The sequence below is a fragment of the Streptomyces sp. NPDC051738 genome, assembly GCF_044453205.1.
Lineage (GTDB): Bacteria > Actinomycetota > Actinomycetes > Streptomycetales > Streptomycetaceae > Streptomyces.
The window spans coordinates 456632-513120 of record NZ_JBITCM010000003.1; the positions used below are offsets into that span (position 1 = coordinate 456632).

50 protein-coding genes, 1 pseudogene and 1 riboswitch (2 of these 52 running past the window's edge) are annotated in these 56489 nt (G+C 70.7%); of the genes and pseudogenes, 30 read left to right on the plus strand and 21 right to left on the minus strand.

Annotated elements, in window-relative coordinates; genetic code table 11:
* Window positions 1-83 carry the 3' portion of a sensor histidine kinase gene (locus ACIA8X_RS09920; RefSeq protein ID WP_393445182.1) on the plus strand. The gene continues 1033 nt to the left of window position 1, outside the view, so only the last 83 of its 1116 coding nucleotides appear in the window; its start codon lies off the left edge, out of view; its stop codon occupies window positions 81-83.
* Between the two features lie 23 nt (window positions 84-106).
* Here the strand turns inward: ACIA8X_RS09920 and ACIA8X_RS09925 are convergent, their stop codons facing one another.
* The 8 genes from ACIA8X_RS09925 to ACIA8X_RS09960 are packed head-to-tail and all read right to left on the minus strand — an operon-like array spanning window position 107 to window position 10241.
* Window positions 107-466, minus strand: coding sequence for an ArsR/SmtB family transcription factor (locus ACIA8X_RS09925; protein ID WP_393445185.1), 360 nt, complete (start codon window positions 464-466; stop codon window positions 107-109).
* Window positions 467-494: 28 nt separating this feature from the next.
* Complete coding sequence (locus ACIA8X_RS09930) at window positions 495-1238, minus strand: anti-sigma factor domain-containing protein (protein WP_393445187.1); 744 nt, start codon at window positions 1236-1238, stop codon at window positions 495-497.
* On the minus strand, window positions 1235-1819 hold the full coding sequence (sigK, locus tag ACIA8X_RS09935; RefSeq protein WP_393445190.1) for an ECF RNA polymerase sigma factor SigK: 585 nt from the start codon (window positions 1817-1819) through the stop codon (window positions 1235-1237). The genes ACIA8X_RS09930 and sigK overlap by 4 nt, the downstream gene beginning before the upstream one ends.
* Window positions 1820-1849: 30 nt before the next feature.
* Window positions 1850-2911 carry a 2,3-diaminopropionate biosynthesis protein SbnA gene (sbnA, locus tag ACIA8X_RS09940; protein ID WP_399458153.1) on the minus strand — a complete coding sequence of 354 codons (1062 nt, stop codon included), beginning with the start codon at window positions 2909-2911 and terminating at the stop codon, window positions 1850-1852.
* Between the two features lie 43 nt (window positions 2912-2954).
* Entirely contained in the window at window positions 2955-4025 is a 1071-nt protein-coding gene (sbnB, locus tag ACIA8X_RS09945) for a 2,3-diaminopropionate biosynthesis protein SbnB (RefSeq protein ID WP_399458154.1), read from the minus strand.
* Window positions 4022-5059, minus strand: coding sequence for a TauD/TfdA family dioxygenase (locus tag ACIA8X_RS09950; RefSeq protein ID WP_399458155.1), 1038 nt, complete (start codon window positions 5057-5059; stop codon window positions 4022-4024). Before ACIA8X_RS09950 ends, sbnB begins: the two co-directional genes overlap by 4 nt.
* A gap of 26 nt (window positions 5060-5085) precedes the next feature.
* Window positions 5086-7656: an amino acid adenylation domain-containing protein gene (locus tag ACIA8X_RS09955; RefSeq protein ID WP_399458156.1), complete on the minus strand. Its 2571-nt coding sequence runs from the start codon at window positions 7654-7656 to the stop codon at window positions 5086-5088.
* Window positions 7653-10241, minus strand: a complete 2589-nt coding sequence (locus tag ACIA8X_RS09960; protein ID WP_393445501.1) for a Pls/PosA family non-ribosomal peptide synthetase — start codon at window positions 10239-10241, stop codon at window positions 7653-7655. The genes ACIA8X_RS09955 and ACIA8X_RS09960 overlap by 4 nt, the downstream gene beginning before the upstream one ends.
* A gap of 208 nt (window positions 10242-10449) precedes the next feature.
* A riboswitch (cobalamin riboswitch) is annotated at window positions 10450-10636 on the plus strand.
* 29 nt (window positions 10637-10665) lie between these two features.
* Here ACIA8X_RS09960 and ACIA8X_RS09965 point away from each other — a divergent pair.
* The 7 genes from ACIA8X_RS09965 (at window position 10666) to ACIA8X_RS09995 (ending at window position 16857) form a co-directional block, all read left to right on the plus strand.
* Window positions 10666-11367, plus strand: a complete 702-nt coding sequence (locus ACIA8X_RS09965; RefSeq protein ID WP_393445200.1) for an energy-coupling factor ABC transporter permease — start codon at window positions 10666-10668, stop codon at window positions 11365-11367.
* A complete protein-coding gene (locus ACIA8X_RS09970; protein WP_393445202.1) occupies window positions 11364-11735 on the plus strand; it encodes an energy-coupling factor ABC transporter substrate-binding protein in 372 nt (123 codons plus the stop codon). The genes ACIA8X_RS09965 and ACIA8X_RS09970 overlap by 4 nt, the downstream gene beginning before the upstream one ends.
* A gap of 6 nt (window positions 11736-11741) precedes the next feature.
* Window positions 11742-12491 carry a cobalt ECF transporter T component CbiQ gene (gene cbiQ / locus ACIA8X_RS09975; protein WP_393445205.1) on the plus strand — a complete coding sequence of 250 codons (750 nt, stop codon included), beginning with the start codon at window positions 11742-11744 and terminating at the stop codon, window positions 12489-12491.
* Window positions 12488-13327: an ATP-binding cassette domain-containing protein gene (locus ACIA8X_RS09980; RefSeq protein WP_393445208.1), complete on the plus strand. Its 840-nt coding sequence runs from the start codon at window positions 12488-12490 to the stop codon at window positions 13325-13327. Before cbiQ ends, ACIA8X_RS09980 begins: the two co-directional genes overlap by 4 nt.
* Before the next feature lie 121 nt (window positions 13328-13448).
* A complete protein-coding gene (gene rox, locus ACIA8X_RS09985; protein ID WP_399458157.1) occupies window positions 13449-14882 on the plus strand; it encodes a rifampin monooxygenase in 1434 nt (477 codons plus the stop codon).
* Window positions 14883-14941: 59 nt separating this feature from the next.
* Window positions 14942-16438, plus strand: coding sequence for an APC family permease (locus ACIA8X_RS09990; RefSeq protein ID WP_399458158.1), 1497 nt, complete (start codon window positions 14942-14944; stop codon window positions 16436-16438).
* 2 nt (window positions 16439-16440) lie between these two features.
* A complete protein-coding gene (locus ACIA8X_RS09995) occupies window positions 16441-16857 on the plus strand; it encodes a universal stress protein (protein ID WP_393445214.1) in 417 nt (138 codons plus the stop codon).
* Window positions 16858-16894: 37 nt separating this feature from the next.
* On the opposite strand, the gene ACIA8X_RS10000 is transcribed toward ACIA8X_RS09995, so the two are convergent.
* Window positions 16895-18688 carry an FAD-binding dehydrogenase gene (locus ACIA8X_RS10000; RefSeq protein ID WP_393445217.1) on the minus strand — a complete coding sequence of 598 codons (1794 nt, stop codon included), beginning with the start codon at window positions 18686-18688 and terminating at the stop codon, window positions 16895-16897.
* A gap of 138 nt (window positions 18689-18826) precedes the next feature.
* The gene (locus ACIA8X_RS10005) at window positions 18827-19855 is read right to left on the minus strand and encodes a hemin ABC transporter substrate-binding protein (protein ID WP_393445220.1); all 1029 of its coding nucleotides are present in this window, start codon (window positions 19853-19855) and stop codon (window positions 18827-18829) included.
* Between the two features lie 135 nt (window positions 19856-19990).
* On the opposite strand from ACIA8X_RS10005, the gene ACIA8X_RS10010 reads away from it, so the two are divergent.
* The 4 genes from ACIA8X_RS10010 (at window position 19991) to ACIA8X_RS10025 (ending at window position 25110) form a co-directional block, all read left to right on the plus strand.
* A complete protein-coding gene (locus ACIA8X_RS10010) occupies window positions 19991-20725 on the plus strand; it encodes a hypothetical protein (RefSeq protein ID WP_393445221.1) in 735 nt (244 codons plus the stop codon).
* A gap of 31 nt (window positions 20726-20756) precedes the next feature.
* Window positions 20757-21701, plus strand: coding sequence for an HtaA domain-containing protein (locus tag ACIA8X_RS10015; protein ID WP_393445223.1), 945 nt, complete (start codon window positions 20757-20759; stop codon window positions 21699-21701).
* A gap of 196 nt (window positions 21702-21897) precedes the next feature.
* Window positions 21898-22437 carry a hypothetical protein gene (locus tag ACIA8X_RS10020; protein ID WP_393445225.1) on the plus strand — a complete coding sequence of 180 codons (540 nt, stop codon included), beginning with the start codon at window positions 21898-21900 and terminating at the stop codon, window positions 22435-22437.
* Between the two features lie 84 nt (window positions 22438-22521).
* The gene (locus tag ACIA8X_RS10025; RefSeq protein ID WP_393445227.1) at window positions 22522-25110 is read left to right on the plus strand and encodes an immunoglobulin I-set domain protein; all 2589 of its coding nucleotides are present in this window, start codon (window positions 22522-22524) and stop codon (window positions 25108-25110) included.
* A 77-nt stretch (window positions 25111-25187) separates the two neighbouring features.
* Here ACIA8X_RS10025 and ACIA8X_RS10030 read toward each other — a convergent pair whose 3' ends face one another.
* From ACIA8X_RS10030 to ACIA8X_RS10050, 5 genes are all read right to left on the minus strand, one after another.
* Window positions 25188-25913 (minus strand): class I SAM-dependent methyltransferase, encoded by a 726-nt coding sequence (locus ACIA8X_RS10030; RefSeq protein ID WP_393445230.1) that lies wholly within the window; start codon window positions 25911-25913, stop codon window positions 25188-25190.
* 152 nt (window positions 25914-26065) lie between these two features.
* Complete coding sequence (locus ACIA8X_RS10035; protein WP_393445232.1) at window positions 26066-28501, minus strand: SpoIIE family protein phosphatase; 2436 nt, start codon at window positions 28499-28501, stop codon at window positions 26066-26068.
* 176 nt (window positions 28502-28677) lie between these two features.
* Window positions 28678-31062, minus strand: a complete 2385-nt coding sequence (locus tag ACIA8X_RS10040) for an MFS transporter (protein ID WP_393445234.1) — start codon at window positions 31060-31062, stop codon at window positions 28678-28680.
* Between the two features lie 157 nt (window positions 31063-31219).
* The gene (locus ACIA8X_RS10045) at window positions 31220-31663 is read right to left on the minus strand and encodes an SRPBCC family protein (RefSeq protein WP_393445237.1); all 444 of its coding nucleotides are present in this window, start codon (window positions 31661-31663) and stop codon (window positions 31220-31222) included.
* 127 nt (window positions 31664-31790) lie between these two features.
* Entirely contained in the window at window positions 31791-32186 is a 396-nt protein-coding gene (locus ACIA8X_RS10050) for a VOC family protein (protein WP_393445240.1), read from the minus strand.
* Between the two features lie 124 nt (window positions 32187-32310).
* Between ACIA8X_RS10050 and ACIA8X_RS10055 the strand changes: the two genes are divergently transcribed.
* From ACIA8X_RS10055 to ACIA8X_RS10070, 4 genes are all read left to right on the plus strand, one after another.
* Entirely contained in the window at window positions 32311-33357 is a 1047-nt protein-coding gene (locus ACIA8X_RS10055) for an Rv2578c family radical SAM protein (protein WP_393445243.1), read from the plus strand.
* 135 nt (window positions 33358-33492) lie between these two features.
* On the plus strand, window positions 33493-35070 hold the full coding sequence (locus tag ACIA8X_RS10060; RefSeq protein WP_393445246.1) for an alpha/beta hydrolase: 1578 nt from the start codon (window positions 33493-33495) through the stop codon (window positions 35068-35070).
* Window positions 35071-35146: 76 nt separating this feature from the next.
* Window positions 35147-35581 (plus strand): RidA family protein, encoded by a 435-nt coding sequence (locus tag ACIA8X_RS10065; protein WP_393445248.1) that lies wholly within the window; start codon window positions 35147-35149, stop codon window positions 35579-35581.
* A gap of 40 nt (window positions 35582-35621) precedes the next feature.
* Window positions 35622-36155, plus strand: a complete 534-nt coding sequence (locus ACIA8X_RS10070) for a GNAT family N-acetyltransferase (protein WP_399458159.1) — start codon at window positions 35622-35624, stop codon at window positions 36153-36155.
* A 4-nt stretch (window positions 36156-36159) separates the two neighbouring features.
* Here the strand turns inward: ACIA8X_RS10070 and ACIA8X_RS10075 are convergent, their stop codons facing one another.
* Complete coding sequence (locus ACIA8X_RS10075; RefSeq protein ID WP_393445253.1) at window positions 36160-36735, minus strand: adenylosuccinate lyase; 576 nt, start codon at window positions 36733-36735, stop codon at window positions 36160-36162.
* Window positions 36736-37135: 400 nt separating this feature from the next.
* Between ACIA8X_RS10075 and ACIA8X_RS10080 the strand changes: the two genes are divergently transcribed.
* From ACIA8X_RS10080 to ACIA8X_RS10090, 3 genes are all read left to right on the plus strand, one after another.
* Entirely contained in the window at window positions 37136-38941 is a 1806-nt protein-coding gene (locus ACIA8X_RS10080) for a 3-hydroxyacyl-CoA dehydrogenase family protein (RefSeq protein WP_393445255.1), read from the plus strand.
* Between the two features lie 136 nt (window positions 38942-39077).
* Entirely contained in the window at window positions 39078-39890 is an 813-nt protein-coding gene (locus tag ACIA8X_RS10085) for a TetR family transcriptional regulator (protein WP_393445257.1), read from the plus strand.
* A 112-nt stretch (window positions 39891-40002) separates the two neighbouring features.
* Window positions 40003-40221 (plus strand): hypothetical protein, encoded by a 219-nt coding sequence (locus ACIA8X_RS10090; RefSeq protein WP_393445259.1) that lies wholly within the window; start codon window positions 40003-40005, stop codon window positions 40219-40221.
* A 157-nt stretch (window positions 40222-40378) separates the two neighbouring features.
* On the opposite strand, the pseudogene ACIA8X_RS10095 reads toward ACIA8X_RS10090, so the two are convergent.
* From ACIA8X_RS10095 to ACIA8X_RS10105, 3 genes and pseudogenes are all read right to left on the minus strand, one after another.
* Window positions 40379-41661: pseudogene (locus ACIA8X_RS10095) on the minus strand (NAD(P)/FAD-dependent oxidoreductase).
* A 16-nt stretch (window positions 41662-41677) separates the two neighbouring features.
* Window positions 41678-41824: a hypothetical protein gene (locus ACIA8X_RS10100; RefSeq protein ID WP_393445263.1), complete on the minus strand. Its 147-nt coding sequence runs from the start codon at window positions 41822-41824 to the stop codon at window positions 41678-41680.
* A complete protein-coding gene (locus tag ACIA8X_RS10105; protein ID WP_393445265.1) occupies window positions 41806-42876 on the minus strand; it encodes an MFS transporter in 1071 nt (356 codons plus the stop codon). Before ACIA8X_RS10105 ends, ACIA8X_RS10100 begins: the two co-directional genes overlap by 19 nt.
* Here ACIA8X_RS10105 and ACIA8X_RS10110 point away from each other — a divergent pair.
* The 8 genes from ACIA8X_RS10110 (at window position 42875) to pssA (ending at window position 51693) form a co-directional block, all read left to right on the plus strand.
* Complete coding sequence (locus ACIA8X_RS10110; protein ID WP_393445267.1) at window positions 42875-43528, plus strand: PucR family transcriptional regulator; 654 nt, start codon at window positions 42875-42877, stop codon at window positions 43526-43528. The two genes, ACIA8X_RS10105 and ACIA8X_RS10110, sit on opposite strands and share 2 nt — an antisense overlap.
* Before the next feature lie 390 nt (window positions 43529-43918).
* Window positions 43919-45262, plus strand: a complete 1344-nt coding sequence (gene ccrA / locus ACIA8X_RS10115) for a crotonyl-CoA carboxylase/reductase (protein WP_393445269.1) — start codon at window positions 43919-43921, stop codon at window positions 45260-45262.
* Window positions 45263-45293: 31 nt separating this feature from the next.
* A complete protein-coding gene (locus tag ACIA8X_RS10120; protein ID WP_393445271.1) occupies window positions 45294-47342 on the plus strand; it encodes a protein meaA in 2049 nt (682 codons plus the stop codon).
* On the plus strand, window positions 47339-48298 hold the full coding sequence (locus ACIA8X_RS10125; protein WP_328878234.1) for a CoA ester lyase: 960 nt from the start codon (window positions 47339-47341) through the stop codon (window positions 48296-48298). The genes ACIA8X_RS10120 and ACIA8X_RS10125 overlap by 4 nt, the downstream gene beginning before the upstream one ends.
* A gap of 5 nt (window positions 48299-48303) precedes the next feature.
* Window positions 48304-48816, plus strand: coding sequence for a MaoC family dehydratase (locus ACIA8X_RS10130; protein WP_093905754.1), 513 nt, complete (start codon window positions 48304-48306; stop codon window positions 48814-48816).
* A gap of 3 nt (window positions 48817-48819) precedes the next feature.
* A complete protein-coding gene (locus tag ACIA8X_RS10135; RefSeq protein ID WP_393445273.1) occupies window positions 48820-50025 on the plus strand; it encodes an acyl-CoA dehydrogenase family protein in 1206 nt (401 codons plus the stop codon).
* Window positions 50026-50195: 170 nt separating this feature from the next.
* Window positions 50196-50855 carry a phosphatidylserine decarboxylase gene (locus ACIA8X_RS10140; RefSeq protein WP_003996602.1) on the plus strand — a complete coding sequence of 220 codons (660 nt, stop codon included), beginning with the start codon at window positions 50196-50198 and terminating at the stop codon, window positions 50853-50855.
* A 22-nt stretch (window positions 50856-50877) separates the two neighbouring features.
* Window positions 50878-51693, plus strand: a complete 816-nt coding sequence (gene pssA, locus ACIA8X_RS10145) for a CDP-diacylglycerol--serine O-phosphatidyltransferase (RefSeq protein ID WP_393445275.1) — start codon at window positions 50878-50880, stop codon at window positions 51691-51693.
* Between the two features lie 189 nt (window positions 51694-51882).
* Here pssA and ACIA8X_RS10150 read toward each other — a convergent pair whose 3' ends face one another.
* Window positions 51883-53001, minus strand: a complete 1119-nt coding sequence (locus tag ACIA8X_RS10150; protein WP_393445503.1) for a glycerate kinase — start codon at window positions 52999-53001, stop codon at window positions 51883-51885.
* A gap of 191 nt (window positions 53002-53192) precedes the next feature.
* Here ACIA8X_RS10150 and ACIA8X_RS10155 point away from each other — a divergent pair, with 191 nt between their 5' ends.
* From ACIA8X_RS10155 to ACIA8X_RS10165, 3 genes are all read left to right on the plus strand, one after another.
* Window positions 53193-54296 carry an ADP-ribosylglycohydrolase family protein gene (locus ACIA8X_RS10155; RefSeq protein WP_399458160.1) on the plus strand — a complete coding sequence of 368 codons (1104 nt, stop codon included), beginning with the start codon at window positions 53193-53195 and terminating at the stop codon, window positions 54294-54296.
* Between the two features lie 39 nt (window positions 54297-54335).
* Window positions 54336-54830 (plus strand): NUDIX domain-containing protein, encoded by a 495-nt coding sequence (locus ACIA8X_RS10160; RefSeq protein ID WP_399458161.1) that lies wholly within the window; start codon window positions 54336-54338, stop codon window positions 54828-54830.
* Between the two features lie 76 nt (window positions 54831-54906).
* Window positions 54907-55650, plus strand: coding sequence for an NAD-dependent deacetylase (locus ACIA8X_RS10165; RefSeq protein WP_393445281.1), 744 nt, complete (start codon window positions 54907-54909; stop codon window positions 55648-55650).
* Here ACIA8X_RS10165 and ACIA8X_RS10170 read toward each other — a convergent pair whose 3' ends face one another.
* Window positions 55651-56489, minus strand: partial view of a cytochrome P450 gene (locus ACIA8X_RS10170; RefSeq protein WP_393445283.1) — the 3' portion only. Its footprint extends 400 nt past the window's final position; 839 of the gene's 1239 nt are visible here — the last part of the coding sequence; its start codon lies beyond the right edge, outside the window; its stop codon occupies window positions 55651-55653.

Sequence of the window (56489 nt, forward strand, 5' to 3'; positions counted from 1 at the left end):
TCGGCGGCACCATCACCTCCGGACCCACGGCCGACGGCGGCTACGAAGTCCACCTCGAACTCCCGGTCGACGGCGCGTCCTGACCGGTGACACCCCATACGACGCCTCAGTCGTGCGGTGCCTGCCCACTCACCCGGTGGTCCGCGTGGCTCAGCGCTTCCACGACCAGGCGCCGCAGATGCCCGTCGCTGAGGCGGTAGTAGATGTGCCGTCCCTCGCGACGGGTGTCCACGAGCCCGGCGAGCCGCAGCTTCGCCAGATGCTGACTGACCGCGGTGCGAGACGCGTCGCACCGCTCGGCGAGCGAACCGACGTCCGCCTCGTCCTGCGCGAGCAGCCACAACAGATGCAGCCGGGTGACGTCCGAGAGCATCGCGAACACCCCGGTCGCCTCGGCGAGCCGCGCGCTGTCCGGGGCACGCAGATGCGCACCGACTGCAGGTGACACGGCATGACGCTCAGGCATGAGGTCAGCCTAGGCCCACCGGGGCACGTCAGGAGGTGGGGAGGGGCCAGGTGGCGAGGGGGTCGGAGGTGGGTTTGACGGAGCCCGCGCTCGGTTCGACGGTGATGGCGAGCGCGGCGGCGGCGTCCGGCGGGGGCAGGGCCACGGCCTGGCGGCCTGCTTGGGCGGGGAGGAGCCCGGCGGAGCGGACCTCGTCCCCGGGGTCGGCCCACCACAACTGGTAGATCTTGTCCGAGGGCAGGGCGGCCAGGTCCTCGCAGAAGTAGATGGCCTGGTTCAGCCCGCGTGAGACCGCGAGGGTGCCGGAACCGCCGTATTCCACGTGTTTCTTGACGAACGTGGTGTCGGGGGCCGCGAGGAGCCGGGCGAGGTCCGCGGAGTGGCTCTCCGCCTCCTGGCGTGCCTCCCGCGCCTCCTGGTGCTGCCAGACCGCCAGTCCGCCGAGCGCGGCGGCCGCGGCCACACTGGCGGCCAGCGCGAGATGCAGCAGAGGCGGCGTCCGTCGGCCGCGGCGCCCATCCGTATGACCGGGGAGCGTGGCCGGAAGCTGGGGGGTCCGGGCCGCCTCGGCGAGGACACGTTCCTTCAGACGCGGCGGCGGAGTGCGGGCTGCCGCAAGGGCGAGCCAGGCCGCGGCCTCCTGCTGGCGGGCGGTCTCGTGGGCGCAGTCGGGGCAGTCGGCGATGTGTCGCCGGAACGCCTCCCGATCCTCACGGGTGAGGGCGTCCGCCGAGTAGGCCCCCGCGAGGTCGTGTGGGTCTGCTGTGTTCACGGCGGAGCTCCCAGGCAATGCCGCAGGTGGGTGAGTGCCCTGCGCAGACGGCTCTTGACGGTGCCGAGCGGCAGGGACAGCGCCGCTGCGATCTCCGTATGGGTCAGGCCCTGGTAGTAGGCGAGCACGACCGGTTGCCGTAGCTCGGCGTTGAGGTCCTTCAGGCACGAGCGGACCTCTTCGCGTTCCCCGAGCGCCTCCACCGTCTCCACGACCTCGTCGAAGGCGAGAGCCGACTCGTGCTCGGAGACGGCACGCTCACGTTCGGCGGACCTGCTCAGAGTGCGTACGCTGTCCACCGCTCGATGGTGAGCGATGGTCATCATCCAGGTCAGGGCGTGCCCGATCTCGGGCCGGTAGCGGGGGGCACTCTGCCAGACCTCGAGCATCACCTCCTGGGTGACCTCCTCGGCGCGCGCGGGGTCCCGCAGCACCCGGCACGCGATTCCGTAGATCGGACCGGCGACCGCGTCGTACAAACGGTCGAAGGCGTCCTGGCTGCCGGCAGCGACGGACACCAACAGTCGATCGGTCTCGGATGTACCGATGTGCCGGGCCCCAGGGCCCTGCGGCTTCGCCACACCCTCTCCCTGTGTGTCTGCCCCGAGTCATCATGCTGGGTTCACCCACCCATCTCCAGTGTCCGGGGCCCAGCCGTCGTCCGCATCCCGCAGCGCTGTGGAACGGGCGGCCCGCGAGCCGACGGCGGCCATGCCGCCGGGGCGGAGCACGTTCTCGCCGTAGAGGCCCTGGACCCAGTTGGCCTGGTAGACGGTCTCCAGGTAGCGCTCGCCCAGGTCAGGGGCGATGGCCACCGCGGTGAGGTCGTCCGAGTCGTGCGCGGCCAGCCAGCGCGCCGCGCCGCTGACGACGGTGCCGGTGGAGCCGCCGAAGAGGAAGCCACGTCGGGCGAGGCGGTGGCAGGCGCGGATGGTGTCCGCCTCCTCGACGTGCACCGCCTCGTCGATGAAGGAATCGTCGAGCAGTGGCGGGCTGACGCTCATGCCCAGGCCAGGCAGCATGCGGCGTCCTGAGGTACCGCCGAAGGTGACCGAGCCGACGCTGTCCACCGCGACGATGCGGACCGGCCGGTGCCACTGCCGGAAGTAGCGGGCGCAGCCCATGAGGGTCCCGGTGGTGCCGGCCCCGACGAACAACACGTCCAGTGCCGGGAACGAGCGGGCGATCGCCGGTGCCGTCCTGCGGTAGTGCGCTCTCCAGTTGCCCGGGTTGGTGTACTGGCTGAGCCACACGTACCGGTCGTCGAGGCCGGTCAGCGCGCGGATGTAGTCGAGCCGCGCACGGAGGAAGCCGCCGTGGGCGCTCGGCTCGGTGACCACGTGCACCTGGGCGCCCAGGGCCTCCATCACCAACCTGGTCGACAGGTTGCAGCGGGAGTCCGTCACGCACAGGAACCGGTAGCCCTTGCTCGCCGCGATCATGCTGAGTGCCACGCCCATGTTCCCCGACGAGGACTCCAGCAGGACCGACTGCGGGGTCAGGACGCCCACCAGCTCGGCGGCCTCCACCATCTCGGTCGCGGGCTTCAGCTTGATCGAGCCGGCGAAGTTGAAGCCCTCGCACTTCAGGAAGAGCTTGCGGCCCAGGATCGACTGGAGGTCGACGTAGAGATCCTCCTCGTTGAAGGTGTAGGGAGCGGATATGACTGACACGATGGCCTCCGCGGATAGGAGAAGCGGCCGGGCCGGATGGTGTTCACCCGTACCTGCGCAACTCATGGAAGAAGCCGTCGACGACGTGCAGCTCTCCGGAGCCGGCCACCTCGTCGTAGACGTATTTGCCGAGGGCCAGATCGAGCACCCCCAGGCCGAAGGGCGAGAACACGACCGTCCGGTCCGCCGAGGGCGTCACGCTTCCGGCCATCACCTCCGCCAGCGTCCCGGTCAGGAACTCGCGGTTGCCCGTGAGCCGTTCGGCCAGGTGAACCGAGGTGTCCGCCCGCAGACAGTGCTCGACGTCGTCGACGATGTTGTCCGAGGCGAGCACGATCTCCGGAGCCAGGTCGCGCAGCGACACATGCAGCACGAGCGGACGGTGTGCGAACCACGACGGATCGTAGACGTGCGGCCGGCCGGCGACCGTGGCGAAGACGACCAGGTCGCACCGGCGGATCAGCTGCTCGGGGCTGTCGTGCACGACGATCCAGCCGGTGGCGCCGGACTGCTCCAGGTAGCAGCGGAAACCGGCCGCGCTGTCGGCGGACACGTCGTGCACGTCGATGGCGTCGAACGACCAGCCGGTACCGGCCAGGAAGGTGTGGATGTAGCGGGCGATCAGGCCCGTCCCGATGAAGCCGACGCGCGTCGGGCGCTGCCGGCCTCGGCTGAGCCGGTCCGCCGCAAGTGCCGCCGAGGCGGCCGTCCTGGTGGCGCTGATGATCGAGGCTTCCATGCAGGCGAACGGGTAGCCGGAGCGGCGGTCGTTGAGGATGAGCACCGCCGAGGCCCTCGGGATCCCGGCCGCCACGTTCTGCGGGAAGCTGGAGATCCACTTCAGCCCGTCCACCCCGGCCTCCCCGCCGATCGAGGCGGGCAGGGCGATGATCCGGGAAGACGGGCGGTCGGGGAAGCGCAGGAAGTAGGACGGGGGGTTCACCGACTCGCCGGCACTGTGCAGCCGGTAGGTCTCCTCGACCAACTCCACGATCTGCTTCTCGCGCCCCTGCAGCGCCTGCTGGACCTGGTCGCCGGACACGACCGCGAACGGCGGCACGGTGACCGGCCCGGACGGTGCGGACTCCCAGGGGGTGGAAGGGGTGACGGTCATTCGGTGATCACCTCCACGGTCGGCGAGCAGTCGGCCAGGCGCACCGAGTCCGTCATCGCGACGAGCACCTCGCGCGGCCCCTCGTACGGCTCCCTGCTGTGCGCGGTGCGGACGTTGTCGACGAGCATCAGGTCGCCGGCCTGCCACGGCTCGCGCACGGTGTGGGACTGGTAGACCTCGTTCAGCAGCCGCACGGTGTCCTCGCCGATCGGCGCGCCGTCCCCGTAACGGGTGTTGAACGGCAGGCCGTCGGCGCCGTAGAGGTCCACCAGGTACTCGCGTATCTCGGGGTCCAACGTCCACTCGTTGAGGAACGCGATCTGGTTGAACCAGCAGCGCCGGCCCGTGACGGGGTGCCGGACGACGGCGCTGCGGCGCTGCCAGGTCCGCAGTCCGCCGTCGGGCTGCCACTCGAAGGCGATGGCGGCCGCGCGGCAGTAGCTCTCGATCGCGCCGCGGTCCTCGGTGCCGAAGGCATCGGCGAAGGATGCCCCGATCTCGTCGTTGTAGGTGCGGGTGAGCAGCCAGCCCTCCCTCAGGAACCGCGCCACGAGATCGGTGGGCAGCGCGCTCAGTACGGTGGGTGCGTCGGCCAGCGCGGTCGCCCCGCCGTCGGCGGGGGCGCCCAGGCAGGCGAACAGCATCAGGCCGGGGAACTCCAGGGTGTAACTGAGTTCGTGGTGCATGCACATCGGCTGGTTCGGCGGCCACTTCGACGAGGAGTACACGCCGTCGGAGTGGGTCTGCCGGGATGCGAAAGCCTCCTTCTCGGTCATCAGACCGCCGGCCCCGGCCAACTGCTTCAAGACGGCAGCGGTCTCGGCCCGGTCGCGCGGCCCGAGACCGCGGACCAGGACCGAGCCGTGCTCGGCGACCACGGCGCGCAGCGCGCCCCGGTGCTCGGCCGCCCAACGCGCCGCGTCGCCGCTGGAGCCGGTGGAGCCGATGGAGCCGGTGTGCAGGATCGGGGGCTTGCCGGGCTGCAGGTCGACAGCGGGCAGCGTCAGGGGGTACGAGGACGGGGACGACGGCATCTCGGCCATCTCCTTTCGATTGCGGTTCAGGAGGAAGCCGGTGGTCCGGTGGCGTGCAGCACGGGGTGCCGTGGCTCGGCCCTGTGGTCGACCACGCGGGCCAGGTCGGCCAGGACCGGGTGGCGGGTGAGGTCCGCGATGTCCACCGCGCGGTCCAGGGCGATCGCGAGCCGCACCGCCGCGAGGGAGGTGCCGCCGCGGTCGAAGAAGTGGTCGCTGCGGCGCACCCTGTGCTCCGGGATGCCGAGCACCTGGGCCCATGCGGCGGCCAGGCGCCGCTCGGTCGGCGTGCGCGGCGCGTCACGGTCCTCCCCGACGGTGTCGAGCCCATTGCCGTCGGATACGGCGCCGGGGGCCGGGGCGTCGAGCCGTGCGGCGAGCGCGGTCAGCGCCTTCCGGTCGACCTTGCCGTTGGCGGTCACCGGCAGGCTCTCCTGCCAGTGGAACTCGGACGGCACCATGTACGCGGGCAGCGACCGGGCCAGCCGGTCCCTGAGGAAGCCGTCCTCCAGCGGGGCCTGACCGGAGCAGAAGGCCACCAGTCGCCCGCCCTGGCCGGTCCCGTCGACAGCCACCACCGCCCCGTCGCGAACCCCGGGTGCCCGCAGCAAGGCGCTCTCGACCTCGCCGATCTCGATCCGGAAGCCGCGGATCTTGACCTGGGTGTCCTGGCGGCCGAGGAACTCCAGCTTGCCCCCGGGCATCCAGCGGCCGTAGTCGCCGCCCCGGTAGAGCCGTCGGCCCGCGTGGTGCGGATCCGCCATGAAGGCCTGCCGGGTGCGCTCGGGGTCGTTGACGTAGCCGCGGCCGACGCAGATCCCGGAGAAGACGATCGCGCCGGGGGCGCCGAGCGGCACCGGGGAGAGGTACTCGTCGACGACGTAGACGTGCACGTTGCCGATGGGGGCGCCCAGCGGAACGCGTGCGCCGTCCGGCGCCCGGTCCATCACCTCGTGGTTGGTGTCGTCCGAGGTCTCCGTCAGCCCGTACGCGTTGACCAGCCTGATACCGGGCTGGGCCGCGAACCAGCGCTCCACGAGCTCCTTCTTCAGCGCCTCACCCGTGACCGAAACGCATCGCAGGTCCGGCAGCGCGCGCGGGTGCCGCTCCAGGTAGGACACGACGGCGTCGAGGTACGACGGCACGACCTGGAGCACGTTCACCTCGCCGCGGGCGATCGTGTCGACGAACAGCGGGACGTCCAGGATCGCGTCCTGTTCGACGAGCAGGGTCCGCCCGCCGGTCAGGAGCGCGGAGGCCAGTTGCCACAGCGAGATGTCGAAGCACTGGGGCGCGGTCTGGGCGACCACCTGCCCCTCGCCGATGCCCAGGTCGTCGATCTTGGCGTGGAGGTGGTTGAGCATGCCCGCGTGCTCGCACATGGCTCCCTTGGGCTCGCCGGTGGAGCCGGACGTGAAGTAGATGTAGGCGAGCTGATCCGGTGCGACGCCGACGCCGAGGTCGGAGTCCGGGTGGCCCTCGGCGTAGGCCGCGTCGACGGAGAGCGCCCGGACCGCGGGCAGCGCGTCGAGGGCCCGGTCGAGCATCGCCGTACTGCCCGGCTCGGTCAGCACGAGCCCGCATTCGGCACGGGAGAGCATGGTCGCGATGCGGTCGGCCGGGAAGTGCGGTTCGACGGGCAGGTACACCCCGCCGGCCTTGAAGACGGCGAGGACGGCGGCGGCCCAGTCCAGGTTCCGCTCGGTCACCACCGCGACGACGCCTTCGCGGCCGAGCCCCCGCGCGAGCAGGGCCCGCGCCAGCCGGTTGGCCCGCGCGTTGAGTTCCCGGTAGGTCCACCGCCGGTCGCCGCGTACGGCCGCCACGGTGTCCGGGTGTGCCCTGACGCGCTGTTCGAACAGCTCGTGGAAGCGGTGGTCGGGCAGCTCCCGGCGGGGTCCGGCGAGTCCTTCGAGCTGGAAGTGGCGCTCCTCGGCGGAGAGCAGGCTCTGTCGGCCGTGCGCGGCGTCCGGATCGGCGGCGATCAGCGTGAGCGCGGTGAGGTGGTAGCCCACGATCCTGGCGGCGCTGTCCGCGTCGAGCGCGTCGGTCCGGTACCGCAGCCGCAGCGTGCGCGGATCGCCGGGTCGTGGGATCTCCAGCCGCAGCACGGTGTTCTCGGCGAGTTCGGCGAGTTCGCCGCCGTCGCCGATCGGATCGAACACGGCCTCGGACGACGGTCCGGGCAGGCCCAGCTCACGTCGGAGACCGTCGACGGGGAAGTCCTTGTGCAGCAGCAGTTCCGATTCGGCCCGGTGGGTGTGGAGCACCAGCGTCCGCCACGAATCGGGTTCAGAGGTCAGCCGGCAGGGCAGCGGCGGCCCGGCCGGTACGGCGACGTAACCGGTCGTGACCTCGTGCTCGCCGGACAGGGCGGCGAGCACCTTGGCGTGCGCGGCCAGCAGCACCGAGCGCAGGGGTACCGCCAGCTCGTCCGCCAGGCGGCGCAGCGCGTCCACCAGATCCTCGGCAAGCGTCGCCTCGTGCTCGGCGGTGCGGGTCACCGGGTCGAGGGTCCACCGAGGGACCGTGGTGACTCCACCGGCGGTGAGTACGCCTCGCCAGAACTCCCGGCCTGCCGCGTCAGGCGTGGTCATGGCAGCCATGGGACCTGCCTCCCCTCGTCCTCGCTGTGCGAGCAGAGATCCTCGCTGTGCGAGGTGATCGGCCTCGCCGGATTCCCGCCCCACCACGCCTGCTGCGGGACCATCTCGCCCTTCATCAGGAAGGAGTCGGCGTCGAGCACCGCACCGTCGCCCACGGTCACGCCGTAGTGGAGGAAAGCGCCGACCCCGAGCGTGCAGTCGGAGCCGATCGTGATCCGGTCGGACTTGAAGGCTCCGTCCTCCTGCGAGTGGCACTGGATCACGCTTCCCGCGTTGAGCGTGCAGCGGTCCCCGATGGCGGCCATGGCCCGTTCCGTCAGGAAGCAGCCGTCGTCGAACACCATGCGGCCGATCCGCACCCCCAGCAGCCGCCAGATCACGTTCTTGAACGGGGTGCCGTTGAAGATCTTCGGGTACGTCTCCGACGGCACCTTCCAGTAGCGCTCATGCCGCCAGAAGCCCGGGGTGTAGATCGAGCAGAGCATCGGCCTGAGGGGATGGATCAGTGTGATGACGCGTTCGATCAGCACGAAGTACACGACGGTGAACAGCACGACAAGGAGGTCGGCCAGCACGATCCCCGACACACCGAGCGGCCCGTACAGCTCCGCGGCCGCTGAGACGAGCAGGGCGAGAGCGAAGGCGTAGATCCAGCGCGTCAGCAGGTACCACCCCATGGTGCCGGCGTTGTGCCTGTTCTTGGCGGGGAGGGCCCGCCGCAGCTGCTCACGGCTCTTGAGCCGGTCGAACCGGCTGTCCCGCAGGACCGAGCGGGGAATCTCGAAGCTGGGCGACCCCAGCAGCCCGACGCCTTCGCGGACCTCCCCGTCGACCGGCACCATGACCTTCGTCGCGAGGAGGCAGTCGTCGCCGGTCCTGCCCCGCGTGGGGTACGCGATCCTGTTCCCGAGGAAGTTGCGCGGCCCGATCGACACCCGGGACACGCGGAACGCGGTACTGGAGAAGTCGGCATTCATGATCGACAGGCCGTCCGCGACCATCGTCCCGCGTCCGACGGTGCTCAGATACGGCGTCTCGTGTTTCATCACGGTGCCGAAGTTCGACCCGGTCTGCTGGACGCGGGAGAGGTCGTACCCGAGGCCACGCAGGTAGTGGACGATGGCGGAGCTGTCACCGAACAGGCGCTTCAGCGCCTTCCAGTTGGTGAGGAGGGCGATCGTCCGGTGCACTCCGAAGTGGAAGCCGTACAGGCAGTAGGTCCTGCCCGGCGTGATGGTCAGGCCGAGCAGGCGGGGAACGGTGGCCAGGAAGAGGAGACCGGCGGGAATGGCGCCGAAGACGAGCACGAAGGACATCGCCAGGACCTCGACGTAGTACATCCCGTCGGTGAAGACCGCGGGTCCCGGCGCCAGAGCCGTGCTGAGCTGCGGGACCGCGACGAGCAGCGCGGCCACGCCGCCGACCGCGAGCGGCACGTACACGACCAGCGCGACCAGCAGTTGCAGAACGCTGTGGACCGCCCTGCGCACCGCACCGCAGCGGGCCTCGCCCACCACCTGGTAGTCCACGTCGGTCGGCTGCGCCGGGGAACCGTGCCAGTGCTCGCCGTCGGGTACCGCCTGCCCGCGGTGCAGAGCGGAGGCATGGCCGAGCTGGGCGCCGTCGCCCATCGACGTGTCGATGTCGAGCACCGTGGCCTCGCTGACCAGCACGTTCCTGCCGAGGGTGACCGGGCCCGTCTGGATCACTCCGGCGTGGGCCCGGTAGCAGGCGATGAGCGAGTCCTTGCGGATGACCGTGCCGGCGCCGATGGTGAGCAGGTCCGTGCACACGGGCACGCTCCGGGAGAGGACCAGGGCGCCGGGCCCGACCTTCGCGCCCAGGGCCCTGAGGTAGAGCAGATAGAGCGGCGAGCCACTGAACAGCGCCAGTGGATCCGACCGGACCATCGTCTTGACGATCCAGAAGCGGACGTACGCGAGGCTCCAGACCGGGATCTGCTGAGCCTTCCACCGGCCGACGAGCGTCCACTTCACAAGGATGGGAAGGACACACAGGACCAGGAAGGCCGCACCGCCGAACAGGGCCGACCGCAGGTACACGTCGAGCACACCTGATCCGGCGGAGATCCACTCGTAGCCTCGGGCGGTGCCGAAGGCGAGGACGTAGGTGTACCCCAGGAAGGCCAGGAACTGCAGCGCGCCGCACAGGAGGTACTGCCACCTGCCCGCCGGAGGCCGGGCCGGCACCGCAGCCGGGGCCGACGACTCCGGTTCCCGGACCACAGCCGACGGCTGCGTCCGGGGCATGGGCGGGGCTTCCGCGAGTGCCGTCGACAGGCTCCTGATCGTGGGGTGCCGATAGACGTCCTTCATCGACACCGACGGCAGGTCCGCACGTTTTCTGACGCGTGCGCAGAAGTGCGCCATCACCAGCGAGTCGGCGCCCAGGTCGGTGAAGAAGTTTCCGTCGACCGACACCCGCTCGGTCCGCACGACTGCGGCCAGCACGTCGGCGAGGGCTCTCTCGATCACGTCCGGTTCGCCGTGCCCGTTCGATAGGGCTGCGGCTTCCTCCGGAGCGAAAGGCAACGTTTCCACGGACTTGTTGGCCATCCCGTGGCCAGAACCACTCATGCTCTTGATTCGGCACCGAGAGGCGGACAGATCTCCACAATCGGAACTTCTTGCACACCTTCCTCCATCGGTGACCCAGTGCGCACATACAGTTGCGGTCGGAGGGCCGGGCTTGAGCCCGTCTTGGAGCGGGCGAACGACACTTTCACGCCCCCGAGGCGCGCTTGTCAGCCACCCTGTGCGGGCACTACTGTCACCACGCCTTGGTGAACGGGAAATCCGGTGTGATGCCGGTGCGGCCCTCGCCACTGTGAATCGGGAAGTCCGGCTCCAGCCCTCACGGGCAGCCACTGGGTCCTTCGGGACCCGGGAAGGCGGAGCACGGGCGGTGCTACCCGTCAGCCAGGAGACCGGCCAAGGCGCGTCAACCATCCACGAGGTGCTGGAGAGGGTCTGCCAAGCCATGCACATAGCCGAGGGTTTTCTTCCTCCGGCGCACGCGGTCGCCTGGGGCGTCGCGTCCGCTCCCTTCGTCGTCCACGGAGTCCGGTCACTCACCCGCGAGGTCAGGGAGCACCCCGAGAGCACCTTGCTCCTCGGCGCCTCCGGGGCCTTCACCTTCGTCCTGTCCGCGCTGAAGCTGCCCTCCGTGACCGGCAGCTGCTCGCACCCCACCGGCACCGGCCTGGGCGCCATCCTGTTCCGGCCACCGATCATGGCGGTCCTGGGCACCATCACCCTGCTCTTCCAGGCACTGCTGCTCGCCCACGGTGGCCTGACCACACTCGGCGCCAACGTCTTCTCGATGGCGATCGTCGGCCCCTGGGCCGGATACGCGATCTACAAACTGCTACGGCGCTACGACGTGCCGCTGATGGTCGCCGTCTTCTTCGGCGCGTTCGTCGCCGACCTGTCCACCTACTGCGTCACCAGCGTCCAGCTGGCCCTCGCCTTCCCCGACCCGAGCAGCGGATTCCTGGGCGCGCTCGGCAAGTTCGGCTCCATCTTCGCCGTCACCCAGATCCCCCTCGCGGTCAGCGAAGGCCTGCTCACCGTGCTCGTGATGCGGCTGCTGGTGCAGTCCAGCAAGGGCGAACTGACCCGGCTGGGCGTGCTCCTCACCAAGAAGCAGTCCGCGACCGAGACCGAGGCGGTGGCCCGATGAGCAAGAACACCAAGATCAACGTCCTGCTTCTGCTGGTCGTGGCCGCTCTCGCCGTGCTGCCGCTCGCGCTCGGCCTCGGGGACCACAAGGAGGAGCCGTTCACGGGCGCCGACGGTGAGGCGGAGACGGCGATCACCGAGATCAAGCCGGACTACGAGCCCTGGTTCTCGCCGCTGTACGAGCCGCCGTCCGGTGAGATCGAGTCGGCCCTGTTCTCCCTCCAGGCGGCGCTCGGTGCCGGTGTCCTCGCCTACTACTTCGGCCTGCACCGGGGACGGCGGCAGGGTGAGCTGCGGGCACTGGCCCAGCAGGACACCGAGGGCACGGCAGGTGGCGCCGCCAAGGAGTCCACGGCCGAAAGGGCCTGATCCCTCGTGCTGCCGATCGACGCGGCGGCGCACAGCAGTCGCTGGCGCCGCCGTCACCCCGTGGACAAGGCCGTGCTCGGGCTCGGCCTCACCGTGCTCGCCATCTCGCTGCCGCCGTGGCCAGGTGCCGCATTGGTCCTGGTCACCGCCCTCGCGGTCCTGCTGGGACCGGCGGGCGTGCCCGCGCGGCGGCTGTGGCGTGCGTACCGCGTGCCGTTGGGCTTCTGTGTGACCGGCGCGCTCACGCTGCTCGTCCAGGTCGGCGGGCCCGAGGGGTTCGTGTCCCTCGCCGACGACGGTGGGCTGCGCGCCGGGGAGCTGATGCTGCGCACCTCGGCCGCGTCTCTCGGGGTGCTGCTGTTCGCCTTCACCACCCCGATGTCCGACCTGCTGCCCCGCCTGGTCAGGGCCGGGGTGCCGGCACCCGTCGTGGACGTCGCCCTGGTGACGTACCGCATGAGCTTTCTGCTGCTGGACTCCGTGCGCCGTATCCGGGAGGCCCAGGCCGCCCGGCTCGGGCACACCAACCGGGCCGCGGAGTGGCGTTCGCTGTCCGGGCTCGGCGCCACCGCCTTCGTGCGGGCCTTCGACCGGGCCACCCGGCTGCAGGCCGGTCTCGCCGGGCGCGGCTACGACGGCACCCTGCGCGTCCTGGTGCCCGAGGCCCGCGTCTCCGTCCGCTTCACGGCCGCGAGTTGCGCCCTCCTCGCAGCGCTGGCCGCCCTCACCCTCGTACTGGAAAGGGCACTGCCATGAGCGAGCCCACCGCACTGGTCGCCCTGTGGGGCGCGTCCTACGCCTACGAGGACGGCCCCCTCGTCCTCAGCGACCTCGACTTCGACGTACGCGAGGGGCGGGCGCTTGCGCTGCTCGGCCGCAACGGCACCGGCAAGACCACGCTGATGCGGCTGCTCAGCGGAGGGCTCAGGCCGCAGGACGGCCGGCTGACGGTGGAGGGTGCGCCGGTCACGTACGACCGCAAGGGGCTGACCCGGCTGCGGACCACCGTGCAGCTGGTGGTGCAGGACCCCGACGACCAGCTCTTCGCCGCGTCCGTCGGCCAGGACGTCTCCTTCGGCCCGCTGAACCTCGGCCTGTCCGACACCGAGGTACGGGCGCGGGTCGACGAGGCCCTCGCCGCACTGGACATCACGCCGCTGACCGACCGGCCCACGCACCTGCTGTCGTACGGCCAGCGCAAGCGCACGGCCATCGCCGGCGCCGTCGCCATGCGGCCCCGCGTGCTGATCCTGGACGAGCCGACCGCCGGGCTCGACCCCGACGGCCAGGAACGCCTGCTCGCCACCCTCGACGGGCTGCGCGCGTCCGGCACCACGGTGGTGATGGCCACCCACGACGTGGACCTGGCCCTGCGCTGGGCCGACGAGGCGGCGCTCCTCACGCCGTCCGGTGTACGCACCGGCCCCGCGGTCGAGATGCTGTCCCGCACCGAACTCCTGCGGCAGGCGGGGCTGCGGTTGCCCTGGGGCATCGCGGCCGCCCAACTGCTGCGCGCACAAGGGCTGTTGGACGACACCGCACCCGGTCCGCGTAACGCGGAGGAACTGTCGGCGCTGGCCGCGAAAAAGTAGGGCGAAAAAAATAGGGCAAGGAGGTCAGCCCCTTGCCACTCTCAACGTATAGCGCACCGGGGGCCTTGCGGCAAGGCCCCCCTCGTCCCGCAGAATCTCCAGCCGTGGACAGGGGGTTCTGATGATCGACGTGATCGTTGCCGGTGGCGGACCGACCGGACTGATGCTGGCGTGTGAGCTGCGGCTGCACGGCGTGCGGGTGGTCGTACTGGAGAAGGACGCGGAGCCGACCAAGGTGGTCCGCGCGCTCGGCCTGCATGTGCGCAGCATCGAGGTGATGGAGCAACGCGGTCTGCTGGATCGGATTCTCGCTCAGGGGCAGCAGTTCTCGGTCGGCGGTTTCTTCGCCGGCATCGACAAGGGGTGGCCGGACGGGCTGGACACCGCGCACTCGTACGTCCTGGGCATCCCGCAGCCCGTCGTCGATCGTCTCCTCGCGGAGCGCGCCACCGAGCTCGGCGCCGACGTCCGGCGCGGCTGCGAGCTGGTCGGGCTCAGCCAGGACGACGACGGGGTGACCGCCGAACTGGCCGACGGCACGCACCTGCGCTCGCGCTATCTCGTCGGCTGCGACGGCGGCCGCAGCAGGGTGCGGAAACTGCTCGGCGTCGGCTTCCCCGGCGAGCCCAGCAGGGTCGAGACGCTGCTGGGCGAGGTGGAGGTGGCCGAGGCGCCGGAGACGGTGGCCGCCGTGGTGGCCGAAGTCCGCCGGACCCAGAAGCGGTTCGGCGTCGTGCCCTTCGGGGAGGGGGTGTTCCGCGTCGTCGTGCCCGCGGAGGGGGTGGCCGAGGACCGCACGGTCCCGCCGACCCTGGAGGAGCTGAAGCAACAGCTGCGACGGGTCGCCGGCACCGACTTCGGCGTGCACTCGCCGCGCTGGCTGTCCCGCTTCGGCGACGCCACCCGGCAGGCCGAGCGCTACCGGACCGGCCGCGTGCTGCTGGCCGGCGACGCGGCGCACATCCATCCGCCCACCGGTGGGCAGGGCCTCAACCTCGGTCTCCAGGACGCGTTCAACCTCGGGTGGAAACTGGCCGCCGAGGTGAACGGCTGGGCATCGGAGGGGCTCCTCGACAGCTACCACGCCGAACGGCACCCGGTGGCCGCCGACGTACTCGACAACACCCGGGCGCAGATTCAGCTGATGTCGACCGAGCCGGGCCCCCAGTCCGTGCGCCGGCTGGTGTCGGAGCTGATGGACTTCGACGAGGTGAACCGGTATCTGATCGAGAAGATCACCGCGATCGGGGTCCGCTACGACTTCGGCGCGGGGCATGAACTGCTCGGCCGGCGGCTGCGGGACGTGGAGCTCAAGCGCGGGCGCCTCTACGACCTGATGCACGGCGGGCGCGGACTGCTGCTCGACCAGACCGGCGGGCTCTCGGTGGCGGGCTGGGCGGACCGGGTCGACCACGTCGTCGACGTCAGCGAGGAGCTGGACGTGCCCGCGGTGCTGCTGCGGCCGGACGGCCACGTGGCGTGGGTCGGTGAGGACCAGGAGGGCCTGCTCGGCCGACTGTCCGAGTGGTTCGGCGCCGCGGCCGACCGCCAATGACCCGACAGCCACCGCCGCTCCCTGTTTGATGAGGTCACCCACGACCGAAGCGAGGGAGCATGGCCGACCGCACCACGGACAGCCAGCCGCCCGAGGGGCTGAAGGCCAATGCGATCGGGTTCGTCGACGCGCTCGTCATCGGGCTGAACGCCACCTCGCCCGCGTACTCGCTGGCGGCGGCGATCGGCCCGGTCGTGGCGCTCGTGGGTGTCTACGCCCCCGGCATCATGCTCGCGTCGTTCGTGCCGATGCTGCTGATCGCGTCGGCGTTCTACTACCTCAACAGGGTCGACCAGGACTGCGGGACGACCTTCTCGTGGGTCACCCGGGCGATGGGCCCCTGGTTCGGCTGGCTCGGCGGCTGGGCCATCACGATGACCGGCGTCCTGGTGATCGGATCGCTCGCGGACGTCGCCGTGACGTTCGCCCTGCTGGCCTTCGGTCTCGACAGCTGGGCGGAGAACGAGTTCGTGCGCCAACTGCTCACGGTGCTGCTCATCCTGGTGATGACGGCCGTGTGCGTCATCGGCACGGAGGTGTCGGCCCGGGTGCAGAACGTCCTCATCCTGGCGCAGGTCGCGTGTCTGCTCGCCTTCGCCGTGGTGGCGCTCTACCGGGTGTACGCCGACACCGGCACCCTCGACTCCACCGACCCGTCGCTCAGCTGGCTGGACCCCTTCGGGGCGGGCGGCGCCGGGCTGACCGCGGGCCTGCTGCTGGGGGTGTTCATCTACTGGGGCTGGGAGTCGGCGGTGAACCTCACCGAGGAGGTCGAGGACTCCGCCACCGCCCCCGGCAAGGCGGCCGTATGGTCGACGGTCATCCTGCTGGTGACCTATGTCGCGGTCGCCTACGCGGTCGTGGCCTACGCCGGACCGGCGTTCCTGGCCGAGAACGCCGAGGAGGAGGAGTTCATCTTCGCCCTGCTCGCCGAGGAGGCGATGGGCGGCTGGGACTGGGTGGTGCTGCTGGCGGTCTCGACCTCCGGCCTCGCATCGACACAGACGACGATCATCCCCGCCTCCCGCACGGCCCTGTCCATGGCACGCCGTCACGCGCTGCCGACGCACTTCGCCCACATCCACCCCCGGTTCCGCACCCCCGACGTGAGTACGTGGTGGGTCGCCGGCATCGCCGTCGTCTGGTACCTGGTCGTGCGCCAGATCAGCGAGAACGCCCTCTTCGACTCGCTGACCGCGCTGTCCCTGCTGATCGCGTTCTACTACGCGCTCACGGGCATCGCGTGCGCGATCTACTACCGGCGCCATCTCACCGAGAGCCTGCACCACTTCGTCCTCATCGGCCTCGGCCCGCTGGTCGGCGCCGGACTGCTGATCTGGCTGCTGGTCGAGTCGGTCGGCGACATGTCCGACCCCGCGAACTCCTACAGCGGCGTCTCGTGGTTCGGGCTCGGCCCACCGCTGGTCATCGGCATCGGCATCGCCCTCGCGGGGGTGGTCCTGATGGTCGTGTGGCGCCTGATGGCACCCGTCTTCTGGGCGGAGCGCCCGGAGGTGGCCGACCCCGATCTCGTCCACGGCGACAAGGAGACTTGAGCATGTCGGTCGTTCTCGGATACGACGAGTCCCCGGGCGCGGTGCGTGCACTGCACGTCGCCATCGAGGTGTCGGCGGCGTTCGGCGAGCCGCTCGTTCTGGTCTACGGCGCGGCGGCGCCCGGCGCCCTCGGCGAGGAGTACGCCGCGCACCGCGATGCCGTCCAGGAGGCCGGACGCACCGCCCTCGGTCACGCCGTCGCGGTGGCCGACGAGGCCGGTGTGCGGACCACCGTCGAGGTCATCGACCAGAAGCCGGCGGAGGCGCTGGTCGAGGCCGCGACGCGCCATGCGGCGAGGGTCATCGTGGTCGGCAGCTGGGGCGAGAGCCCGCTGCGCGGGGCCCTGTTGGGCTCCACACCCCACAAACTGCTGCACCTGGCGCGCACTCCGGTGCTGTGCGTGCCCACGGAGCCCTGAGCACGCACAGCACCGGGAAGACGTCGGTCGGGCCCGTTCAGGTCGCCGTCGCCGCTGCAGCCGCCTTACCCGCCGTACGCCCGGAGAAGAGGCAGCCGCCGAGGAAGGTGCCCTCCAGGGAGCGGTAGCCGTGGACGCCGCCACCACCGAAGCCGGCGACCTCGCCTGCCGCGTACAGTCCGGAGATCGGGGTGCCGGAGGCGTTCAGGACGCGGCCGGAGAGGTCGGTCTGGAGGCCGCCGAGCGTCTTGCGGGTGAGGATGTTGAGGCGCACGGCGATGAGGGGGCCGGCGCTCGTGTCCAGGATCTTGTGGATGGCGGCGGTGCGGCTGAGCGTGTCGCCGGGGTAGGCGAGCGCGTTGCGGATGCCCATGACCTGGGCGTCCTTGGTGTAGGGGTTGTCGATCTCGCGGTCGCGGGCCTCGATCTGCCGCTGGAGGGCGGCGAGTTCGATCAGGTTGTCGCCGGTCAGCTTGTTCATGCCGGTGACCAGTTCGGGCAGGGTCTTGGCGACGACGAAGTCCTCGCCCTTCTCCTTGAACCGCTCGATCGGCTCCGGGGTCTGCCAGATGCGGGACAGCAGCATCCAGATGTTCTTCTCGGTGAGGTCCGGGTTCTGCTCCGAGCCGGAGAGCGCGAACTCCTTCGCGATGATCTTCTGGGTGGTGACGAACCAGGAGTAGTCGTAGCCGGTGTCGCTGATCGACTTCAGGGTGTGCAGGGTGTCGTAGCCCGGGATGTCGGGGCTGGAGAAGCGCTTGCCGGTGGCGTCGAACCACATCGAGGACGGGCCGGGCAGGATGCGGATGCCGTGGCCGGGCCAGATGGGGTCGTAGTTCTTCAGGCCCTCGGTGTAGTGCCACATGCGGTCGGGGTTGACGATCCGACCGCCCGCCTTCTCGGTGATCGCCAGCATGCGGCCGTCCACGTGCGCGGGCACGCCGGTGATCATCGACTTGGGCGGAGTGCCCAGCCGGGCGGGCCAGTTGGCGCGTACGAGATCGTGGTTGGCGCCGATGCCGCCCGAGGTGACGACCACCACGGGGGCGTTGAGTTCGAACTCGCCGACCACCGTGCGGGAGCTGGGCTTGCCCCGTGCCGCGCTGCTGGGCTCCAGGACGGCGCCGCGTACACCGGTGACGGCACCGTTCGTGACGATCAACTCGTCCACTCTGTGGCGGAACTTGAAGGTCACGAGGCCGTCCTCCACGCCCGCCCGCACCTTCTTCTCGAACGGCTCGACCACGGCCGGCCCGGTGCCCCAGGTGACGTGGAAGCGCGGCACCGAGTTGCCGTGCCCGTCCGCGAGCCCGCCGCCGCGCTCGGCCCAGCCGACGATCGGGAACCACTGCATCCCGAGCCCGGCCAGCCAGGCCCGCTTCTCCTCGGCGGCGAAGTCGACGTACGCCTCGGCCCACTTGTAGGCCCAGTGGTCCTGGCCGGACGGGTCGGAGATCCCGCGGTCGAAGCCCGCCGTGCCCAGCCAGTCCTGCCAGGCCAGGTCGTGGGTGTCCTTGACGCCCATCAGCCGCTGTTCGTCGGAGTTGACGAAGAACAGGCCGCCGAAGGACCAGAACGCCTGCCCGCCGAGACTGGCCTCCGGCTCCTGGTCCAGGAGGAGCACCTTGCGTCCCGCCGCCGCCAGTTCGGCCGTGGCGACCAGCCCGGCGAGGCCGTGTCCTACGACGATGGCGTCCGCGTCCGACGAGCCGGCCGAGGCCGCGAAGGCCGGGAACGTCGCCTGGGCGAGCGCGGCACCGGCGAGCACTCCGCCGGCGACGGTCAGGGCACGACGGCGGGTGATCGCGGCAGGGGCTGACAGGTTCTCCATGGGCTGCCTTCCGAGGAAGTACGCAGGGGAGGTTCGCAAGGGGCGGGAGACGCACGAGTTGCCGCTGCGAGAGCGGGTGTTACCGACGGTAGCCCAGGGGGTGTCGGGGTCGCCAGATGCTGCAACCGTGAACTTTTCTCACGTTTGGTGGACGCGATCCACCAGGATGTCGATCACCAACGGCGTCCGCGGCCCGTACCCGAGCAGCACCCCGTCCTCCATGTCGACCACCCGGCGGTTCATCCCCGCCGGCGTCTGACCGACTCCGGGAATGTCGACCAGTCCGTCGACACCGCCGACCGACTCCAGCCCCTTGGTCATCATCAGGATCACGTCCGGCTGCGCCCGCACCAGCGCCTCACTGGTGATCGGCGTGAACGGCTTGTCCAGCCCGGCCTCCTTGCCGGCGTCCACCGCCCCGGCGGCCTCGATGAGCGAGTCGGCACCCGAGCCCTTGCCGCCGATCAGATAGACGGCCGCACTGCCGCGCATGTACAGGAAGGCGACCTTGGGCTTGCTGCCCTTGGGCACGGCAGCGCGGGCGGCGGCGAGTTCGTCGTTCATGCGCCGGTTGAGGGCCTTGCCCGCCGCGGGGACGCCGAGCGCCTCGGCGACGCGGGTGGTGCGGGTGGTGACGTCGGCGAGTTCGGTGGCCGGGTCGAGGACGACGACGGGGACGCCCGCGTCGCGGATCTGGTCGATGGCCTCCTGGGGGCCGGTGTCGGTGTCGGCCAGGACGACCGTCGGGCGCAGCGAGAGCACGCTCTCCGCGCTCACGTCGTGCGCCTTGGTGACCTGCGGGAGCTTCTTCGCCTCGGCGAAGGTGGCGGTGATGTCCCGGCCGACGACCCGGTCGCCGAGGCCCAGCGTGAACACGATCTCGGCGACACCGCCGTTGAGCGGCAGGATGCGCGAGGCGTCCTCGACGGTCACCTCGCGCCCGTCCGAGGAGTCGACGGTGACGGGCAACTTCGGGGTGGGCGGCTCGCCTTCGAGCGGCACGAGAGTGTTCTTGGCGAGCTGTTTCTCGGCCGCGGCGGCGCGCTCGCTCGCGGACTTCGCAGCCGGGGCCGAACCGTCCGACGCGCCCCCGCCCCCACCACAGGCGCCCGTGAGCAGCGCGAGCGTCAGACCAAGGACGGCGAGGCGTCTCCGGGATGCGCGCATGGGTTTCCTTTCGTCTCTCCTGGCACACAGTTGAGTAATACTTTAGGTTAGGCTTCCCTTAGTTTCTTTTGGTGGGGGTGTTCCATGGCGTGGGCAAGTGGCCTGCACCGTAAGGGAGTTGGACCGACTCTCGGATTGACGGGGGCAGCCGTCCTGCTGCTCTCGGCCGTCGGACCGGCCTCGGCGGCGGGCGGCTCGGCGACGGGCCCCGAGGGCCAGAAACTCACCGTCTCCAAGTCCTCCGGCCTCAGCGCGGGCGGCGAGACGGTGACCGTGACCGGCTCCGGCTACAACACCGAGAAGGGCATCTACGTCGCCTTCTGCGTGGACAACGGCGCCGGAAAGACCCCCACGCCCTGCGTGGGCGGAGTGGACATGTCCGGCGAGTCCGGGGCGTCCGCCTGGATCTCCTCCAACCCGCCGTCGTACGGCGAGGGGTTGGCGAAACCGTACAAGGGCAGCGGCCACAAGGGCTCGTTCAGCGTGCAGCTCACCGTGCGCGCCAAGGACGCTAACACCGACTGCACCAAGTCCGGCGTGAAATGCGCCGTCATCACCCGCAACGACCACACCCGGGGCGGCGACCAGAGCCAGACCGTCCGGATCCCGGTGACCTTCGGCGGCAGCGGCGGGGGTACGTCGAGCGGCGACAACACCACGGCGACGCCGACCGCGACGGCCGGCGCGAGCACGACCGGCGGTGGCGGTACGGGCAGTTCGGGCGACGGCACCGAGACGGCGTCCGACGGGCCGCTCGCCAGCACCGGTTCCATCGCCCTGACGGCCGGAGCGACGGCGGCGGCACTGGTCGCGGCCGGCACCGGCGCCTGGCTGTGGGCACGCAGGCGACGGGGCACGACCGCCGGCTGAACCGACCCGGATTCCACAGGGAGACTTGAAGATGGCGAAGAGACCCGGCGCCACCGCCGTGACGGGCGGCGCGCTGCTCGTACTGCTGTGTCCGGGCGGCGCGACCGCACAGGACGGGGACACGCCCCCGCGTGACATGTCCGGCGGCTACGCGAGCTGGAACACCGCACCCGCCGACCTCGACGACCAGGGCATCTCGCTCGATGTGGCCGAACCCGGCGTACAGGGACCCGCGGACCTTGCCTGGTTCCCGACGACCAGCGGCGCCGCCGACCCCGCAACCTGCGACGCCGACGTCGAGTTGGGCGGCTCGGCCCTGCTGACCTCCCCCACCGGCACGCAACCCCTGCCCCTCAGCGGGCTCCGGCTGCGGCTCGACGGCGACGCGGGCGCCCTCTACGCGCGGACGGTCGTCAATGGCCGGGCCCGCCAACTCGCCCTGGCCGACGTGAAATCCGGCGCCGAACCCGTCGTACGCACGAGCGGCGTGACCTGGACCGGGCTGCGGGCGTCGCTCACCCAGGACGGGGCGGCGCTGCTGTCCGAGTGGAGCGGAGGGGAGTTCACGGCGGGGGACGCCTACGGGGTACTGGACCTGACGGTGGGGACCGGCGGCGAATCGGCCGAAGCCGCACCCGAGGAGACACCACGGCCGACCCCGGGCACCCCTGAGGAGAAACCGGCGGCGCCCCCGCACCAGACGACGACGGCCCCGTCCGCCACCGTCACCCGCACCACCCTCTCCCCCGGCGCCGAACAGCAGGTCACCGGCGCGGGGTTCGAGCCGGGCGAGGTCGTCCTCGTCGCGATCGACGACGACACCCGGTACCAGGCGGTGGCCGACGAGGCGGGGCGGATCTCCCGCACCTTCCCGGTGTACGGCACCGCCACCGAGGGCGCGCACACCGTCGCGCTCTCCACGGTGACCGGGGAACGCCGGGCCGTCGTGGACTTCGGCGTGCGGGCGCGGACCTAGCACATGAGTAACGAGGAGCGGGCGACACGGCCCGCTCCTCAGCATGCCCAAATCCCTTGCGGTGTCGGCCAGTTGGGCTCTTTGCCGTCCGTTGACAAACAGCTCGCCTTCATACTTAGGTTTGCCTTACCTAACCCCCCGCTGGGTGCCTCGCCCACATCGAGGCGCCCACACCGAGAAAGGTGAACAGCTCACCATGAGACCCGTTCCCCCCGCCCGCACCGCCGCCCGCGCCGCTCTCGCCGTGACCGCCTCCGCCGCCCTGACCCTGGGCCTGGCCACCTCGGCCTCCGCCGCCACCTCGACCCGCACGGTCACCGACGGCGGGACGACCTACAACCTCTCGCTGACCTCCCCCGACACGGCCGCCGCCGCGGGCCAGGTCATCACCGTCTCCGGCTCCGGCTACAACACCGGCCAGGGCGTCTACGTCAGCCTGTGCGTGGTCGACGGCGCACAGGGCGCGAACAAGCCGACCCCGTGTCTGGGCGGCCAGGACGAGGACGGCTCCACCGGCGCCTCGCACTGGGTCAACAACACCTTCGGCGGCATGTTCGCCAACAGCTCCAAGTTCGGCACGGGCGGCACCTTCAGCGTGCAGATCTACGTCAAGGCCACCCTCGACGACGGCAGCGTCTGCGGCCAGGACGTCGAGTGCGCCGTGGTGACGCGGGCGGACCACTTCGACAGCGAGGACCGCAACTACGACGTGCACGTCCCGATCGCCTTCCAGTAAGCGCCCGTCAGGCCGGGCCCACAGGCGGGCCCGGCCCTCGGTATCCCCGGGGTGCCGGGCGCACCCGACCAGTGAGGACCCTCCATGACCGACGAACCCAGACCGCCGGCCCGGGCCGGACGCCGGCTCAGACGCCCCGCGGCCCTCCTCGGCGCCGCCGCGCTCGTGGCCGCGGCCGTCACGCTCGGCTCCACCGCACAGGCCTCCGACACACCGAAGACGGCCCTCGGCAAGGACGGCCAGAAACTCACCGTCTCCGCCTCCGCGAACCTCGCCCCCGACGGCGAGACACTGCGCGTCACCGGCGAGGGCTACGACGCGACCAAGGCCATCTACGTCGCCCTGTGCAAGGACAACGGCGACAACCGCGTCCCCACCCCCTGCCTGGGCGGCGCCGACGAGAACGGAACCGGCAGCTCCTCGCAGTGGATCGTCCCCGAGGGCGACGAGTACGCGGGCGACCTGGCCGTCACCTGGGGCGAGGGCGGCACCTTCGACGTCGGGATCGACGTCAAGGCCAAGGACAGCAGCCTCGACTGCACCAAGGTCACCTGCTCGGTCGTCACCCGCGTCGACCACCGCAACCCCGGCGACCGCTCCCAGGACGTCCGTATCCCCGTCACCTTCGAGGGCCAGGACCCCGGCGGCGGGGACGACGACGGCGACGGTGTGGACGTGCCGCCGGGCACCGTCAGCTACCTGCGGGCCGCCGAGTTCACCACCGCGGGCCGCCCACTGGACCTGCTCCTGCACCCCGACTCCGGGAAGCTGTACGTCGGTTCGGACAACATCCCCGACACCGCGGACGTCGCCGAGCAGGGTCTGTACGCCATCGACCCGAAGGACGGGAAACTCCTCAGCCACGTCCAGCAGGCCCCCGGCGCCACCGGCACGCTCGCGGCCCGTGTGGTCCGCTGGATCGCCGCCCCGCTGTCCGGCGACGGCGTCGCCTTCCACTACCCGCTGCGCGGCATAGGCACCGCGAAGGGCGGCGACACCGCCGCCAAGGGCGTGTGGCTGACCGGCGGCTCGGTCACCGGCGTGGGTCCCGGCAGCGACGCGTCCAGCACGCTGGTCGCCCAGGGCGCCGTCCTCTCCGAGGTCGAGACCGCCACCGGCACCGTCACCAAGAGCGCCACCCTGGCAGGCGGCGGCATCCTCGACGTGGACACCGCACGCGGCACCGCATGGTCGGCCGACTCCGCGGGCGGCAAGCTGTACCGCGTCGACACCGGCTCCCTCACGGTCACCGCCACCGTCGAACTCCCGGCAGCCTCCGTCTACTTCGTCGAGACGGACCCGGCGACGGGCAACGTGTGGGTCGGCAGCTCCTACGATGTCCTCGTCTTCGACAAGGACGGCAAGCAGCTGGCCAAGCTGACCGGCAAGGACCGGGCCACGGCGACGGCTTTCGACAAGGCGACCGGCGAGGCCTTCGTCCTGCGCGAGGACTGGGGCACCGCCGACGACGGCGCGGACAACGTCGGCGCCCTGGAGATCTACGACAGCGCCACGGCCGAGCGGGCGGCCGAGCCCGTCGCCCTGCCCGGCAACCGCGCGGGCGCCTACGCGGGCGTCGCCGTGGCCCCCGGCGCCACGTCCATCTACGTCACCGACCAGGCCGAGAGCAAGGTCGTCAAACTCGACCGCCGCGTCTCCCCGAAGGTCGTCCAGTCCCCCACCGACCAGACGGTGCCCCCGGGCGACGAGGTGACCTTCGTCGCCGCCGCCGAAGGCACCCCGGAGCCCACCGTGCGCTGGCAGGTCAGCCCCGACGGCGGCCAGACCTGGTCGACGGTCGAGGGCGCGACCGAGAACGCGTACTCCTTCACCGCGAAGGCGGCGCAGGACGGGTACCGGTACCGAGCCGAGTTCACGAACTCCGTGGGGTCGACGCGCACTTCACCGATCACGCTCACGGTCGAGGAAGAGACCGATGACGGGGGCGGCGACGGAGACGGGGACGGCGACGAGACTCCCGACGAGCCCTTCGGCTCCAACACCGTCACCGGCCCGAACGGCCAGAAGCTCACCGTCACCCCGGTCAACAACCTCGCCACCGAGGACCAGACCCTGAAGATCACCGGCACCGGCTATGACACGAAGAAGGGCATCTACGTCGCCCTGTGCGTCGACAACGGCGACGGCGAACTGCCCACGCCGTGCATCGGCGGCGTCGACATGACCGGCGGCTCGCACTCCTCGGCGTGGATCTCCTCCAACCCGCCGGACTACGGCGAGGAGCTGGCGATCCCGTACGGCTCCGGCGGCACCTTCGACGTCGAGCTGACCGTCGACGCCAAGGACGCGTACACCGACTGCTTCAAGGCCAAGTGCGTCCTGGCCACCCGCAACGACCACACCCTCTCCGGCGACCGCTCCCAGGACGTCAAGGTCCCGGTCAGCTTCGTCGGCCAGGACCCGGTGGACACGGACGAAGGCACCGGCGGCACGGGCGGGAACGGCGGCTCCGCCGGTACGGGCACGACGGGCGGGAGCACCGGCGGCACGGGAACGGGGTCCACCACGGGCGGATCCGGCGGCACCGGCACCTCGACGACGGGTGGCGGCCTCGCCTCCACCGGCGTCACCGTGCTCTCCGTCGCCGCGCTCGCGGCGGCGCTGCTGGCCACCGGCTGGGTGGCGTACCGCAGGGGACGTACCGTCAACTGATCGACGGCTACGGCGAGTTGGTCCTCCGGCGCGCACGGACGCGCCGGAGGACCACTGCCGTCAAGTGGTCCACACCGTCACGCCGCCCGGCCCGCGACCACCCACTTCGACGGCAGCTCGATACGAGCGCCGTCCGGCCCGTACTCCGTGGTGATCAGCGGCAGTTCACCGCTCGCGAGGACGGTGAGTCCGGCCGCACGCAGATACTCCGGCACCGCGGCGTCGGCCACCTCGCCGGGGGCGATGCCGTGCCGGAAGATGGGCGCGAGCTTGGGCGGCGGGCCCGCCGGGCCCTGCGCGAGGCCGATGAGGACGGGCTTGGCGGACTCGGAGAGCTCGACGAGGAAGGCCCGGCCGCGCTCGCCGACCAGCGTGGCGATCCCGTCCACCATCAGCTGCCGGTCGTCGGGCTCGGCCTGGTGCAGCACGCCCCGCATGTAGACGTTGGCGTCGCCGAGTTCGGCGTGCAGCGTCTCGGCCTCGGTCTTCTCCACGGCGTCGAACTGCCGGTACGCCGCCTGCCCGGCGGGGTCGGCGCGCCGGGCGTGGTCGAGGGCGGCGGCGGACAGGTCGGCGCCGATGACGCGGGGGAAGCGGTCGGCAAGGAAGCGGGTCTGTGTGCCGTTGCCGCAGCCCAGGTCCACCATCGGCAGGCCCGGATCGGTCAGGTGCGCCTCGAAGAGGGCGAGATGGCGGCCGGCGGTCAGGCCCGGCTCCGCGTCCCAGAACACCGCCCCCTGTTCGTCGGAGGCTTCACGCCAGAAGCCCTCCCAGGCCTCGCGGTACCGATTCGTCACGCTCATGACCGACTCCCCAGGGTGCGACGCCGACCCGCCGTGAAGTGACGGGCGAGTACGGTTTATCGCGGGCCGGTGACGGCTACAAGCGTGTGGCGCATTCCTTCACTCCCCATTCGACACTCGTGCGCCCTCGTGCCCTCCATGGGCACAAGCGATCAGCGTCGTGGGAGCGTGAGTTCGAACCAGACGGTCTTCCCAGCGCTCGTACGGCTGGTGCCCCACTCACGCGCGAGCGTGCTCACCACCCGCAGCCCACGCCCGGCCTCGTCTTCCGGGCCGGCGTTGAGCAGGTTCGGCAGCTCGTGATCGTCGTCGTCCACCTCGCACAGCAGCGTGTCACCGCGGATGAGGCGCAGTTCGACGGGGCGGCTGTGGGAGTGCCGTACGGCGTTGGTGACGAGTTCGCTGACCAGCAGTTCCGCGGTGCGGGCGAGGCGGGTGAGACCCCAGTCGTGGAGCTGTTCACGGACGACGGCGCGGGCCCGGGACACCTCCACCGGGTCGGCGGAGAGCCGCCATTCGACGACGTCCTCCGACTCGATGCCGTTGAGCCGGGCCATCAGCAGGGCCACGTCGTCCTTGCGGCCGCCGCGTGTGTTGAGGGCGCGGATGATGGTGTCGCAGGCGTCGTCCATGGACGCGGCCGGGTGGGCGGCGGACTCGCAGAGGGTCGCGAGGCCGACACCGATGTCCTCGCCGCGCACCTCGACCAGGCCGTCGGTGCACATCACGATCCGGTCGCCGGGCGCCACGCGCACGCGTACCGCCTCGAAGGGCACCCCGCCGACGCCGATCGGCGCCCCCGTGGGCAGGTCGAGCAGCTCGCTGCGTCCGTCGTCGGCACGGACCAGGACGGGCGGGATGTGCCCGGCGTTGGCGAGATGGAGTTCGCTCGCGATCGGGTCGTAGACGGCATACAGGCAGGTCGCGAGGTAGGTGTCGCCGAGTCTCTGGGCGAGGTCGTCGAGGTTGCGCAGCAGTTGGGCGGGCGGCAGGTCGAGGGCGGCCATGGTCTGCACGGCCGTACGCAACTGACCCATCATGGCGGCCGAGTTGAGACCGTGCCCCATGACGTCGCCGACGACGAGGGCGGTGCGGGCGCCGGGCAGTTTCACGGAGTCGAACCAGTCTCCGCCGACCCGCCCCAGCAACGTACCCGGCAGATAGCGGGTCGCGATGTCGCAGCCCGCCATGCGCGGCGGGATGTGCGGCAGCATGCTGTCCTGGAGGGTCTCGGCGACCGACTCCTGGTAGGTGTACATGCGCGCGTTGTCGAGCACGAGGCCCGCGCGGGCGGCGAGTTCGGCGCCGGTGACGCGGTCCATGTCGTTGAAGACGGGCCGCTCGGGGTGGCGCAGCAGGATCATGAAGCCGAGCACCACATTGCGGGCCTTGAGCGGTACGACCAGCATGGAGCGGCTCGTGATGAGCGGCCGGATGTCGCGCTTCTCGAACTGCGAGGCGATGGCGTGGCCCATCTCCTCGCTGATGCGCGGCACGAGGACGGGCTCGCCGCTGGTCATGCACTGGAAGAACGGCGTGTGCGCCGGAAAGGGCATGGCCTCGCCGACCGGCACGACGTCGTCCCACCGGCCGGGTTCGTCGGTGTGCTCGACGGCGACCCGGTGCCACAGGGTGGTCGTGTCCGGTACGCCGTCGGGGAACCCCTCGCCGGCGACGACCTGTTCGCGCAGGTAGGTGCCGGCGACGTCGGTGAAGCGTGGGACGACGGCCTTGCTGACCTCGATGATGGTCCGCGACAGGTCGAGGGAGGTGCCGATGCGGCCGCTGACCTCGTTGAGGAACTCCAGGTGTTCGCGTACGGCGACGTATTCGAGGTCCTCGCCCTCGTCGGCGTACTCCTTCGGTAACGGCAGGCCTTCGGCGGCGGCCCGTGCGGCGCGCTCGCGGCGGGCCTTGCGCTCGGCGCGGCGGGGTACGCCCCAGTCGGGGGTGACGGGCACCCGGTCGTTCTGGCTGAACTCCAGGACGGGGTAGCCCAGTTCGAGGATCTGGCCGACGATGCGGGCGCTCTCCTGGACGCTCACGCTGGGCAGGATCTCGGGGAGCCCGCGGGCGAGTTCCTCGGCGCCGGGGAAGTCGGTGTGCAGGGCGAATCCGGGGGCGACGCGGTCGAAGCCGGGGTCCTCGCCGTCGTCGTCCTGCTGGAGCCGACCCACGTCGGCGCCGAGCACGAGGAGCCGCTCAGGACCGGGGCCCACCAGCGGGTAGGCCCACCACAGGACGTCGACCCGGTCCCTCTCGGGCACGGTGAGGCGGGCGCGGCCCGCGGCCGGGTAGAACAGCCGCCCGTCGAGGGACGATTCGAGGTCGTGGCCGAGTCCGTCGTACGCCGAGAACGCCCCGTACGGCGAGACGTCCTCGTCCTCGGGCAGCGCTCCGGAGACGGGCAGCAGATCGACGGCCGGGCGTCCGATCGCCTCCTCTTTGGCGGCGCCGAACAGACGGCGTGCGCCGGAGCTCCAGTGGGAGACGAGGCCTCCGCGGTCCACCACCACCACGGCCAGCGGGATGCGGCCGGTCGCGGCGTGTTCCGCCACCGCGCCGTCCCTCTCGGTGCCACGGTCCATGACCCAGGCCCTCTCTCCCCACGGCTCCGCAAGATCTGCCGCCTACTCCACCGTACGGCTCCGGGCGGAAGTGATGTGCGGCAATAGGGGAATTGGTGAGCCGGGAGCGCGGGGGCGCGTGAGGGTGCCGAGCGGGAGGCGTCCTCGCAGGACAGGCGCGTGCACCGGTCTCCGGCTCAGTCCTCGTGGCCGAGCTGAAGGTCGCGTTCCGTTCGGCCTCCTCCGGCGACCTGGAGCACGGTGGCGACCGGCGGGTAACCCGTGGCGATGACGGTGTACTGGCCGGTGGCGAGGTCGACGAACCGGAAGGTGCCGTCAGGGCCGGTGGTGAGCGTGTCCATGACGTTGCCGACCGCGTCGAGCAGCGTCACGCGCGCGTCCTCGACGGGCCGCCCGCCGCCCGCCCGCACGGTGCCGCGCAGGAGGGCGCCGCCGGCGAGTTCGATGTCCTGGCGGGTCTCGCGGGCCGCCTTCACGGTGGCGGGGACGGCGGCCGGACGGAAGGCGGGCGAACTGGCGGCGAGCGTGTACTCGCCGGCGACCAGCTCGGTGATGACATAGCCGCCTTCACGGCCGCTGCGGGTGGTGGCGACGACCTCGCCGTGAACATTGGTGAGCGTCACCGTGGCGTCCACGGGCGTGCCGTCCGGGGTGAGCACCCGCCCGGCGAGACGTCCGGCACCGCCGAGCACGATGTCCAGCTCCACGGGGCGCTCGCCGACGGTCACGGACACGGCCTGCGGTTGGTGGCCGCCCGCCGCGGCGATCAGCACATACGCCCCGGGGCCCGGGGTCGCCAGCGCGTACCGCCCGTCGTCGCCGCTCGCGCCGCGTCCGATCTGCTGCCCGGCGACATCGATGAGCGTGAGCGCCGCGCGCGGCACGAAGGTGCCGTCGGGGTGCTGCACCGTGCCCCGGACGGGGACGCTTGCGGTGTGCGGCGAACGGGTCTGGGGGATCGGGGCGTTCACCTGCGCCGGTTCCGTCTCCAGGGCCGGGACGTCGTGGGAGATCAAGGGCTTCTCCTTGAGGAAAAGGGCGATCAGCAGGCCGAGGACGAGCACCGGCACCAGGTAGAGGAAGATGCGCGGCATGGCCTCGGCGTACGCCCGGATGTAGCCGTCGCGCAGGTCCGGCGGCATGGCGTGGACCAGCTGCGGGGTGATGGACGCGGGGTCGGGCAGCTCGCCCCCCGCGCGCGCGGGCAGGTGTACGGCCAGGGCGTCGGCGAGCCGGCCGGCGAAGAGGGTGCCGAAGATCGCGGCGCCGACGCTGCCGCCGATCTGCCGGAAGTAGTTGTTGGCGCTGGTGGCGGTGCCGAGGTCGGCGGGGCGCACGGAGTTCTGCACGGCGAGGATCAGGACCGGCATCACCATGCCGATACCGGCGCCGAGGACGGCCATCCAGATGCTGTAGTGCAGCCGGGGCGTGTCGACTTCGAGGCGGGACAGCAGCCACATGCCGACGACGGAGAGCGCGCTGCCGAGCACGGGGTGGAGTTTGTAGCGGCCGGTGCGGCTGATGAGCTGACCGGAGATGATCGAGGCGCCGACGATGCCGCCCATCATCGGCAGCATGAGCAGGCCCGACTCGGTGGCCGTGGCCCCGTCGACCATCTGCAGGAAGGTCGGCAGATAGCTGGCCGCGCCGAACAGGGCGACCCCGATCACGAGGCCGACCAGGCCGGTGACGTTGAAGACGGAGTCCCTGAACAGCCGCAGCGGGATGAGGGGTTCGACGGCGAAGTGCTCGACGACGAGGAACAGCACGGTGGCGACGACCACTCCCGCGCCGAGGCCGAGGATGACGTGGGAGTCCCACGGGTACTCGGTGCCGCCCCAACTGGTCAGCAGGACAAGGCAGGTGGAGGCGGCGGCCAGCAGCAGCGAGCCCAGGACGTCGAAGCGTGCCCTCGCCCTCGGCTTCGGCAGTTTCAGTACGACGGTGACGACGGCCAGGGTGACGAGGCCGAAGGGGACGTTGATGTAGAAGCACCACCGCCAGGACAGGTGGTCGGTGAAGTAGCCGCCCAGCAGGGGCCCGGCGACCGAGGCGAGGCCGAACGCGGCGCCGATCAGGCCCATGAAGCGAGCGCGCTCCCGGGACGGCACGATGTCCGCGATGATCGCCTGGACCCCGATCATGAGCCCGCCCGCGCCGACGCCCTGGAGGGCGCGGTAGGCGATCAGCTGGTCCATGGTCTCGGCCAGCCCGGCGAGCGCGGAGCCGACGACGAAGACGACGATCGCGAACTGGAAGACGCCCTTGCGGCCGAGGAGATCGCCGAGCTTGCCGTAGATGGGCAGGCCGATGGTGGCGGTGAGGAGATAGGCGGTGATCGCCCAGGACATCTTGTCCAGGCCGTGCAGCTCGCCGACGATCTTCGGCAGCGCGGTGGCGACGATCATCTGCTCCAGCGCGGCCAGCAGCAGCGCGAGCATCAGCCCGAAGAAGACCAGTCGCACCCGGCGTGGGCTCAGTTGGCTCTCGGTGCCCTGGGGCGGAGCAGGTGGAGGAGGTGCGGTGACCGTCTCGTCCTGCACCAGAGTCGTGCCGCCCACGTACCGCTCCCCTCGCCGTACCTGCTCACAATTCCCGCAATAGGCGACAACTACGAGCAAGCACGGCGAGTTACGGTGCCGTCCCGGACACGAGGGAGTTCCACTCGATCCGGTGAGGAGGCCAAGGGCCTGCGGACACCGGGGACTTGACTCTCGACTACTTCTCGACCTCGGTGGCGAGCTTGGTGAGCACCGCGTCATAGATCCGGCCGAGACCCTTGGGCGCGAACGTCTTCTCGAAGAAGCCGCCGATGCCGCCTGCGCCCTGCCAGGTGGTGGAGACGACGACGCGGGACTTGCCCTCGCCGGCCGGGGTGACCCGCCAGGTGGTGACCATGGAGGAGTTGCGGTCCTTCTCGACGAGCTCACCGTCGGTGGGCTCGGTGACCTCCAGGAGGCAGTCACGGACCCGCTTGCTGGTCGCCTGGAGCCTCCAGTGGACGAGGGTGCCCTCGCCGTCGCCGCCCTCGCGCACCTCGTATTCGCTGAAGTGCTCGGGCAGCAGCTTCTGCCGGGTGCCGCTGTAGTCGGCGAGGGCGTCGAACACCTTCTCCGCGTCCGCCGCGACGACCCGCTCCGTAGTGGCCTCGACCTGCGCCATTGACTTCCTCCAGGACCTGATTTCTCGGGGGTTGGAGCAAGCCAACCACCCCGCTCCCGCACCGCCCAAATCGGGGTCCCGCTCAGCTTCCCGAACCGATCGCACAGTGATCGAAATCGAAGCACGCTCAGGGGCGGCGGCTCGCGAGGACGCAGAACTCGTTCCCCTCCGGGTCGGCGAGCGTGACCCAGCTCTCCTCGCCCGTTTGGCCGACGTCGGCGTGTCGGGCACCCAGGCCGAGCAGGCGGCGGACCTCTTCGTCCTGCTCCCGGTCGGTCGGGTTGACGTCGAGGTGGAGTCTGTTCTTGACCGTCTTGCCCTCGGGTACACGCGCGAAGGTCAACGTCGGGGGCACCGGGCCCGGGCGATTCCCGCCTTCGGGCTCCGCGGGGGAGCCGATGGCGACAAATCCTTCGCCCTCGTCTTCTTCCTTCACCTCGTAGTCGAGGACCGAGCACCAGAACCGTGCGAGCCCATGGGGATCAGCGCAGTCGATCGCGAGCTCGGTGAATTTACTGGCCATGTCAGGACCTCCCAGTCGGGTAGCGGGTCCCCCAACAGACCCCCGTCGGAAAGTTTCACCCTCTCCACGCACGATCAAGGGAACATGTGTTCTATTCTGGGGGCAGTGCTACCGAGGAGGCGTCATGCGCTGGGACAACCTCACCCTGGAGTCCGACCACAGCAGGGCCGACACCGCGCTGTTCGGCGCGGACGCCGTAGTGACCCGCACCTTCGACACACCCGAGTTCGCCGGGATCACGTTCCACGAGATCCGGGCCCGCTCGATCATCAACCGGGTACCGGGCGCCTCGCGCATGCCCTTCGAGTGGACGGTCAACCCCTATCGCGGTTGCTCGCACGCGTGCGTGTACTGCTTCGCACGCAAGACCCACAGCTATCTCGACCTGGACACGGGCCTCGGCTTCGACTCCCAGATCGTGGTCAAGGTGAACGCGCCGGAGCTGCTGCGCCGCCAGCTGTCCTCGCGCCGCTGGCTGGGCGAGCACATAGCGATGGGCACGAACGTCGACTGCTACCAGCGCGCGGAGGGCCGCTACCGCCTGATGCCGGGCATCCTCGCCGCCCTGCGCGATCACGCCAACCCCTACTCGATCCTGACCAAGGGCACGCTGATCCTGCGCGACCTCGACCTGCTGAAGCAGTCGGCCGAGGTGACGGACGTCGGCATCTCCGTCTCGGTCGGCTTCGTCGACCCCGAGCTGTGGCGCAGCGTGGAGCCCGGCACGCCCGCTCCCGAGCGGCGTCTGGACGTCGTCCGCACGCTCACCGAGCACGGACTCGGGTGCGGTGTGCTGATGGCGCCCGTGATTCCGTTCCTGAGCGACCACCCGGCCCAACTGCGGGCCACCGTGCGGGCGATCGCCGCCTCCGGGGCCACCTCCGTCACCCCGCTGGTGCTGCATCTGCGGCCCGGGGCCCGCGAGTGGTTCATGGCCTGGCTCGGCAGTCGGCACCCGCATCTGGTGCGCCGCTACGAGCGGCTCTACGCGGACGGCGCCTACGCGCCGAAGTGGTACCAGCGCCGGATCACCCGTCAGGTGCACGACCTGGCCCAGGAGTACGGCATCGGCCCCACGCGCGCGGGGATGCCCCGACGGATCCACGAGCCCGAGCCGGCCGAGCCGACCGAGCCCGCGATGACCGAACCGACCCAACTTACGCTCATCTGAGAGCATTCGAGCGCATCCCTCGACCCAATCGAGTCAAGTCTCGACAGAATGAGTTCTTCCGGGCGTCCACGCCGGGACGATGCGGCGAGGACCGTGGCACTCGCGGTCCGCGACCCTCCGTCCTGGGAGGACCCCATGCGAAAACGCGCAGCCGTGCTGTGCGGTGCCGCCGCCCTCATGGCCGGGACCGTGACGGCCGTCCCCGCCGAGGCGCGCGCCCCGCACACCGCGGGAACCGCCCACGCCGCACCCCTCACCTGGAAGAAGTGCGGCACCAAGACCTACCCGACGCTCCAGTGCGCGTCCCTCGAGGTCCCGCTCGACCACGCCCGTCCGCAGGGACGGCAGATCACGCTCGCACTGTCCCGCGTCCCGCACACCGCGAAGAAGTACCAGGGCCCCCTTCTGGTCAATCCCGGCGGCCCCGGCGGCAGCGGTCTGACGCTCGCCGGATTCGTCGCCGCCGCACTGCCCAAGGCCGTGGCAACGCAGTACGACGTCATCGGCTTCGACCCGCGCGGCGTCGGCAAGAGCAAGCCCGCCCTCGACTGCAGGCCCGGCCACTTCGAGGCGGTGCGCCCGGACTCGGTGCCGAGGACCGAGTCGATCGAGCGGGCCAACCTCCAGCGCGCCGAGTCCTTCGCACGGGCCTGCGGCGAGAAGTACGCGGACGTGCTGCCGTACATGAACACGATCGCCGCCGTGCACGACATGGACCGGATCCGTACGGCACTCGGCGCGAAGCAGATCAACTACTTCGGCTACTCGTACGGCACCTATCTCGGCGCGGTCTACGCCAAGCTCTTCCCGGAGCGGGTGCGGCGCGCGGCCCTGGACTCGGTCGTCGACCCGACCGGCGTCTGGTACGAGGCCAACATCGCGCAGGACCACGCCTTCAACGACCGCCACCGCGCCTTCATGGCATGGGTCGCCAAGTACGACGCCAGGTACAAGCTCGGCAGCGATCCCTCCAAGATCGAGGCCAAGTGGTACGCGATGCGGGCGGCCCTGGCCAGGAAGCCGGCCGACGGCAAGGTGGGCGCCTCCGAACTGGAGGACACCTTCATCCCCGGCGGCTACTACAACGGCTACTGGCCCTACCTCGCCGAGGCGTTCGCGGCGTATGTGAACGACAAGGACGCCGACCCGCTGATCGAGGCGTACGAGAATTTCGGCGCCTCCGACTCGTCCGACGACAACAGCTACAGCATCTACACCTCGGTGCAGTGCCGTGACGCCGCCTGGTCGCGCGACTGGGATCAGTGGCGGGCGGACAACTGGGCCGTGTACGAGAAGGCGCCGTTCATGACCTGGAGCAACGCCTGGTACAACGCACCGTGTGCGTTCTGGCCGACGGCCTCGCTCCCGTCGGTGAACATCGACAACGGCAAGCTGCCGCCGATACTGCTGTTCCAGGCGACCGAGGACGCGGCCACCCCGTACGAGGGGGGCGTCACGGTGCACCGGAAGCTGGCCCGGTCCAGCCTGGTGGTCGAGCGGGGCGGCGGCAACCACGCCATCACGCTGAGTGGGAACGCCTGCCTGGACAAGCACCTCGTGGCCTACCTGACCGACGGCACGGTGCCGCGCGGCGCGGGTGAGGCGGACGCGGTGTGCGAGGCGCAGCCCGATCCCAAGCCACTGAACTCGAAGGTCACGTCGATGTCGTCGCGGGGCGCGGAACTGCACGAGCTGGTCGGCTTCCGGCACTGAGCCGCTGAGTCGCTCGGCCGCTCAGCCGCTGACGGCCCGTGGGGGCGTTGTCAGACCCGTGGTCCACCATGGACGCATGAGTGAGCTGACCAGGATTCCCGCCCCCGACGGGGTCGCCCCCGCCGCCCAGTACACGCACGTCGTGCTGGGCACGGGCCGTTTCGTCGCAGTCTCCGGCCAGCTCGCCCTGGACGAGGAGGGCAGGCTCGTCGGCGCGGGCGACCCGGCGGCCCAGGCCCGCCAGGTCTTCGAAAACCTGAGACGCTGCCTGGCCGCGGCCGGGGCGACCTTCGACGAAGTCGTCAAACTCACCTACTTCGTCACGGACATGGCGCACTTGCCCGCCGTCCGCGCGGCCCGCGCCGAGCACATACCCGACGACCGGCTGCCGGCCGCTTCGGCCGTGCAGGTCGCCGGGCTGGTGCGGCCGGAGTTCCTGATGGAGGTCGAGGCGTTCGCCGTGGTGCCGGATTCGCCGAGTCCGCCGAGTTCGCCGAGTTCGCCGAGTTAATGGCAGGCCGACTCGGGTGACCGCTGTCTAGGGTGCCGCCATGGACGACGACCGCATACACATCCGCCCCATGACCTCGGCCGACTGCGACCGCGTCGCACAGATCCGTGTCGGGGGCTGGCAGAGCGCCTACCAGGGGCTGGTCCCGCAGTCGTACCTGGACGCCATGGACGTGGCACAGGAAGCCGTGCGCCGCCGCGCCTACTTCGCGCAGGCCGACGACAGCGTGGTGGACCTGGTCGCCGAGCTGGCCGGTGAGGTCGTCGGCTGGGCCTGCCACGGCCCGTACCGCGACGGCGAAGTACGCACCGAGGACGCCGAGTTGTACGCGATCTACGTGGCCCCCGGACGGTACGGCGCCGGCGTGGGCCACGCCCTGCTTCAAGAGTCGCTGCGCCACTGCACGGCCGCCGGTCACCCCCGCATGCTCCTCTGGGTCCTCAAGGAAAACGCCCGCGCCCGGCGCTTCTACGAACGGGCGGGCTTCCTCGCCGACGGCACCGAGGAGCCCTTCGACGTGGAGGGGGTCGAGGTGCCCGAGGTGCGGTACGCGCGCGAGTTGCCCGTCGCCTGACGGCTCACCGCTGACCCGGGATCCGCGCCAGCGCCCGTACGGCCGCCTCCGCGAGCGTCGGGTGGGCCAGGGCCTCGTTCAGGACGCGTCTGGCCCGGGTGTCACCGAGGGCGCCGAGACCCTCCACGCAAGCGAGGGCGACGCGGCGGTGGGGATCGTGCGGGCGCAGCCTGCGCTCCAGGGTGGTGATCAAGGCGGGCACGGCCTCGGGAGCGCGCAGGTCGACGAGGAGCCGGACCGGATGCAGGGCGTAGGCGACCCGGAGTTCGTTGGTGGCGAGGGCGGCTGCCGCGCGGGCCGTACGCGGGTCGCCGAGGCGGGCCAGGGCATGGGCGGCGGAGGCACAGCGCTGCGGGTCACGGTGGTTCAGGAGCAGGACGAGGGACTCGAAGGCCCGGCGGTCCCCGGCGAGGCCGAGCCGGAACGCGGCCAGCTCCCGGGCCCACAGGGGCTGTCCCGGCGCGGTGAGCAGGTCCGCCAGTTCGTCGGCGTCCTCGGTCTCGAGGAGGCGGTCGTACGCGGCCGGCGCCCCGGACTCCTGCCGTAAGCGCTCCGTGAGTGATCGCAACTCTTCGTCCATGAAGGCGAGCGTAGAGGGGTCGGTCGGCGATCGGGACCTACATCACAAACTCGGGGACTAGCGCGCTCGTTACCCACTGGTTAAGCTCATACGAGCGAGTTACCCACTCGCGAACTCCTCACGGCGGCCTGGTGACGCAGCTGCCGCGAGAAGCAGTCGGTTCGGTACATCGAGTACCGCAGTACGACTCGGCCACGGGACAGGGCCGGTCGGTCATCACCGCTCCTCGGACGTGTGCACGTCCGCAGCGACGGCACCGGGCGTGTGCGCTCGCAGCCCGGCAACACCCGCACTTCCACCGCATCCGGTGCGCTCATGGTTCGGCTTCGACTCCGGTCGGGCCCCCTTCGGCGCACCCGGGCGCGTTTCCAGTCGTCACCCTCATTCCAGGAGTCCCGCGATGGCCACTCCCCTGTCCGACACCCCTCTGTCCCCGCTCAAGACCGTTGCCGTCGTCGGCCTCGGCACCATGGGCACCGGTATCGCCGAAGTCCTCGCCAAGGCCGGGCGCGAGGTCATCGGCATCGACATCAGCGAGGCCGTGGCCGCCCGGTCCGTCGCCGCGCTGGAGGCCTCGACCGCCCGCGCCGTGGAGCGGGGCCGGATCACCGAGGAGGAGCGTGCGGAGCTCCTTGGCCGCATCCGCACCTCCGCCGACCTGAGTGCCGCCGCCGACGCGGACCTGGTCATCGAGGTGGCTCCGGAGTCGTACGAGATCAAGCAGCAGATCTTCCGCGAGCTGGACGGGATCGTGCGCCCCGAGACGATCCTGGCGACCGGCACCAACGCGCTCTCGGTCACGCGCCTGGCCGCCGACTCGGCCCGCCCCGAGCGGGTGCTCGGGCTGCACTTCTTCAACCCGGCGCCGGCGATGCGGCTGGTCGAGGTCGTCTCCTCGGTGCTGACCGCGCCGACGGCCGTCACCGCGGTCACTAACCTCGCCCTGGACCTCGGCAAGGAACCCGTCGCGGTCGGCGACCGGCCCGGGTTCGTCGCCGACGGGCTGCTGTTCGGCTACCTCAACCAGGCGGCCGCGATGTACGAGGCGAAGTACGCCTCCCGCGAGGACATCGACGCCGCGATGCGGCTGGGCTGCGGACTGCCGATGGGCCCGCTGGCCCTGCTCGACCTGATCGGCATCGACACCGCGCGCAGGGTCCTGGAGGCCATGTACGCCGAGTCCCGCGACCGGCTGCACGCCCCCGCCCCGATCCTCAAGCAGCTCAGCGAGGCGGGCCTGACGGGCCGTAAGTCGGGCCGCGGCTTCTACACGTACGAGGCGCCGGGCAGCGCCACCGTCGTGCGGGACGCGCTGACGCCGCTGGAGGGGGCCGCCCTCACCCCGGGCCGCGAGGTCCGCTCGGTCGGTGTCGCGGGCTCCGGCACCATGGCGTCCGGGATCGCGGAGGTCTTCGCCAAGGGCGGGTACGAGGTCGTGCTCGCCGCCCGCAGCGAGGAGAAGGCGCAGGCCGCGAAGGCCCGGATCGGCAAGTCGCTCGCCCGCTCCGTCGACAAGGGGCGGATGACCGCCGAGGCCGCCGCACAGACCCTGGACCGGATCACCGCGGCGGGTACGTACGACGCGTTCGCCGACGTGGACCTGGCCGTGGAGGCCGTCGCCGAGGACCTGGAGATCAAGCGGCAGCTGTTCGCCACGCTGGACAAGGTCTGCAAGCCGGGCGCGGTGCTGGCGACCACCACCTCCTCGCTGCCCGTCGTCGCGTGCGCCCGCGCCACCTCGCGTCCGCAGGACGTGATCGGCATGCACTTCTTCAACCCGGCGCCGGCGATGAAGCTCGTCGAGGTCGTCCGTACGGTGCTGACCGCCGACGACGTCCACGCGACGGTCCGCGAGGTCTGCGGCACGATCAGGAAGCACGCCGTGGACTGCGGTGACCGGGCCGGATTCATCGTCAACGCACTGCTGTTCCCGTACCTGAACAACGCGATCAAGATGGTGCAGGAGCACTACGCGTCGCTCGACGACATCGACGCGGCGATGAAGCTCGGCGGCGGCTACCCGATGGGTCCGTTCGAACTGCTGGACGTCGTCGGGCTCGATGTCTCGCTGGCGATCGAGAAGGTCCTGCACCGCGAGTTCCGCGACCCGGGGCTGGCTCCGGCGCCGCTCCTGGAGCACTTGGTGGCCGCGGGCTGCCTCGGCCGCAAGACGGGTCGCGGCTTCCGCGAATATGCCCGGCGCTGACGGCATCGGCGACTGGTTCAGAGGCGACCGGGACTGGGGCGGACTGCTCGACCCGGCCGAAGGGCCCCCGCCCGCCCAGGGCGGGGGAAACCCCGTACATGCGCATCAAGCTGCGGACATGCAGTACGTTCGGGTCATGTCCCAGCCCGCCAGGTCCTCACGTACACCAGCCACGCCCGACGCGCCGGAAAGTGCCGCAGGCAGTCGCGCGGCCGCTCAGCGGCTCAAGATGCGCCGCGAACTGGCGGCCGCGGCGATGGAGCTGTTCGCGACCAAGGGGTACGAGGCGACCACCGTCGACGAGATCGCGGCCGCGGCCGGGGTCGCCCGGCGCACGTTCTTCCGCCACTTCCGTTCCAAGGAAGAGGCGATCTTCCCCGACCACGACGACACGTTGATCCGCGCGGAGGCGGTGCTCAACGCGGCCCCCGCGCACGAGCATCCGCTCGACACCGTGTGCCGTGGCATCAAGGAAGTCATGAAGATGTACGCGGCCCGGCCGGAGATCTCGGTCGCCCGCTACAAGCTGACGCGTGAGGTGCCCACCCTGCGTGAGGCGGAGATCGCGTCGGTCGCCCGCTACGAGCGCCTCTTCACCCGCTATCTCCTCGGCCACTTCGACGAGCACGCCCACGACGACGACGCCAACGACGACCCGCTACTGGCCGAGGTCGCCGCGTCCGCAGTGGTCACCGCGCACAACCACGTCCTGCGGCGCTGGCTGCGGGCCGGCGGCCAGGGCGACGTGGAGACACAGCTCGACCACGCCTTCGCGATCGTGCGGCGAACGTTCGGCACGGGCATCGGCGCCGGCCGGGACACCGCGCCGCGCACGTCGCCCGCCTCCGTGGCCTCGGAGGGGGAGGTGCTGGTGGCGGTGGCGAGGACCGACGCGCCGCTGGACGAGGTGATGCGGACCATCGAACAGGCGCTGAAGGAGCGGGCGTAGGGCGTCGTCGCCGTGGGTGCGGGGGCGTCAGCGGGAACCATCGCGCCTGTTCATCCGTCCTCCATGTCGAGAGCGGATCTTCATCGGGCGCGACGGAAGCGAGTGAGTTGTCATGGAGACGAACGATTCGACCACGCTCGAAGCGACGCTGGCCGACGGGCGGCGCATGACGCTGTCGCTCCCCGCTTCGGACGCCAAGTGGGCGGCCGACGGCATACGCGGCCTGCGCGCCGTCCCGCCGACGCACACCGGCCGGGGTGAGGAGCCTCCGGCTCTTCCTGAGGAGCCGGCGCTGCCGTTGCAGGTGGCTTTGATGGGTCTCGGGGCCTGAGCGAGGGGCGCCCCCGGGGGGAGTGGGATCGGCCGTCTCGCGGCTGCGGGTCCGTTGTGGCTGATCGCGCCCACGCGGCGGAGCCGCATATCAACACCGCCCCGCGCCCCTTGGGGCGCGGGCGAACCGCGGCCTATATCGCCAGGGCCGCCCAGGGCTAGCGCCTGATTCGCCAAGGCAGGACCTCGCCCCCGCGCCGGACCGACCGGCCCGGTGCGAACCTCGCCGCCAGCCCCGGCTCCGCCTCCCCCGTCACAAGCCCGGCCACCAGCCGTCCCGTCGCCGGGGCCAGCATCAGGCCCAGCATGTTGTGGCCGGTTGCCAGCAGGACTCGGGGGCGGCCGGGCACCGGGCCGATCAGGGGCAGTCCGTCCGGGGTCATCGGGCGCGGTCCCATCCACTCCTGCTCCCGCCGCTCCCAGTCGGCGCCCGGCAGATACGGCCGGGCGGCTGCCACCAGTGCCTCCACGCGGCCCTGCCGGAAGCGGTCCGGATCGCGGTCGAACTCCATCGTCCCGGCGACCCGCACCCCCTTGCCCAGCGGCGCCAGCACCGCCTTCGCGGAGCCCAGGTGCACCAGCCGCTTCGGCAGCGACTCGGCCGGCACCGAGAAGCTGTACCCCTTCCCGGCGGCCACCTCGATCCGCACCCCCGCCGAAGCGCACACCTCCCGGGACCAGACGCCCGCGGCGATGACCACCGCGTCCGCCTGGTGGGTCCCCGCGGTCGTACGGACCTCGACGCCCTCGGCGCCGTCCCGCACCGCCGTCACCCGGGCGCCCTCCACCAGCTCGCCCCGTCCCGACGCAGCCGCTCGGCCAGCGTGTCCACGAACTGCCCGGGATCCACGGCCCATTGACGCTCCACCAGGAACCCGGCCCGGGCGGCGGGCCCGAGCGCGGGCTCCGCCTCGGCCAGCGCCGCGCCCCGCAGCACCCCCTCGGGCGCGACCGGCGCGCCGAGCCGGCGGAAGCCCCCCAGCCCGTGCGCCGCGTCCTCGTACGACGGGTAGGCGAACAGGAAGCCGTCCTTCCCGGCCCCGCCGTCCACCCCGATCGCCTCCAGCTCCTCGAACGTCTCGAAGGTGCCCTCGGCGAGGGCGGCGAGCGCGGCGGCCCCGGCGGTGTGGTGCCGGGCCGTGCTGCGCAACCCCAGACCGGCGAGGAAACGCAGCAGCGGGAGGCTCGGCACCGGGTTGATCCACAGTGGGCTGTCCGGCCGGAACACGCCGGTCAGCGCCTTGGCCGCGACGCCCGGGGCGCCGAGCGGTTCGACGAGGTCGGGGCAGATCTCGCCGGCGTTGCCGCGTGAGGCGCCACTGCCGAGCCGGTCCCGTTCCAGGACGGTGACCGTGAGGCCGGCCCGGCCGAGGTAGTGGGCGCAGGCCAGGCCGACGACGCCACCGCCGACGACGAGGACCGAGGAGGGCGACGTACTCACGAAGACTCCTTCCGGGTCACGACAGCTCCTTCACAGTGGGCAGGTCGGCGGACGCGGCGCTCCCGTCACCGCTCGACTCCGCGAGGCTCTTGCCGCTGGTCTCGGGGGCGAGCCGGTACGACACCAGCCGGCCGAGGCCGCAGATCAGCGCGCCGAGGAACATCGCCAGGCGGGTGCTGTGGCCGAGGACGACCGGGGCGCCCCAGGTGCCGATGGCGGCACCGATGCGGCTGGCGCCGGTGGCGAAGCCGTTGGCGGTGGCGCGCACGCCGTCGGGAACAGCTCGGACGGGTAGATCGCCTGGAGGCACTGGCTGGAGAAGGACGCGAGGCCGAACACCGCGAACAGGGTGACGACGGCCGCCGGCCCCGGATCGGCGAGTGCGGACAGCACCAGCAGCGGCACGGCGGACAGGGCGAAGCTCCACAACAGCAGTGGTCTGCGGCCCTTGTTGATGAACAGGATCCCGGAGAGGGAGCCGAGGATGTAGAAGATCTGCAGCGCCACCGAGCCCAGGTAGGCGCTGTCGCCGTGGTCGAGTCCGAGCGAGGTCAGGATCGTCGGCTCGTAGGTCGTGATGGCGTAGATGGGCAGCAACTGGCAGGCCCAGAAGGTGCCGACGAAGATCGTGCGGCGCAGGTAGACGCCCTGGAAGGTGTCGGTGTAGCGGCTGCGGGTCGTGGTCTCGGCCTCCAGGTCGGCCAAGTCAGCGTCGGGGCCGAGCATTTGGCGCACGACCTGGCGGGCCTCCTGCGTCCGGCCCTTGCTCATCAGCCAGCGCGGCGACTCGGGTGTGCCGAACCTGAGCAGCAGGATCAGCGCGGCCGGGATCGCGCTGCTGGCCAGCATCCAGCGCCAGTCGTCGAGACCGGAGCGCAGCATCAGCCAGCCGACGACGTACGCGGTCGCCGCGCCCACCGACCACATGGTGACCATGACGACCAGCAGCGGACCCCGCGACTTGCGCGGCGCGAACTCGGAGGCGATGGTGCCGGCGATGGCGAAGTCGGCGCCGATGGCGATGCCCATCGCGAACCGCAGCAGGGTCAGTGTCCAGGCGTCCGGGGCGAAGTACTGTGCCACGGGCAGGGCGATGAAGGCGGCGATGTCGAAGAGGTAGACCTTCTGCCGGCCGACCCGGTCGGTGACGTACCCGAAGACGAGCCCGCCGACGAACATGCCGATCAGCGCGGCCGAGCCGACCAGGCCCGACATGGTGGAACCGAGGCCGCGCACCGCGGTGGTGCTGGACGTCCGCGCGGGCGGGGTGTCACGGATGTCGTTGCTGCGGACGGTACGGGAAGTGTTCGGCTCCGCTCAGGACGTGACCGGGGAGCTCGCCGCCGGGCGGTACGCCGTCCTGCACGCCTCGACCGGCCGCCAGGAGCGGCTCGTGGAGAGGTGCTCGGCGCTGGTCGAGCGCCTCGGCGAGCGGCACGGAGTCGAGGCGCGGGTGGGGATCGGCGAACCGGGCCGGGGTGTGGCGGGGATGCACGACTCGTACCGGGACGCGGCGCTGGCACTGCGTGCCGGGCCGCGGCTGGAGCCGGACGGGCGCGTCTTCGCGGTGGCCGACCTGCGCGTGCCCCAGCTCGTGGCCTCGACCGTACGGCAGGAACGCGCCCGGTACGCGGCCGCCGTCCTGGCGGGACTGCGCGAGCGGGAGGACTGGCCCGTGCTGCGGGAGACGCTGATCGCCTGGGCGGAGGGCGGCTTCCAGCTGGTCCGGACCGCGGAGCGCCTGGCCGTCCATCGCAACACCCTGCTCTATCGGCTGACGAAGATCGAGGAGCTGAGCGGGCGCGAGGTGCGGGAGCCGCGTACCGCGATGGCCATGTACCTGGCATGTCTGGCCGATGCCCTCTAGGCGACCGGCCGACGACGACTGGTGACCGATAGCGCCCGATAAACACCTACTCACGGGTAGCTTTGATCGATCATCGCTCATTTGTTACGTAAAGATTTCATCTGAGAGCAGGTTCTGGCACTCAGTGCCTTGCCAGGTGACACGCGGTGTCATACGTTGAAGGAGTCCGGGCGGCCGGCGTGCAGAGACCTTTCGTACGCCGGCTGTCCCCGCAAGCCCCTCCCGGGGCATGCGCGCCCGGCGCCTGCGTCACAGGCAACCTCCCGCGCCACAAAGCGCTGCCGAACAGCACAGATCGCCGAACCGACGGCAACCACCAAAAACCCTCAGCAGCACCGACGTAACCCTCAGCACCCCTCCCTCAGGGTGCGTATCGCCGGAGGCAACACCGTGACCGTGAAGGACATCCTGGACGCGATCCAGTCGCCGGACTCGACGCCGGACGACTTCGCCGCCCTGCCGCTCCCCGAGTCGTACCGCGCGATCACCGTGCACAAGGACGAGACGGAGATGTTCACGGGTCTGGAGACCCGCGACAAGGACCCGCGCAAGTCGATCCACCTCGACGACGTGCCGCTGCCCGAGCTCGGCCCGGGCGAGGCCCTGGTGGCCGTCATGGCCTCCTCCGTCAACTACAACTCGGTGTGGACCTCGATCTTCGAGCCGCTGTCCACCTTCGGGTTCCTGGAGCGCTACGGCCGCACCAACGAGCTGGCCAAGCGCCACGACCTGCCGTACCACATCATCGGCTCCGACCTGGCGGGCGTCGTCCTGCGCACCGGCCCGGGCGTCAACGCCTGGAAGCCCGGTGACGAGGTCGTCGCGCACTGTCTGTCCGTCGAGCTGGAGTCCAGCGACGGCCACAACGACACGATGCTCGACCCCGAGCAGCGCATCTGGGGCTTCGAGACCAACTTCGGCGGGCTGGCGGAGATCGCGCTGGTCAAGTCCAACCAGCTGATGCCGAAGCCGGATCACCTGAGCTGGGAGGAGGCCGCTGCTCCGGGGCTCGTGAACTCCACCGCGTACCGGCAGCTGGTCTCGCGCAACGGCGCAGGTATGAAGCAGGGCGACAACGTCCTGATCTGGGGCGCGAGCGGTGGACTCGGCAGCTACGCGACGCAGTTCGCGCTGGCCGGTGGCGCCAACCCGATCTGTGTCGTCTCCAGCGACCAGAAGGCGGACATCTGCCGGGCGATGGGCGCCGAGGCGATCATCGACCGCAACGCCGAGGGCTACAAGTTCTGGAAGGACGAGCACAACCAGGACCCGAAGGAGTGGAAGCGCTTCGGCAAGCGCATCCGCGAGCTCACCGGCGGCGAGGACGTCGACATCGTCTTCGAGCACCCCGGCCGCGAGACCTTCGGCGCCTCGGTCTACGTCACGCGCAAGGGCGGCACCATCGTCACCTGCGCGTCCACCTCGGGCTACAACCACGAGTACGACAACCGCTACCTGTGGATGTCGCTGAAGCGGATCATCGGCTCGCACTTCGCCAACTACCGCGAGGCCTGGGAGGCCAACCGGCTCATCGCGAAGGGCAAGATCCACCCCACCCTGTCGAAGGTCTACTCCCTGGAGGAGACCGGCCAGGCCGCGTTCGACGTGCACCGCAACCTCCACCAGGGCAAGGTCGGCGTGCTGTGCCTGGCCCCCGAGGAGGGCCTCGGCGTGCGCGACGAGGAGATGCGCGCCCAGCACATCGACGCCATCAACCGCTTCCGCAACATCTGATCCGCACCATCTGAGACACCCGAGGTCATAGATGACTGAGCGTCAGCCCGCCGAAGGCAAGCGGGAGAAGGACCGGCCGTGGCTCATGCGCACGTACGCCGGTCACTCCACGGCCGAGGCGTCCAACGAGCTGTACCGGCGCAACCTCGCCAAGGGCCAGACGGGTCTGTCGGTCGCGTTCGACCTGCCGACCCAGACCGGCTACGACTCCGACCACATCCTCGCCCGCGGCGAGGTCGGCCGCGTCGGCGTGCCGGTGGCGCACCTCGGTGACATGCGCCGGCTGTTCCAGGACATCCCCCTGGAGCAGATGAACACCTCGATGACGATCAACGCCACCGCCATGTGGCTGCTGGCGCTCTACCAGGTCGTCGCCGAGGAGCAGGGCGCCGACATCACCCAGCTCCAGGGCACGACCCAGAACGACATCGTCAAGGAATACCTGTCGCGGGGAACCCATGTCTTCCCGCCGGGGCCCTCACTCCGGCTGACGACGGACATGATCGCGTACACGGTCTCCCACATCCCGAAGTGGAACCCGATCAACATCTGCAGTTACCACCTGCAGGAGGCGGGCGCCACGCCGGTCCAGGAGATCGCGTACGCGATGTCCACCGCGATCGCGGTTCTCGATGCCGTACGCGATTCAGGGCAGGTCCCCGCCGAGAAGTTCGGGGACGTCGTGGCCCGTATCTCCTTCTTCGTGAACGCGGGCGTCCGCTTCATCGAGGAGATGTGCAAGATGCGGGCGTTCGGGCGGATCTGGGACAAGGTCACGCGCGAGCGGTACGGCATCGAGAACACCAAGCAGCGCCGCTTCCGGTACGGCGTCCAGGTCAACTCCCTCGGTCTGACCGAGGCGCAGCCGGAGAACAACGTCCAGCGGATCGTCCTCGAAATGCTGGCCGTGACCCTCTCGAAGGACGCACGCGCGCGTGCCGTGCAGCTGCCCGCCTGGAACGAGGCCCTGGGTCTGCCCCGGCCCTGGGACCAGCAGTGGTCGCTGCGCATCCAGCAGGTCCTGGCGCACGAGAGCGACCTGCTGGAGTACGAGGACATCTTCGAGGGCTCGCACGTCATCGAGGCGAAGGTCACCAAGCTCGTCGAGGAGTCGCTCGCCGAGATCGACCGGATCCAGGAGATGGGCGGCGCGATGGCCGCCGTCGAGTCGGGCTACCTCAAGTCGCAGCTCGTCTCCTCGCACGCCGAGCGCCGGGCCCGTATCGAGTCCGGTCGAGAGAAGATCATCGGCGTCAACATCTTCGAGACGACCGAGCCGAACCCGCTGACGGCCGACCTGGACACCGCGATCCAGACGGTGGACCCGGCGGTCGAGGCCCGCGTCATCGCCTCCCTCCAGCACTGGCGCGACACCCGCTACCAGCCGCCCTTCAACCACCCGCGCCCCTGCAAGGCGCTGGAGAAGCTGAAGGAGGCCGCCAAGGGCACCGCCAACCTCATGGAGGCCACCCTGGAGTGCGCCCGCGCCGGCGTCACGACCGGCGAGTGGGCCGGGGCCCTGCGCGAGGTGTTCGGGGAGTTCCGGGCGCCGACCGGGGTCTCGTCGGCCCCGGTGGCCATCCCCGCCGAGGAGGGCTCGGCCCTGAGCGAGGTCCGCCGCAAGGTCGACCGCACGGCGCAGGACATGGGCGTCGGCAAGCTGCGTTTCCTGGTCGGCAAGCCCGGCCTTGACGGGCACTCCAACGGCGCCGAGCAGATCGCCGTGCGGGCCCGTGACGCCGGGTTCGAGGTGGTCTACCAGGGCATCCGGCTCACCCCCGAGCAGATCGTGGACGCGGCCCTCGCCGAGGACGTGCACGCGGTCGGCCTGTCGATCCTCTCCGGCTCGCACGCCCAGCTGGTGCCGGACGTCCTGGAACGGCTCCGTGTGGCCGGTGCCACAGATATACCGGTGATCGCCGGTGGCATCATCCCCAATGGTGACGCCGAGCAGCTCAGGGCAGCCGGAGTGGCCGCGGTCTTCACCCCGAAGGACTTCGACATCACCGGGATCATCGGCCGCATCGTCGACGAGATCCGGAAAGCGAACAAGCTCGACCCCCTGGAGGTCCCCGCATGACCGTCAACCGTCTGCGTCCCCGCCGCTCGTGTCTCGCGGTGCCGGGAAGCAACCCCCGCTTCCTGGAGAAGGCGCAGGGCCTCCCGGCGGACCAGGTCTTCCTCGACTTGGAGGACGCGTGCGCCCCGCTCGCCAAGCCCGAGGCCCGGCACACCATCGTCAAGTTCCTCAACGAGGGTGACTGGACGGGCAAGACGAGGGTCGTGCGCGTCAACGACTGGACGACCGAGTGGACGTACCGCGACGTCGTCACGGTCGTCGAGGGCGCCGGCCAGAACCTCGACTGCATCATGCTGCCGAAGGTGCAGACGGCCCAGCAGGTCGTCGCCCTGGACCTCCTGCTGACGCAGATCGAGAAGACGATGGGCTTCGAGGTCGGCAAGATCGGCATCGAGGCGCAGATCGAGAACGCCCAGGGCCTGAACAACGTCAACGAGATCGCGACGGCCTCCCAGCGCGTCGAGACGATCATCTTCGGCCCGGCCGACTTCATGGCGTCGATCAACATGAAGTCGCTGGTCGTGGGCGAGCAGCCGCCCGGCTACCCGGCGGACGCCTACCACTACATCCTGATGAAGATCCTGATGGCCGCCCGCGCCAACGACCTCCAGGCGATCGACGGCCCCTACCTGCAGATCCGCAACATCGACGGCTACCGCGAGGTCGCCCAGCGCGCCGCCGCGCTCGGCTTCGACGGCAAGTGGGTGCTGCACCCGGGCCAGGTCGAGGCGTCCAACGAGATCTTCTCGCCCTCGCAGGAGGACTACGACCACGCCGAGCTGATCCTGGACGCGTACGACTACTACACGTCCGAGGCGGGCGGCAAGAAGGGCTCGGCGATGCTCGGCGACGAGATGATCGACGAGGCCAGCCGCAAGATGGCCCTGGTCATCTCCGGCAAGGGCCGCGCCGCCGGCATGCAGCGCACGAGCAAGTTCGAGATCCCGGAGGCCTGAGCGCGATGCAGTTCGGACGCACCTACGAGGAGTTCGAGGTCGGGGCGACGTACAAGCACTGGCCCGGCAAGACGGTCACCGAGTACGACGACCACCTGTTCTGTCTCCTCACCATGAACCACCACCCGCTCCACATGGACACCAACTACGCCGAGAAGACAACGGACTTCGGCAAGAACGTGGTGGTCGGGAACTACATCTACTCGCTCCTGCTCGGCATGTCCGTGCCGGACATCTCCGGCAAGGCGATCGCCAACCTGGAGATCGAGTCACTCAAGCACGTGGCGCCGACCTTCCACGGCGACACGATCTACGGCCAGACGACGGTGCTGGACAAGTGGCCGTCCAAGTCGAAGAACGACCGCGGGATCGTCTACGTCGAGACCAAGGGCTACAAGCAGGACGGCACGCTGGTCTGTGTGTTCCGCCGCAAGGTGATGGTGCCCACCGAGACGTACATCAAGGAGCGCGGCGGCGAGCAGCCCGGCCGCCCCGAGCTCAAGTCGCAGGAGAAGTAAGCCATGGCCCGTCTCGCCCAGACCGCCGGTCTGACCGACATCCAGCAGGAGATCCTCTCCACGGTCCGCGACTTCGTGGACAAGGAGATCCTCCCGGTCGCCACCGAGCTGGAGCACCGCGACGAATACCCGCAGCAGATCGTCGACGGCCTCAAGGAGTTGGGCCTGTTCGGCCTGATGATCCCGGAGGAGTACGGCGGTCTGGGCGAGTCGCTCCTGACGTACGCCCTCTGCGTCGAGGAGATCGCCCGCGGCTGGATGTCGGTCTCCGGCATCATCAACACGCACTTCATCGTGGCGTACATGCTCAAGCAGCACGGCACGCAGGAGCAGAAGGACCACTTCCTGCCGCGCATGGCGGCCGGCGACATCCGCGGCGCCTTCTCGATGTCGGAGCCGGCCCTGGGCTCCGATGTGTCGGCCATCACGTCGAAGGCGGTGAAGGACGGCGAGGAGTACGTCCTGAACGGCCAGAAGATGTGGCTGACGAACGGCGGAACGTCGTCTCTGGTCGCCGTACTCGTCCGAAGTGACGAAGGACACCCCGAGGGGACCGCGCCCCACAAGTCGATGACGACCTTCCTGGTCGAGAAGGAGCCCGGCTTCGGAGAGGTCCGCCCGGGCCTCACGATCCCCGGCAAGATCGACAAGATGGGCTACAAGGGCGTCGACACGACCGAGCTCATCATGGACGGCCTGCGAATTCCGGCCAATCGGGTGCTCGGCGGCGTCACCGGCCGCGGCTTCTACCAGATGATGGACGGCGTCGAGGTCGGCCGCGTCAACGTGGCGGCGCGTGGCTGCGGTGTCGCTCAGCGTGCCTTTGAGCTCGGCGTCCAGTACGCCCAGCAGCGACACACCTTCGGCAAGCCGATCGCCCAGCACCAGGCCATCCAGTTCAAGCTGGCCGAGATGGCTACCAAGGTCGAGGCCGCGCATGCCATGATGGTGAACGCGGCACGCAAAAAGGACTCCGGGGAGCGAAACGACCTCGAAGCAGGGATGGCGAAGTACCTCGCCTCCGAGTACTGCAAGGAGGTCGTCGAGGACGCCTTCCGGATCCACGGCGGTTACGGCTTCTCCAAGGAGTACGAGATCGAGCGCCTCTACCGTGAGGCTCCGATGCTGCTGATCGGTGAAGGTACTGCCGAGATCCAAAAAATGATCATCGGTCGCCGGTTGCTCGAAGAGTATCGGTTCCAGGGCTGATTGTCCGGATACGGGGTGTTTTCTTGGAGAAGAAGATCACACCCCGTCAACACTCTTCGGCGGCCGACTCGGCTTCCTGGCTTGCCCAGTTGTGGCCCGCGACCGGTACGATCCCGGGAAAGCCGCCGTCCCCTGATACCGCGCGGCATCATCCGCTACGAAGGTCATCCATGCCCCACAGCCAAACCTCTGCACCACGCGACAGCCAGGTCGGCGGCGTACGCCTCGCGCGCGGAGCATCGCCGTGGCTTCTCCCGACCGTCGCCACCGCAGCCGTCAGCCTGCTGCGCGCACGCCGCTCCGGCGTCGCCAAGGCCGTCGCCGTGCCCGCCACCGCTCTCGCGGCGGGCATGCTGTGGTTCTTCCGCGACCCCGAGCGCGAGATCGCCCAGGGCCGGGTCATTTCGCCCGCCGACGGTGTGGTGCAGAGCATCATGCCGTGGAAGGACGGCCGTACCCGCGTCGCGATCTTCATGAGCCCGCTGAACGTCCACGTCAACCGTGCGCCGCTCTCCGGCACGGTCACGTCCGTGGAGCACATCCCCGGTGGCTTCGTTCCGGCGTTCAACAAGGAGAGCGAGAACAACGAGCGCGTAGTCTGGCATTTCGACACCGAACTCGGCGACATCGAGATGATCCAGATCGCCGGCGCGGTGGCCCGTCGCATCGTGCCCTACATCCCGCAGGGCACGAAGGTCGAGCAGGGCGACCGTATCGGTCTGATCCGCTTCGGCTCACGTGTCGACATCTACCTGCCCGAGGGCGTGGAGGTCGCGGTCGAGGTCGGGCAGAAGACCGTGGCTGGGGTGACTCGCATTGACCGTGATTGATCCTGAGACTCAGCCTGGCTGGGTGCCCGAGGCCGACGAGGTCGACGAAGAGGAGGAGATGCCTCTTTCTCTCCGCCTGTCGATAGCGGACACCCTCACTCTCGGCAACGCCACGTGCGGCTTCATGGCGGTGTACTTCACCACCACCGGCATCCTGATCCCGCACCTCACGGGTGACGATTCGGGCATGGCCCGCAACAGCGCCGCCACGGCTGTGATCCTTATGCTGTGCGCGGCCGTCTTCGACCTCTTCGACGGCCTCGTCGCCCGCAAGCTGCGGTCGTCGCCGATGGGTGCGGAGCTGGACAACCTCTCCGATCTGATCAGCTTCGGTCTGGCACCCGCGTACTTCGTGCTGGTGTACGGCATGGTCGCGAGGGACGCGCATGAGCGGGTCGCGGCGGTGGGCGCGATCGTTGTGCTGTTGGCGGTGGTGCTGCGCCTGGCGAGATTCTCCTGCGTGACGCCGCCGAACGGCATGTTCCAGGGCATGCCCTCGCCGTTCGGTGCGCTGACGGTGGTATCCATCGTGCTGCTGGAGCTGCCCTTCGTGGCGACGCTGCTGGCGATCCTCGGCACGGCCTGGCTGATGGTGAGCCGGGTCGAGTACCCGAAGCCGCGGGGGCGTCTCGCGGTGGCGATGCTCGCGTGGATCGTGGTCAGCATGGGGCTGCTCGCCGCCTGGGCCTTCGACGCGCCCAGCGGTCAGCTGCTCCTTCAGACGGGTTGTGCGCTGCAGCTGGTGATGGGCGCGGTGATCCCGCTGTTCGCCACGGCCCGCCGGGTGAACAACTTCCGTGACAACCGGCGTGAGGCGCGGGCGGCGCAGCTGCCGTAGCGGTTCTACGACGCCTGAGGGGCCCCGAGCTGATTGGCTCGGGGCTCTCCTTTTTTCGCCCCCGCCGCCCCTACCCTTCCCGTCCTTCTGGGGCTCCGCCCCAGACCCCGCTCCTCAAACGCCGGAGGGGCTGAGTAGTTCAGCCCGTCCGGCGTTTTAGGGGCGGCGAGGGCGAAGAAATGCCCGGGCTCAGACCAGGAAGTCCCGTGCGATGCGCTCCGCGACCCGCTCCAGGATCGGCCCCGCGTCCGCGATGCACTTCGCCACGTCCGGCTCGATCTCCGTCAGCGGGTACGCCCGTCGGATCCCGGCCCGGCCCAGCGCCTCCGGCGCCAGCGCGAGGCGGCCGCACACCGCGACGACCTCCTTGTCGGCCGCGCGCGCGGCGGCCGCGACACCCGCCGGGGCCTTGCCGTGCAGCGTCTGCTCGTCCAGGGAGCCCTCGCCCGTGATGACCAGCGTCGCCCGCTCCAGCGCGGGCGCGAAGCCCAGGACGTCCAGCATGACCTCGATGCCGGGGCGGAAGCGGGCGCCGAGCAGGAGGGCGCCGTAGCCGATGCCGCCCGCGGCGCCGGCGCCGGGCGCGGCCGCGTGCTCGGCGGACTTGGGTCCGACCGACTCCTCCAGCACCTTCGCGAAGTGCGCGAGCGCCACGTCCAGCGTCTGCACCTCGTCCGGCGAGGCGCCCTTTTGCGGGCCGTACACCGCCGGCGCGCCCTTCGGGCCGGTCAGCGGGTTGTCGACATCGCTGGCGAGGACCAGCTCGACGGAGTCGAGGCGCGGGTCCAGGCCCGAGAGATCGGCGGTCGCCAGGTCGCCCAGGCTCCCACCTCCCGGCGCCACCGGCTCCCCGTCCGCGTCGAGGAAGCGCGCGCCCAGCGCGGTGAGCATCCCGGCGCCGCCGTCGGTCGTGGCGCTGCCGCCGACGCCGAACACGATCGTGCGGGCACCGGCGTCCAGCGCGGCCCGCAGGAGTTCCCCGGAGCCGTAGGTGGACGCCGTGAGCGGCGCGAAGACGCCGGCCGGCAGCCGCTGCAGGCCGCTCGCCTCCGCCATCTCCACGACCGCCGTGTCGCCGCGCAGCGCGAACGCCGCCGTCACCTCGTGCCCGAGGGGCCCGGCGACCTGTACCTCCCGCCGCTCGAAGCCGGCCGCGACCGCCGCGTCCACGGTCCCGTCGCCGCCGTCGGCCACGGGCAGGGCCTCCACGTCGAGGTCCGGCACGACCCGGCGCAGGCCCGCCGTCACACGCTCGGCGACCTGCACGGCCGTCAGCGACCCCTTGAACTTGTCCGCGGCGATGAGCACCCTGTGGGCACCGTTCACTGCAGCGTCCGCCACCTTGTCTTCCCCTTGCTCTCCGGGCCCGCGTATGTCGGGGCCAGTCGCGCCGCTGCGACCTTAACCGCAGGACACCCCCGCCGTCATGCGCTGACCGGACCTTGAGAACCTGCTACGGCCTCCCTGTGCGGGCGCCCGGAATCGGGTAAACCGGTCCTATGACCCCTGTGGGCACTGAGCCAGAGTTCGCCGACCGCATTCTCGGGGGCTGGCTCGGCCGGATCGCGGGCAACATGCTCGGCAAGCCGGTCGAGCAGGGCGACCTGTGGACGCGGGACCGGATCGACCGCTATCTGCGGCAGGCGGCAGCCCTGCCCCTCACCGACTATCTCCCCGAGCCGGCCAGCGAGAACGACGGCTTCGAGCTGCGCCCCGAGTGGCGCCAGTGCGTACGCGGCCGGATCCACGGCAGCTGCCGCGACGACGACGTCGACTACGCCATCCTCGGCCTCGACCTTCTGGAGACCCACGGCTTCGGCTTCAGCACCGAGCAGGTCGGCGATCTGTGGCTGCTGCGGCTGCCGTATCTGCAGACCTTCACGGCGGAGCGGGCGGCGTACCGCAATCTCGCGAACGGTCTGAAACCGCCGCTGACCGCGACGTACGACAACCCGTACCAGGAGTGGATCGGCGCCCTCATCCGTGCCGACATCTACGGCTGGACCTGCCCGGGCGCCCCGCAGCGCGCGGCCTCGCTCGCCCGCCGGGACGCGGTGCTGTCGCACACCGGCAACGGCGTGTACGGCGCGATGTGGGCGGCGGCGCTGATCTCGGCGGCGTTCACCGCGTCCACGATCCGCGAGGCCGTCGACCGGGCACTCACGGTCATCCCGGCGAGCAGCCGGCTCGCCCGCACCGTACGCCGCACCGTCTCGCTCCACGACACCCGGATGACCTGGGAGGACACGCTCACCACGGTCGCCGAGGAGACCGCCGGGCTCGGCTGGATCCACACCATCCCGAACGCGGCCGTGCTCACCGCCGGGCTCCTCTACGGCGACGGCGACTTCACCCGCACCATCACGCTCACCGTGCGCGGCGGCCTGGACACCGACTCCAACGGCGCGACCGCCGGCTCGGTGGCGGGTGTGCTGACCGGGGCGGCGGCGATTCCGGACCAGTGGACCGAGCCGCTGGAGGACACCGTGCGCAGTGCGGTGTTCGGGTTCGACGGGGTGGCGATCAGCGAGTTGGCGGAGCGGACGGTGCGACTGGCGGAGGCGGAGGCACAGGCGGAAGCGGAAGCGGAAGCCGGGAATTGACCGGCCGGGTGGGGCGCGGACACTGGTTACTCTTCCTGGATGACCAGCTCCGAAGAATTCGCCGCGTACATCGCGGGTCTCCCCCGCGTCCTCTCCGGCGCCGCCGCCCTCTTCCGTGACGCCGAGGGCCGGGTGCTGCTCGTGGAGCCCAACTACCGTGAGGGCTGGGCGCTTCCGGGCGGCACCATCGAGTCCGACGAGGGCGAGACCCCGCGCCAGGGCGCGCGCCGCGAGACGCTGGAGGAGATCGGCCTCGACCGCGAGCTCGGGCGGCTGCTCGCGGTGGACTGGGTGTACCGGCCGGGTTGGCCGCCGCTGGTGGCGTATCTGTACGACGGTGGGGTGCTCGGCGAGGACGACTTCAAGGCGATCCGGTTGCAGGAGGAGGAGCTGCTGTCCTGGCGTCTCGTGGAACCGCGGGACGTGCCCGAGCACCTGCCAGACGCCCTGGGCCGTCGGGTCCTGGCCGCGCTGGAGGTGCTGGCGGACGGCGCGGGGACGGTTGAGCTGGAGAACGGTCACCGGGTGGGCTGACCCGGTCGGCGGGTCCGATATCCATTCGGGGATATCCATTCGCCGTCGTCACGGCGCCCGTCCTACCCTCGGCACCATGAGCAAGCCTCTCGTCGCCCTCCTGAGCGGCGCCGGTATCTCCACCGACTCCGGTATCCCCGACTACCGCGGGCCGAACGGACTGTGGCGGCGCGATCCGGAGGCCCAGAAGCTCGTGACGTACGAGTACTACATGGGTGATCCGGAGATCCGGCGGCGCTCCTGGCAGATGCGGCGGAAGAACCGGACGCTGAAGGCGGAGCCCAACGCGGCGCATCGGGCCGTGGCCGAACTGGAGACGTCCGGCGTGCCGGTCAGGGTCATCACGCAGAACGTCGACGGGCTGCACCAGCTCGCCGGGATGCCCGCCCGCAAGGTGCTCGAACTGCACGGCAGCGCGCGGAGTGTGGTCTGCACGAAGTGCCATGTGCGGGGGCCCATGGAGGACGCCCTCGCGCGGGTCGAGGCCGGTGAGGACGACCCGCCGTGTCTGGAGTGCGGCGGGGTCCTGAAGTCGGCGACGGTGATGTTCGGCGAGCGGCTCGACCCGGTCGTCCTCGGCGAGGCCGTCGCCATCACCAAGGCATGCACGGTGTTCATCGCCGTCGGCAGCAGTCTGCAGGTGCAGCCCGCCGCCGGGCTCGCGGGCGTCGCCGCCGACCACGGCGCGCGGCTGATCATCGTCAACGCCGAGCCGACGCCTTACGACGACCGCGCCGACGAAGTCGTACGGGAGCCCATCGGCGCCGCCCTGCCGGAGCTGCTGCGCCGGCTCGGGACGACGAGCGGCCAGGTGACCTGACTACTGGGCGCGGATCCCGTCGCAGGCGATGTGCAGCTGCCGTGGTCCACGCAGTACGGCGTTCTGCCGGTACGGGGGCGGGTCCTCCAGCAGGCGGGGGTTTTCCAGCCTCCGGGCCAGTTCCGACAGGGCCAGCTGGGCCTCAAGCCGGGCGAGCGGTGCGCCGAAGCAGCTGTGGATGCCGCTGCCCAGACCGAGGTGCTGGATGTCCCGGCGGTCCGGGTCGAAGCGGTCCGGGTCGTCGAAGCGCAGGGGGTCGCGGTTGCCGGACGCCAGGACCAGCCAGAGGGAGGCGCCCTTGGGGATGGTGACGCCGCGGACCTCGATGTCGGCGAGGGTGGTGCGCTGCGGCACCAGCTGCACCGGGGGCTCGAAGCGCAGCAGTTCCTCGACGAGGGGCACCGCCAGCCGCGGATCCGCACGCAGCCGCTCCAGGACGTCGGGATGGCGCAGCAGGGTCAGCATTCCGTTGGTGATGAGGTTGACGGTGGTCTCGTGCCCCGCGATCAGCAGCAGCGCGGCGGTGCTGAGCAGTTCCATCGTGGTCATCGGGCCGTCCTCGCCCTTGGCCGTCGCCAGCTGGGAGAGCATGTCGTCGCCGGGCTTCTTGCGACGCTCCTCGATCAGACCGGCGAGGTACATGCCCAACTGCATCCGGGCGTCGTGTGCGCCCTTGCCCCGTTCGGCGGGATCCGCGTCAGGGTCGGGGTCCAGGCTCGCGGCGAGGGTGTCAGCCCAGGTGTGAAAGCGCGCCTCGTCCTCGCGCGGCACGCCGAGCAGCCGGCAGATCACCGTCACCGGGAAGGGGTACGAGAACTCTTCGACCAGGTCGATCCGGC

What these genes read in the sequence shown, in the direction of transcription:
- ACIA8X_RS09925 (WP_393445185.1), bottom strand. Translation starts at nt 466, where the DNA reads ATGCCTGAGCGTCATGCCGTGTCACCTGCAGTCGGTGCGCATCTGCGT.
- sbnB (WP_399458154.1), bottom strand. Translation starts at nt 4,025, where the DNA reads ATGACCGTCACCCCTTCCACCCCCTGGGAGTCCGCACCGTCCGGGCCG.
- ACIA8X_RS09950 (WP_399458155.1), bottom strand. Translation starts at nt 5,059, where the DNA reads ATGCCGTCGTCCCCGTCCTCGTACCCCCTGACGCTGCCCGCTGTCGAC.
- ACIA8X_RS09955 (WP_399458156.1), bottom strand. Translation starts at nt 7,656, where the DNA reads ATGACCACGCCTGACGCGGCAGGCCGGGAGTTCTGGCGAGGCGTACTC.
- ACIA8X_RS09960 (WP_393445501.1), bottom strand. Translation starts at nt 10,241, where the DNA reads ATGGCCAACAAGTCCGTGGAAACGTTGCCTTTCGCTCCGGAGGAAGCC.
- ACIA8X_RS09965 (WP_393445200.1), top strand. Translation starts at nt 10,666, where the DNA reads ATGCACATAGCCGAGGGTTTTCTTCCTCCGGCGCACGCGGTCGCCTGG.
- ACIA8X_RS09970 (WP_393445202.1), top strand. Translation starts at nt 11,364, where the DNA reads ATGAGCAAGAACACCAAGATCAACGTCCTGCTTCTGCTGGTCGTGGCC.
- ACIA8X_RS09980 (WP_393445208.1), top strand. Translation starts at nt 12,488, where the DNA reads ATGAGCGAGCCCACCGCACTGGTCGCCCTGTGGGGCGCGTCCTACGCC.
- rox (WP_399458157.1), top strand. Translation starts at nt 13,449, where the DNA reads ATGATCGACGTGATCGTTGCCGGTGGCGGACCGACCGGACTGATGCTG.
- ACIA8X_RS09990 (WP_399458158.1), top strand. Translation starts at nt 14,942, where the DNA reads ATGGCCGACCGCACCACGGACAGCCAGCCGCCCGAGGGGCTGAAGGCC.
- ACIA8X_RS09995 (WP_393445214.1), top strand. Translation starts at nt 16,441, where the DNA reads ATGTCGGTCGTTCTCGGATACGACGAGTCCCCGGGCGCGGTGCGTGCA.
- ACIA8X_RS10000 (WP_393445217.1), bottom strand. Translation starts at nt 18,688, where the DNA reads ATGGAGAACCTGTCAGCCCCTGCCGCGATCACCCGCCGTCGTGCCCTG.
- ACIA8X_RS10005 (WP_393445220.1), bottom strand. Translation starts at nt 19,855, where the DNA reads ATGCGCGCATCCCGGAGACGCCTCGCCGTCCTTGGTCTGACGCTCGCG.
- ACIA8X_RS10015 (WP_393445223.1), top strand. Translation starts at nt 20,757, where the DNA reads ATGGCGAAGAGACCCGGCGCCACCGCCGTGACGGGCGGCGCGCTGCTC.
- ACIA8X_RS10020 (WP_393445225.1), top strand. Translation starts at nt 21,898, where the DNA reads ATGAGACCCGTTCCCCCCGCCCGCACCGCCGCCCGCGCCGCTCTCGCC.
- ACIA8X_RS10025 (WP_393445227.1), top strand. Translation starts at nt 22,522, where the DNA reads ATGACCGACGAACCCAGACCGCCGGCCCGGGCCGGACGCCGGCTCAGA.
- ACIA8X_RS10030 (WP_393445230.1), bottom strand. Translation starts at nt 25,913, where the DNA reads ATGAGCGTGACGAATCGGTACCGCGAGGCCTGGGAGGGCTTCTGGCGT.
- ACIA8X_RS10035 (WP_393445232.1), bottom strand. Translation starts at nt 28,501, where the DNA reads ATGGACCGTGGCACCGAGAGGGACGGCGCGGTGGCGGAACACGCCGCG.
- ACIA8X_RS10045 (WP_393445237.1), bottom strand. Translation starts at nt 31,663, where the DNA reads ATGGCGCAGGTCGAGGCCACTACGGAGCGGGTCGTCGCGGCGGACGCG.
- ACIA8X_RS10050 (WP_393445240.1), bottom strand. Translation starts at nt 32,186, where the DNA reads ATGGCCAGTAAATTCACCGAGCTCGCGATCGACTGCGCTGATCCCCAT.
- ACIA8X_RS10055 (WP_393445243.1), top strand. Translation starts at nt 32,311, where the DNA reads ATGCGCTGGGACAACCTCACCCTGGAGTCCGACCACAGCAGGGCCGAC.
- ACIA8X_RS10060 (WP_393445246.1), top strand. Translation starts at nt 33,493, where the DNA reads ATGCGAAAACGCGCAGCCGTGCTGTGCGGTGCCGCCGCCCTCATGGCC.
- ACIA8X_RS10065 (WP_393445248.1), top strand. Translation starts at nt 35,147, where the DNA reads ATGAGTGAGCTGACCAGGATTCCCGCCCCCGACGGGGTCGCCCCCGCC.
- ACIA8X_RS10070 (WP_399458159.1), top strand. Translation starts at nt 35,622, where the DNA reads ATGGACGACGACCGCATACACATCCGCCCCATGACCTCGGCCGACTGC.
- ACIA8X_RS10075 (WP_393445253.1), bottom strand. Translation starts at nt 36,735, where the DNA reads ATGGACGAAGAGTTGCGATCACTCACGGAGCGCTTACGGCAGGAGTCC.
- ACIA8X_RS10080 (WP_393445255.1), top strand. Translation starts at nt 37,136, where the DNA reads ATGGCCACTCCCCTGTCCGACACCCCTCTGTCCCCGCTCAAGACCGTT.
- ACIA8X_RS10085 (WP_393445257.1), top strand. Translation starts at nt 39,078, where the DNA reads ATGTCCCAGCCCGCCAGGTCCTCACGTACACCAGCCACGCCCGACGCG.
- ACIA8X_RS10090 (WP_393445259.1), top strand. Translation starts at nt 40,003, where the DNA reads ATGGAGACGAACGATTCGACCACGCTCGAAGCGACGCTGGCCGACGGG.
- ACIA8X_RS10100 (WP_393445263.1), bottom strand. Translation starts at nt 41,824, where the DNA reads ATGTTCCTCGGCGCGCTGATCTGCGGCCTCGGCCGGCTGGTGTCGTAC.
- ACIA8X_RS10110 (WP_393445267.1), top strand. Translation starts at nt 42,875, where the DNA reads ATGGTGGAACCGAGGCCGCGCACCGCGGTGGTGCTGGACGTCCGCGCG.
- ACIA8X_RS10105 (WP_393445265.1), bottom strand. Translation starts at nt 42,876, where the DNA reads ATGTCGGGCCTGGTCGGCTCGGCCGCGCTGATCGGCATGTTCGTCGGC.
- ACIA8X_RS10120 (WP_393445271.1), top strand. Translation starts at nt 45,294, where the DNA reads ATGACTGAGCGTCAGCCCGCCGAAGGCAAGCGGGAGAAGGACCGGCCG.
- ACIA8X_RS10125 (WP_328878234.1), top strand. Translation starts at nt 47,339, where the DNA reads ATGACCGTCAACCGTCTGCGTCCCCGCCGCTCGTGTCTCGCGGTGCCG.
- ACIA8X_RS10130 (WP_093905754.1), top strand. Translation starts at nt 48,304, where the DNA reads ATGCAGTTCGGACGCACCTACGAGGAGTTCGAGGTCGGGGCGACGTAC.
- ACIA8X_RS10135 (WP_393445273.1), top strand. Translation starts at nt 48,820, where the DNA reads ATGGCCCGTCTCGCCCAGACCGCCGGTCTGACCGACATCCAGCAGGAG.
- ACIA8X_RS10140 (WP_003996602.1), top strand. Translation starts at nt 50,196, where the DNA reads ATGCCCCACAGCCAAACCTCTGCACCACGCGACAGCCAGGTCGGCGGC.
- ACIA8X_RS10155 (WP_399458160.1), top strand. Translation starts at nt 53,193, where the DNA reads ATGACCCCTGTGGGCACTGAGCCAGAGTTCGCCGACCGCATTCTCGGG.
- ACIA8X_RS10160 (WP_399458161.1), top strand. Translation starts at nt 54,336, where the DNA reads ATGACCAGCTCCGAAGAATTCGCCGCGTACATCGCGGGTCTCCCCCGC.
- ACIA8X_RS10165 (WP_393445281.1), top strand. Translation starts at nt 54,907, where the DNA reads ATGAGCAAGCCTCTCGTCGCCCTCCTGAGCGGCGCCGGTATCTCCACC.